The following is a 57671-nucleotide window of genomic DNA, read 5'->3' as shown; positions in this document are numbered from 1 at the left end:
GCAACGATGAAGGCCGCATTGAGCACGGCAAAGGCAGTTTTGAACGACGATCAGGCGACCGAAGAAGAGGTTGCCGATGCAGTCGAAGCATTGGAAAGCAGCATCGACGGCTTGGTCGAAAAGAGTACCTCCACGGACTCGAAGAACAGCGGCAGCACATCTGCAAACGTCGGCAACGCATACGGCGCAGCGGGCGTGGTATCCGCAAGCCAGAGCGTGGCAGCGAATGCCTATGTGGTTTCCGACACGACGGTCAACTTCACCTTGAAGAGAGGCAGCGCGTACTGCTTCAAGATGACGGTCGTCAACGGCAACGCCATGACGCCGGGCTTCACGGTCGGCAACGGCGATGTGCTCAAGACGCAGTTTGTGGCGAAGGTTGGCAACGACTATTATTACAGAGTCTATGCAACCGGCACGCCGGGCCAGAGCACGGGCGTTTACACCACCCTGCCGGGCCAGAACGCTGTTAAGCATTGTGCCGTGACGATTGGCTAAGTGTTTCTTTAGGGCTTCCAATATGGAGCAGAAAGCAAACTCTTTGCGGTTTGCTTCCGTAGGGAACGCCGTAGGCGCGGAAGGCACTGTGTGCCCGCCGTAGGCGCGAAAAGACGCTGTGCGTCCATTGCACGGTGACGATTGCGTAATCGTGGACGAGACATCGAAAGAAAAGGGAAGTTTTTTTCCTGATAAACAGCAAGTCCCTCACCCTGGGAATTCCCAGGGTGAGGGACTTGCTATGTTTTATCCTTCTATTTCTCACATGTGGTGGGACTGTAATTTTTGCCTGTATGAAAATTTTCGCTTGCCTCTGTAGGGCCTTCCCATATGGAGCGGAAAGCAAACTCCTTACAGCTTGCTTTCGTAGGGAACGCCGTAGGCGCGAAAAGACGCCATGCGTCCGCCGTAGGCGCGAAAAGACGCCATGCGTCCGCCGTAGGCGCGAGAGACGCTGTGCGTCCGCGAAAGACGCTGCGCGTCTGCAGTTCATGGAGATCGTTGACATTTCCCATACCGTGTTTTATACTGAAAACGACAAAAGAATCAAATGGGTCCATGGTTCAAACCACACGAGGGTTTGATGAAAAGGGAAACAAGTGCGAATCTTGTACAATCCCGTTGCTGTGATTGCGGAGCCACTTCCAAGATGCCATTGATAGAATTCCTGTTGAGAAGGCGGAAGATGGTGTGGATGCATCAGTCAGAAGACCTGCCATGGACTCGGTGGCCATTCTGCGGACGACGGAGCCGGTTGCCAGAAAACGCCCAAGGGGGACGTATACCCTTTTGACGGTCTGGAAGCCCCGCCCGCAACACTCGTTGCGGGCGTTTTTGTTGTCTTTTGTCACGGAAGAACGAAGTGATTTCAGATCGAAAAAGGAGTGGAAAAATCATGAAAAAGAGAATCCTTGCATCCCTGTTGGCGCTTTCTATGCTGCTTAGCGTTACAGCCTGTAGCAGCGGCCCGCAGACGTCCTCCCAATTGGAGAGCGTGTCCTCCAGTGAACCGGCCGGTTTGGACGCCTCCTCACAGGAGGCATCCCAAGACGAGTCCGATTATTATCCCGTGACCGTAGAGGTGTATAACAACGCGCAGGAACTGGTGCCCTATACCTTTGAGAAATGCCCGGAAAAGACGTTGGTCTATGGGAGGAACAATGTGGAAATTCTTCTGGCGCTCGGCCTTGGTGATAAAATTGAAATGGTGGCGGATTGTAGCAGCGTACTGCCGGAGTATGCAGAGGAATTTGCCAAGCTGGATCTTCTAAAAAATCACCAGGACGTCGGCTATTTTGTCAAGGAATACGCTTTGAGTTTGGAGCCCGACATGGTCATCGGGTGGTATTCCTTGTTCAATATGGAGGATCGCATGGGGGACGTCGATTTTTGGCATGACCGTGGAATCGGAACCTATACGACCATTAATAGCGTGCTGCGTGGGGACGAATCCTTGGAGAATGAGTATCAGGATATCCGGAATCTTGCAAAAATTTATAACCGCCAGGAGAAGGCGGAAGAAATCATCGCCGATATCCAGCAATATGTCGACCAGGGAAAGCAGGCCGCGGAGGGAAAAGAGCCCCAACGCATCTTGATCGCAGAAAAATGGGAGGGCGAATACGACATCTATCATGCTAAGACAGCTGCGGGCGATATTGCGGCGCAGATGGGCGCCGAACCGCTTGGCCAGGCGGGATGGACCGATGAGGAGATCGTGGATGCCAACCCGGAAGCGATTTTCGCCGTACATGTGAGCTCTGTTTCGGACGAAGAGGCAATTGCCCTGTATACGGAAAATCCTGCATTGGCCAGCGTGGACGCGGTCAAAAACGGCCGTATCTATCCGGTGGAATACAGTCTGGCGTATGCGCCCGGGGTCCGCACCAAAGATACGGTAAAACTATTCCTCAAGAGCCTCTATGGGATTGAGGCATAAGATGCAGCGGGGGGATAAACCCGTTCTTGGGAAACGCCCAAGCACGGATAAAACCCTGTCCCAGCGCCTTACAACCGGCGTGTTTCACGGAATACCGGCATATCTCTGCGCAGTCGTCCTTTTGCTGGTAGTTCTGGTGGGGTCCGTGCTTTTTGCTGTGACCGTCGGGTCCGCGGACCTGACGGTGCGCCAGGTGTATGAAGTCATCCTGTTTGAATGGTTCCACATCGGGGACCCCGCAACGCTGGCGCAAGGGGCCGCCCACGACATCGTCTGGTATATCCGGTTGCCCCGGATCGTGCTGGGGGTGGCGGTCGGCATGGGATTGGCGACCGTGGGTGTTGTGATGCAGGCCGTCGTGCAAAACCCGCTGGCGGACCCGTATATCCTGGGGATTTCTTCCGGCGCATCCTTGGGCGCAACGGCGGCAATCCTGCTGGGGATCGGCGCCTTTGGCTCGAATAGCGTCGGCGTCTGCGCCTTTTTGGGCGCGTTGGGCGTATCCTTTGCCGTCATCGGGCTTTCCCACCTTGGAGGCCGTGCAACGCCGGTCAAATTGGTCCTGGCGGGCGTGGCGCTCAGTTCGGTTTGTTCTGCCATTTCCAATTTTATCGTCTATGTGGCGGACGATCCCGGCCGCTTTATGACGGTCACCTTCTGGCTGATGGGCAGCTTGGCGGGGGCGGAATGGGAGAGCAACGGCGTGATTTTTTTGGTTGTGCTTCTGGCGATCGCCTTTTTCTTGACGCAGAGCCGCACGCTCAATCTCATGCTGCTGGGGGACGATACGGCTATCACGCTGGGGACCAATTTGCGCCGTTACCGGCAAGTGTATCTGGTGATGGCCTCGCTGGTGGTCGGCTTCGTTGTCTATGCATCGGGCGTCATCGGATTTGTAGGGTTGATGATCCCTCATGTAATCCGCGTGCTGTTCGGCGTGGATCATCGGAAGCTGTTGCCCCTGTCCGCTCTGGCGGGCGGCATCTTCCTGGTTTGGGCCGATGTGGTGGCCCGGACGATCCTTCCAAATGCGGAGTTGCCGATTGGAATCCTGATTTCGATTGTGGGGGCGCCGGCGTTTGTCCTGCTGCTTGTCAAAAAGACTTATCAGTTTGGAGGGAGGCCGTCATGAGGATTGATGCAGAGGGCCTTTCGTTCTCCTGGGGAAGCACGCAAATTTTAAAGGACATCTCCCTGCGCGCGGAGGACGGTTGTTTTGTCGGGCTGATTGGGCCGAACGGCAGTGGGAAGAGCACCTTTTTGAAATGTATCTATCGCGTATTGCAGCCCAAGATGGGCTGCATCCGGCTGGACGGGGAACCGCTTTCCCATATGAGCCATAAAGAGGCTGCAAAACGCTTGGGCGTGGTTGCACAGCACAATGCCTATGATTTTGATTTTCTGGTAAAGGATATGGTGCTGATGGGGCGCGCGCCGCATAAGCGCGCGATGGACCGCGATACAGCGGAGGACTATGCGATCATGCGCGAAGCCCTGAAGCAGGTGGGCATGGAGGTGCTGGAAAACCGCCCGTTTTCCAGCCTGTCCGGTGGGGAACAACAGCGTGTGATTTTGGCGCGCGCACTGGCGCAGCGCACAGAGGCTTTGATTCTCGACGAGCCCACCAACCATTTGGACATCAAATACCAGCTGCAATTGCTCAACATCGTCAAGTCCATGCATAAGACGGTCCTATCCGCTTTTCACGACTTAAACCTGGCGGCCATGTACAGCGACGTCATCTATGTGGTCAAGGATGGTCAAATTTATAGCAGAGGAACGCCGCGCGAGGTGCTTACAGAGCGGATGATCGAAGAGGTATACGGCGTACGCGCCAAGGTCCGCACCGATGAAGATGGGCAGCTTTTGATTATCTATCAGGCAAAATAAAAAGGGAAGGGCCTGCCTTGGAGGAAAATCTCCAAGGCAGGCCCTTTGGCGTGCATTTTTTCGGGGCAATTGAGGGCCGGATAAAATTTGTTTGGTTCGCGGGCTGGAAAGGAATGCATGAAAATTCCGCAAAAGGATTTGCAGAGATTGGGATACGGCTTTATAATAGAAATAGCAATGATGAAACCAGCCAAGAAAGAGGGGAAACCGATGAATCGAGAACAGTACACAAAATATAACGCGGAACAGTGGGATCAGTGGGTTGAGGACGGGATCGAATGGGGAATCCCGATCTCCCACGAGGACTATTTGGCGGCAAAAAACGGGACATGGGACGTATATCTCACGCCGATGCGCCCGGTGCCGCACAGCTGGTTTCCAGCGCTCAAGGGGGCGCAGCTTTTGGGGTTGGCCAGCGGCGGCGCACAGCAGATGCCGGTTTTTGCCGCTTTGGGCGCAAATTGTACGGTGTTTGACTATTCCAAAAAGCAACTGGAAAGCGAGCGGATGGTGGCGGAACGCGAGGGCTATTCCATCCAGATTGTGCGCGGCGATATGACCAAGCCCTTGCCCTTCCCGGACGGCCAGTTTGACGTGATTTTCCATCCGGTCTCCAATTGCTACATCGAGGATGTATACCAGGTATGGCGGGAATGTTACCGCATTCTCAAGCCGGGCGGCGTCCTTCTGGCGGGGATGGACAATGGGATTCCCTACTTGTTCAACGACGATCAAACGCTTGTGGTGGAAAATGCGCTTCCGTTTAACCCGTTAAAAAACCCGGAGCAATGTGAAAAGCTGATGCGGGACGGGGACGGCATGCAATTCAGCCATTCGCTGGAAGAGCAGATCGGCGGTCAGTTAAAAGCGGGGCTTCGGCTGACCGACCTCTTTGACGACCGCGACCGGCCCGGCCAGGGACGCCTGCGGGACTTCACGCCCACCTATATCGCAACCCGCGCGATAAAACCGGAAAAGGAAGGATTTTAAAACGTGGACGGTCTGTTTCTATACGACACTGAAATCGGTCGCATCGCGATTGGAGAAAATGGGGGCGCGATTGCCCTTCTGTGGCTTCCCGGCGAAGAGGTGCCGGGAACGGTTGTGCAACACGAAACGGAACTGCTTCGCAAAGCGGCGGAGCAGCTCCGGGAATACCTGCGCGGGGAACGGAAGATGTTCGATTTGCCATTGGCGCCGGAAGGTACGGCGTTTCAGAAAGCGGTCTGGAGCGCTTTGCAGGAAATCCCCTATGGGCAGACGCGGTCCTATGGGGAAATCGCCGCCCGGATCGGCCGCCCCAAGGCGTGCCGCGCAGTCGGTATGGCGAACCACTGCAATCCCATCCCGATTTTTATCCCCTGCCACCGCGTGGTGGGGGCGGACGGCAGCTTGACAGGCTATGCGGGCGGATTGGAGTGTAAAAGAACCCTTTTGGATTTGGAGAGACGGTATGGGGCGCGCTGATGCATCTTTGAATATGGAATGGGACTGGGAGGCTGTCCGGAAGGAATTGCAGGCGATGGCAGAACCGGACTATCGGGCGTTTGCTTCCGGCCTGATCCCAGGGGGAACGCCCATGCTGGGCGTGCGGCTGCCTGCGCTGCGTGGGTTGGCAAAGCGGATTGCGCGCGGGGACTGGCGCGCCTTTTTCCGCGCGGAAAAAGGGAAGTGCTTTGAAGAGACGCTCCTGCGCGGAATGGTGATCGGCTATGCAAAGGCTGGCGTGGATGAGCTGCTCGCTTATACGGCGTCATTCGTCCCGGAGATTGGCGACTGGTCCACCTGCGACAGCTTCTGCAATACCCTGAAGTTTGTTCGCAAAGATCCGGAACGGGTGTGGGCGTTTTTGCGGCCCTATTTTTCCTCCGAACGGGAATTTGACGTGCGCTTCGGCGTCGTGATGCTCCTGGATCACTTCATCCAAGAGGCGTTCATCGACCGTGTCCTGGAGACCCTGGACAATGTCCGGCATACGGGGTATTATGCGCAGATGGCAGTCGCCTGGGCGCTTGCGGAATGCTATGCGCGCTTTCCGGAGCGGACCATGGCCTATCTGCCCAATAGCCGGCTGGATACGTTCCCTTTCAACAAGGCGTTGCAAAAGATGACCGAATCCCGGCGAATCTGCAGGGAGGAAAAGGAACGGCTGCGCGCCATGAAGCGCCGGTAGCGGTGTCCTTTTTCCATTTGTGAAGAAATGGGATATTTTCTTAAAAAGAGAGGGAAGCTACTGTATCAACAGCGGCTTCCCTTTGTTTTGGAATGATGATTAGGAATCCAATAGGGCGGTCCCATAGGAGTTGTCAATGGCGCAGAGCCATTTTCCACCGATGCGGCGATAGACATAGGTCGCACGGCGCTCCATGCTGTACGCAGATTCCGCCTTATTGTCCGCGTCCAGAAGCGTTTGCGACAGGACCAGGACCGTGTCTCCCGCTTCGATCATCCGCATTTTTCCCTGTGTGGGGACGAGGCTGTTCTGGAAATAGGCGGCAATCTGGATGAAAGCTTCCTTGATGGCTTTCTTGCCATGGGCCTCCTTTTCCCCATTGATCACCAAGACGGCGTCCTCTGTGTAAAATTCCATCAGGTCGTCAAAGCGTTCCTCACGGATTGCCTGATCCGCCTGCTGGATGAGAGATTGAATCTCTGGATTCATCGATCAACACTCCTTTCAAAACGCTAGCCTTTAAAATACGGTGGAAAAGGATGCGGAGCAGGATGTTTACCTGCCCCTGTGCTTTTCCTTTTTGCGCTGTTGGCGCAGGGCAAACCGCCGCGCTTTTTCCTCTTCGGATTGCTGTTTGCGGACTTTTTTGCGCTCTTGTTTGCCCAGTTCCCGCTGCATTTGCAGGGCCTGTTGCGATTTGGTTCCCGTTCCGGTGTGGCAAAGCGCCTGCTTTGCTGCGCGCCGCGCCCGTTTGGGGTTCCGAATCTGCGAGGGGATTCCCTCTGCTGCAACGGGTGGACTGAACCGCATGCTATCCCAGTGCTTGAGTAGGAAGTCGTATACCTCGTAATCTTTGGGTTCTGCGCCAAAGACCACCCGGCATGCTTCCACCTGGCCGCTTTCGGTGCGCTCATAGACGCCCACCCAAAACGGTTCCTCAAAAAATACCGTGAGTTTCGCTGCTGTTGTGTCCATTTTGATTCCTCCCATTGTATAATCCTGCAAAGAACGGACGACCCATGGGAGGGAGGGTTACTGGCCGGGAGATCCCCGGCGCGCGGACTACCAACCGCGCCGTGTTTTTATCCTTGCCACTCTATCATACCGTCTTTTTGCTTAGCCCGCAAGAGCGCTTCCGGAAAGGGATGCTGGCTTTTTCTCTCCGGTTTGGAAAACATGTTTTTAACTTGCTTTTTATAGCCTTTGTCTTGACAGGATAGGGGAAAATGGATTAAAGTTGGAAAACGTATGGGAGAACTTTCCGATGGCCGGAACAGGTGTGCGTAGAACCACAACGTCTACAGGAGACGGAGGCAGAATGGAAAAAGCCCCACCGGGAGGAAGCTTCCCGACAAATTAGGATATACTAGTATGGCTGCGGACAGGTTTTGCAAAGCGGACAGGCTGTTGCACAAGTCAGGCGGCAGCAGGTGGCCTATGGATCAAAGTCTCAACCGGGAAATGGAAGGACGGAGGAACTACCGATGAAATGTAATTATAAGATTGTTCTGTTTGACTTGGACGGAACCCTCTGCGAATCGGGCGAGGGAATTTTAAACAGCGCCAAGTATGCAATCCGTGAGATGGGATTTCCCGTCCCTCCGCCGGAGGTCATGCGCAAATTTATCGGGCCGCCCATGGGACAGAGCATGCGCAATTTTTGCGGGATGAGCCAGGAGCAGGCGGAAAAGGCCGTTGCGCTGTATCGCCAGCGGTATAACCGGATCGGTTGGAGAGAAAACCGCCTGTATCCGGGAATCGAGGCGCTATTAAAGGATTTGAAAGCTTCCGGCGCAAAGCTGTCGACGGCCTCCTCGAAGCCAAAGCCGATCTTGGAACACATCGTCCAAGCGTATGACATCCGAACATATTTTGACGCGCTGGTGGCAGCCGGGCCCGACGGATTCCATTCCAGCAAGCCGGAGATGATTGCGCAGGCGATCCGGGAGTGCGGCGGCGCAGAAAAGCGCGAGGTTGTCATGATCGGGGATACCCATTTTGACGCAGACGGCGCGGCCGAGGCAGGGGTGGACTTTCTGGCGGCGTCCTATGGCTATGGAACCAAGGAGGAACTCGCAGAGGCAGGAGCGGTTCATTTTGCGGATTCGGTGGATGCTCTGCGCCCTTATCTCTTTGCCAGCGAAGATTAAACCAAATTTTTCAAAAATCTTTGCATTTCGGGCTTGACAAATGGATAAAAAGTATGGTATATTAGTCAAGCACTCTTGAGTGATGCAAATGCTGGTGTAGCTCAGTTGGTAGAGCAGCTGATTTGTAATCAGCAGGTCAGGGGTTCAAGTCCGTTCACCAGCTCCAGCAGGTTATCTGCTTTTGGCGGACACGGAGCTTGGTGTTTGGGAAAGGTTCCCTGTCAGCGCCAGAGACAAGCTTGCTTCTGAAAAGGGGCGGCACATATGGAGGAGTTCCCGAGTGGCCAAAGGGGGCAGACTGTAAATCTGTTGCTTTTCAGCTTCGATGGTCCGAATCCATCCTCCTCCACCATCTGGGGTAGACACTTTAGATGTCTACCCCATTTTTGTCAGTATTCATGCGGGTTTGCGGGCTTTTTAGAGCGCAAAATCCAAAGTGATTTTCCATAGATGCCTTTTCCAAAAAATAGCAAAACAAAGACTTTTTATGAGCATAAGCGGAGTTTTCACCTGATTTTTCAGGCTGGGAACTCCGCTTTTTTGCGTTTACCACTCTTTTTTCCCGTTGTCGGAACTGTAAAAGTTTTCGGCAGATATATAGATAGATTGACGGAAGCCCCAAATGGGTCAATTTCAAGCCCTCAAAATACAAGGGGGTAGTGCGCCCTTTTTTAGAACCGCTCCGGCTGAATGGCCGGGGCGGTTTTCCGCTTTCCCCCCTCTCACACTCTCCCCCCTAATACTTTACCAGCTGGGAAAGAACAAGATAACTCTAAGCTCTAACTCAGCAAAGATCTCAAGTTTTCAACAACCAACAAGAAAGGATGAGTAAAACTATGAACATTGGCATCGACCATGGCTATTACGCAATCAAAACCCGGCATTTTTCTTTCCCAGCCGGTATTGCAGAGTATTCCCATGAACCCTACACCTTGCAAAACACACTGGAATTCGGCGGGAAGTTTTATGTCTGCGGAACCGGCAGACAGCCGATTCTGCGCAACAAAATGGAAAACGACAATTACTACCTGCTTACCCTTGCGGCCATCGCCAAGGAAATCAAACAGCGAGGTGGAAAAACAGAGTGTTCGGTGCGCATTGCCGCCGGGCTGCCTCTGGCTGGATTTGGCCGTGAGAAAAAGCCTTTCCGGGAATACCTTCTGCGTTCTTCCCAGCCGGTGTGCTTCAAGTTTGAAGGAATCTCCTACAAAATCACCATCGAGGATGTGAAACTGTTCCCACAAGGCTACTCCGCCATTGCTCTGCATCCGGAACTCGTCCAGAATGAGCCTTCTGTTCTTCTCATGGACATTGGTGGATGGACCGTTGATCTGATGCGGCTGGATAATGGTGTTCCCAATGCGGCTACCTGCCGAAGTCTGGAACTCGGTATGATCCGCTGCATTAATGAAACAAAAGAACAGGTCCGCCGGGATACCGGACTGTCTGTGACCGACGCTCAAGTGGAACGTGTTCTGGCAGGAAAGTCCTGCAGTATGGATGAGGATGCCCGAAACATTATCCAGAAACAAGGGCGGCTTTACACAGAGCGCCTTCTTTCAGCAGCCATGGAATCGGGGTTTGATCTGAAAGCCATCCCGGTGGTGATGCTGGGCGGCGGCGCATCGGTAGTCAAGGGCAACGTGAGCGAACAGGACAGCCTGTGTCGGGTTTTTGCCCTGATAGACGACAAGGTAAACGCTGAAGGTTTTGAACGCATTTTGGGGCAGTTTTCGGGCGGTGTGGGCAAGGCATGAGCAGACCCCTATTTATGTTCCGCCCCAACCTCCAGAATGAAGAACATCGCAGAGCATGGGAAATCCTGCAGGCTGTGCCGGAAGGCCAAAAAAACGCCTTTCTGGTACAGGTGATTCTGGAAAATGCCCAGCGAGAAGAACTGGAAACAATTCTGCGCCGGGTGCTGCAGGAAGAACTCAAAGCTGTGCCTTCCCAGCCCATACCGCAGCAGGAAGAAGCCATTCCGCAGGAGATGATGGGCTTCCTTGGTTCCCTGCTGGAAGAAGAATAACCCCCACATAGCCTTTATTGGTTGTGACGTTTGTCGAGCCTGCTTTGACTGAAAGGTTGTTGGCCTTGGTAATAGCTTTATCCGGTAGGTTGCAGTATGCTTGTGTTGCCCGAAAGGGAAAGAACGAAAAAAGGAGCGATAGGCGTGGAAACAAAGGGCGTAACCTGCAAAATCCCGCTGGATCTGCATAACCAAATCAGCGAGGAAATCAGGGAAACAGAAAGCACGATGAGCAAATTCATCGAAATGATCATCCGGGAACATTATGAGAAAGGGGCTAACAGAATTATGGAAAAAGGAAGAACATTAGCGTTTCAGGTAAGCGAGGAATTGTTCCAGAGGGTAAAGGAATACCTTGAAAACTACGAGAAAGCCTATCATCGCCGCCTCACCCAAAAAGAATTCGTGATTGGGCTGATCGAACAGGCGCTGGAAGAAGCGGAAGAAGAATTCGAAGCCGCAGAAACCGCTGAAAGCGATGAGGACGAGGAAGTATCCGATGACGAGGAAGCAGAGGACTGGGACGAAGAAAATGGCGAAACCGAGGGACTCAGTGCTGATGAAGAAACAGCCGGAAGCAGCTGGGAACCTGCAGAAAACACCGAAACCGATGAGGGTGAGGAAGGACCCAGCGAGGATGATGAGGATACTACACCGGAAAGCTGGAATCGGGATGAGGAAGAAGAAACCGAGCTGGATGACGATACCATAGAATCCGGCGAAACCAATGAAAATGAAGATGAAACCTACGCATAACACAGCCAGCAGCAGCCCGCAGTTTCCTGCGGGCTGTTTTCATATATATTTCATTTCACCATGGGAAAGGGGTGATGTCCGTTGATTGTGTGTTAGCTTTTAGTATCATACAAGATAAGGGGCGTGATATAGAAAACCATACGATATATTGACCTGTTCTCCGGTATTGGCGGGTTCCGGGAAGGGCTCACCCGTGCCGGAGGATTTACCTGTGTAGGACACTGCGAAATTGACAAAAAAGCCAATCAAAGCTATGAAGCCTTGTTCGATACCAAAGGAGAGTGGTTCTGTGAAGATATCCGAAAAGCCGATCCAAGCGACATCCCCGACTTTGAACTCCTGTGCGGAGGTTTTCCCTGTCAGTCTTTTTCGATTGCTGGAAACCGTGGGGGATTTTCCGATCCAAGAGGTACCTTGTTCTTTGAAATTGCCCGGCTGACTGCGGCAAAAAGACCTGCGTATCTGCTGCTTGAAAATGTTCCCGGACTGCTTAATCATGACGGGGGCAGGACGTTTGCGGCCATCCTCCATACGCTGGACAGACTGGGGTATGGTTTGGAATGGCAGGTGCTCAACAGCAAAGATTTTGGAGTCCCCCAATCCAGAAAAAGGGTGTATCTTATCGGATATCTTGATGAGCGATGCAGAGGAAAAGTATTTCCTTTCACCGAAACAGCAGGAACGTCTCTTTTACAAATCCTGCCCGGAGCTCAGGGAAGCAGAATCTACTCACCAAACGGTGTAAGCTGCACCCTGACATCCCAAGCCGGAGGAATGGGCGGGAAAACCGGACTGTATGAAGTTGGGCTTCCGATTAAGGAAAACACGAAAAAAGGCTATAAAATGGCGTATCCCGGCGACAGCATCAGTTTGGCGTTTGCAGGACTGAATACCCGCCGCGGCAGAGTTGGCAGAAAAATCGCCCATACCCTCACTACTAACAGCGACCAAGGAACCTTGGAAGCCCGTGCGGTCCTTACCCCGGAAAGGAAAACTGTCCGTCAGAACGGGCGGCGAATCAAATCTGCAGAAGAACCCATGTTTACTCTCACCGCCCAAGACCGCCACGGTGTTTTTTTCGGCGGTCGAATCCGCAGGCTGACTCCAAAAGAATGCCTGCGGCTGCAAGGCTGGCGGGACGAGCAGATCGACAGAGTGCTTCCTCTTCAATCGGACGCACAGCTCTACAAACAGGCCGGAAACGGCGTTACCGTTACAGTGGTGGAAGCCATCGGCAAACGGTTGGCTCTCGCCCATCGGGAGGTGAATGCCATCGATTGATCTGAAAGACCAATACTTCGGCTGTGAAATTGAGATGACGGGACTCACCCGCCAGCAGGCAGCAGAAGCTGTGGCTTCCCTGTTTGGAACCAACGCTGTCCATTCCCGTTCTTCCCGCACCTACGATCCGTGGGAAGTGACCGATAACGAGGGAAAAACATGGCGGTTTGTTTACGACTCCAGTATCCATGGTTCTCATCGAACCGGGCGACAGCAGGTTCCAATCGGTGATGGTGACTACAAGGTGGAGATGAATTCCCCAAAACTGGAGTACAGCGAAATGGGAAAACTGCAGGAAGTTGTTCGTACCCTGCGTCATGCGGGGGCTGTTGTCAATGGAAGCTGCGGTATGCACGTCCATGTGGACGCTTCCAAGCATACACCGCAGAGCCTGAAAAATGCCCTTTCCATTATGTATTCCAAAGAGGATATCCTATTCAAAGCCTTAAATGTGAATGAGAGCCGGGTGGAACGCTGGTGCCAGAAGGTGCGGGAACCCATGCTGGAGAAAATCCGCAAACTTCCAAGCAATACTACCATGGATCGGTTAAGGCGGGAATGGTATGAAGGCTCTGACGGAAGCTACGAGCATTACAACTGGACAAGATACTATGCCTTAAACCTTCATTCTGTGTTTTACCGTGGAACCTTGGAATGGCGCTGTTTTGAAAGCACTCTCCATGCAGGCAAAGTCAGGGCAAATATTACATTGGCACTGGCAATCTCCGCACAGGCTATTAACCAGAGCCGGACAGTCATGCGGAAAACCGAGATCAGCGAAAACCCTGCCTTTACCTTCCGCACCTTTCTGCTGCGCCTTGGTCTTATTGGACCGGAATACAAAAATGTGCGGGAACATCTGCTTTCAAACCTTCCCGGCGACAGGGCATGGCGCTACGATAAAGCTCAATACCCCAGCCTGCAGAACCGCCAAAACCATGAACGATAGGAGATGATCAAAACCAAAGAAAAACTTTATTTTGCGTATGGTTCTAATATGAACCTGAATCAGATGGCGTTTCGCTGTCCGGATGCAGAAGTTGTGGAATCCGTCCGGTTAGAGGGATACCGCCTTGCGTTCCGCACCAATGGCGGCGGGAATGGCGTTGCCACCATTCTGCCGGAAGAAGGAAGCTATGTGGACGGCGTCCTCTGGCGTATTTCCGAACGGGACGAACAGCATCTGGATCATTACGAAGGATTTCCCTTTTTATATGGGAAAGAGCCTGTTACAGTGACAAATCAGGACGGAGTCAGACGGGAAATCATGGCCTATACCATGAACAGCCCGTATAAAGACAAACCCGCCATGCCCTCTGTTTCCTATTTGGAAGGTATTCTGAATGGGTGCAGACAAAATGGGATCGATACCCAAACTGTGATCGAAGCGGTTCGCTGTACACAGCAGGAACTGCCTCAGAAGGTAGTCCCTCACAAAAAACAGCGCCATCCCAAACACAAAGAAGAACGATAAATTGACTTGCCCCCGTAGGTTGAGAGTTTCTTTCAGCCTGCGGGGGCATTTTTTATTTTATCCGAAAGGAGAACTTCATGAAAAAACATCTAAAAAGATTTCTGTCCATGATGATGGCGGTGCTTCTTTGCTTTGGTATTGTACCAAGCAACGCTTTTGCCGCTGAATACGACTATGATGGATATATCTCCATGATCGACTATAACGGCAGAGGATATTCTCTTAGCTCCAGCCTTCCGGCGCCATTTGGTGGATACAGCACAGATAAATTTACTGAACTGCGAATTAACGATTTAACAGCTTTCCGCACTGCCTATTGTATCCAGCTTGGCGTGGCAACCCATACCGGGATTGGCTATGACCAGTCGGATGATTATGCCGCCCTTACCACGGAACAGAAAGCAATGATCAACACTGCTCTGACCTTGGGATATAACGTGGAAACCGGCACTAAGTACGGCGGGAGCGCCATGGATGAATACATTGCCACCCAAATCCTCATTTGGCTGATTGCCCACGGGCAGCTTGGCACCGGATATGAAAACCAGATCGTGAATGAAATTACTGCCAACAGCCCTGCGGCAAAGACGATCTTTCAGAAGCTGAGGGAAAACGTGGTAACTTATCACACCATTCCATCCTTTGCCACCGACAATCCCAGTGCGGTCGGCGCATATACCCATGACCTCAAATACAATGAGGACACTGGAAAAAATGAAACCACACTGGTGGATGAAAACAATGTTCTCAAAGATTTCTCCGTCAGTTATCCGGGAGTGGATTTTTCCATCAGTGGGAACAAACTTCATGTTTCTACGGATAAAAAGGAATTCGGTACAATCACCGCAGAAAAGGAACTGCCTTCCTCTATCCCCGGTGTTGTAACAGGCGGCACCAAATACTGGCTGCGTGATGAATACCAGAATGTAGTCACTTTTGACGTCAAAGGCTCCGCTGAACCCGTAAAGTGCTACTTCTCCCTTGAGATCAAGGCGGGTAACCTGCAGCTTGTGAAAACCTCCGAAGATGGCGAGGTTTCCGGTATTCCTTTTCATATTTCCGGGAATGGAATCGAAAAAGACGTGGTGACCGGACCGGACGGAACCATCCGGGTAGACAATCTCCAAGCTGGAACATACACCGTAACGGAACGTGCCCCGGACAAATATGTCCAGCCTGAATCCAAGCAGGTAACCATCTATCCCGGCCAGACTTCCAGCGTGAGTTTTTCCAATATTCTGAAGAAATTTACGGTTGAATTGGAAAAAGTGGATTCCAGAACCGGGGAAGCACAAGGCGATTCCAGTTTGGATGGCGCTTTATATGGTATGTTCAAAGGGGAAAACCTGCTGGATACCTATACCACAGCAAACGGGGGCAAATTCACCACCAAGGAATACCCCTGCGGATTGGATTATACAATTCGTGAGATTACACCCAGCGAAGGATACCTGCTGGACGAAACTATCTATCCGGTAGGAGCAGAACCGGGAAATTTCACCTTGGAAAACAACAGCATCCCCATGACCGCTACAGAGGATGTTATCCTCGGCAGCATTGCTATCACCAAGCATACGGATAAACCAGCCAATCCGGATCAGGAAGAAGCTGTCCCGCAGGTAGAAACACCCAATGAGGAAAGCAACGCCGCAGAAAATACACCGGTTCCCGAAACACCAGACACTGAACTCACAGAGAACAGTTCAATGGAAGAAACAATGGATTCCTCATCCACTCCGGAAAGCGAAGAATCCACAGCACCTTCAGAAGAACAGCCTGCGGAGAGCAGTTCTGTTCCGGAAAGCCAATCTGAACCTGTAGAAAATGTTGATTCTACGCCGGAAGTTATCCCGCTGGCTGCCGGGCTTAAAGCCGATCCTTCCGCTTCCCTTTTGAAAACAGTATCCAATAATGAGGTGCAGATCGAGCAGCCGGAAGAAGGAGCGCAGTTCCAGATTTATCTGGCCAGCGCAGGCAGCTATGAGAACGCAAAAGAAACCGAGCGTGACCTGCTGACCACCGATTCCTATGGATTTGCCCGTTCAAAGGATCTTCCGTATGGCTTGTATGTGGTGCATCAGACCAAAGGTGCGGAAGGACAGAAATTTGTCCCGGACTTCTCCGTGTTCATTTCCGAGCACGGTAAAACCTATTATTTTATTCTCAATAACCCCACCTTTACCTCGCTCATCCGCTTTGAGAAGAAAGACGCCGAATCCGGCAAAATCATTCCTCTGGCGGGAACAGCAGTCAAAATCCGCAACACCGATACCGGCGAGTGGGTGGTACAGCATATCAACTACCCCAGCCCCATCGATATCGACACTTTCGTGACGGACGCCACAGGAACCCTCATGCTGCCGGAACCGCTTCCGTTTGGAAATTACGAGTTGTATGAACAGCAGAGTCCATGGGGATATGTCCTTGACAAAGAGCCGGTTCCCTTTGTGGTAGACGGTTCACAGGACGTGGTTACAGTGGAGAAATACAATATCCCGCAAAAGGGAACGATTACAGTCTCCAAAGAGGGCGAAGTATTCAGCCATGTTGTAGAATCCGGCGGGATGTACCAGCCTCAGTATGAGGTGCAGGGCCAGCCGGGCGCTGTTTATGAGATCACAGCACTGGAAGATGTTATTACCCCGGATGGAACCGTCCACCTGAAAGCAGGTGAACTGGCGGCTACTTTGACCACCGGAAGTGACGGGACCGCCACCTCGGAACCTTTGTATCTCAGCCGCTATCAGGTGAAGGAAATCACTGCACCGGATGGCATGGTAATCGATCCTGAACCCAAGGAAGTCGTTTTGTCCTATGCCGGTCAGGAAGTAGAAATCACCTCCGCCAGCATTGGCTTCGTCAATGAACGCCAGAAAGTGGAGATTTCCCTCAAGAAGCTGCTGGAACAGGACGAAACCTTCTCCCTCGGCATGAATGAGGAATGGAAAAACATTACTTTCGGACTGTTCGCTGCGGAACAACTGACCGCCTCCGATGGTACCTCCATCCCGGCAGACGGGCTGATGGAAACCGTCGGCATTGACGAGAATGGAAATGCCGTATTTACAACCGACATCCCCTGCGGGGCTTCCCTGTATGTGCAGGAAATCGGAACCGACGATCACTACATTTTGAGCGACAAAAAATACCCTGTGGTGTTTGAGTATGCCGGACAGGATGTGGCGAAAGTGGAAATTGAAGCGAACGATGGAGAAGCCATTGAAAATACCTTAAAGCGCGGCAAGGTATCCGGCTGGAAGGTCGATCAGGATGGTTTTGAATTAGGCGGCGCTGTTATCGGCCTGTTCCGTTTTGACGAAACGGAGTTTACCGAAGAAACCGCCCTCATGGTCACCGAGAGCAATGAAATCGGGTACTTTGAGTTTGACAAGGTGCCTGCTGGAAACTTCCTCGTGCGTGAAATCGCAGCTCCCAAAGCCTTCGTATTGACGGAAGAAATCTTCCCGGTAGAAATTACTGAGGACGGACAGACCATCGAAATCACCATTGAAAACCAGATCATCAAAGGTACCGCCGAAACCATAAAGGTGGACGCCGATTATCCGGACCACAAGCTGTCCGGGGCTGTTTTTGAAGTTTATGCCGATGTGGACAATAACGGGGAATTCAATGCGGATATCGACAAGCTGGCAGGTGAAATGACGGAAACCGAGCCGGGTCTTTACCAGATGAAGGATCTTGTGTATGGAAATTACTTCCTGCATGAGAAGGAAGCACCGGAATTTTTCGAAAAGGATGACGGATATTATCCTTTCTCCATTACGGAGAATGAAGCGATTGTCCGCATCGAAACCGAAGCTGGCGTAGGCTTCCTGAACAAAGCGCAGACTGGTTCCCTGAAGGTAGTAAAGACCGCCGATGATAATAAGATCGAAGGGCGCACCTTCAAAATCAGCGGTACTGACTTCATGGGCAATGATTATGAGCAGGAATTCAAAACGGATGAAAACGGTGAAATCCATGTCACTCTCCGTGTGGGAGAATACACCGTATCTGAAGTAGCTGGCGAAGATTCCGATAAGTATATTCTGCCTGACGATCAGACCGTAGAAATCAAGGCAGGCGAAACAACGACCGTAAAGATGCATAACAAGCTGGTGCCGGAGGTTCCCTCTGTTCCGCAGACCGGCGATAACCCGTGGATGCCTGCCATCCTTGGCACTCTTGCAGGCTTGGCAGTTTTGTCCGGCGGCGCTCTGCTTTTCCTGCGCTATACAGGTAAAAAGCGCAAATCTGCTGATCAGGCCGATGAGGATCAAGGCACAGAAGAATGAAAACCTTTCTAAAAGGATTTTGCATCGGCCTTTTTTGCCTGAGCTTATTGGGACTTCTCTGGTTTTTGGTTCTACAGCCGGGGCTGACCAATGGAGAAGCACAAGCCCTGAAAACAGAATACGCACAGCCTCTCCCCGGAGCCGAAAGCTCCGGGGTTTTACCGGCTGGGAAAGAACAGCTCGAACCTGAATCTCTTGTGGACCTTCCCGCTTTGCAGGCTGAATACCCGGACATCAAAGGCTGGATTTCCATTCCCGGCACCTGTGTGGATTACCCGGTTTTGCAAAGCAGCGCTGACGATCCCGAATACTATCTGCGGCGTACCTACAAGGGAGAATGGCGCACTGCCGGAAGCATCTTTTTTCAATGGGATTGTTCCGCAGAGAGCCAAAATACCGTGGTCTACGGGCACAACATGAATGACGGGACCATGTTCGCTGTTCTTCAAAAGATGGCTGATGAAGCCTTCCGCAACGAACATTCCAAAATCCTGCTGCAGACCAGCGATGGACTGCGTGAATACCAAATTGCGGCTGTGCTGAAAACCGATATCACAAAGCTCCGGTTTAACCGCACTGAATTTGCGGATCATGCGGATTTTCTGTCTTTTCAGAAAGAACTCTTCGCACAGTCATTATACGAATCCCAAACCATCCCCGGCGAGGACTGCCGCCTGCTGACGCTCGTCACCTGTTCCTATGAATGGGAAAACGCCCGCACGGTGGTCATCGCCGCAGAAGTGAGGTGAGAATCAATCAATGGAACCAAAAGCAATTATTTTGATCTGTTTATGCGCTGTCATTTTGGGTGGCCTTGTGTTCCTGCATATTCGTAACCGCAGGAAAAAATAGCGTAAGAACCAATCGGACGGGGCGCTGCAGAGCGCTCCGTCCCTATTTTTATCATATTGGAGGGATTGATTGAAAAAACTTGGACTTTTGGATGTGGTAGCCGAACAGCACCGCACCTTTATCTCCAACCTGCGTCTGCTGCCGGAACTCAAATGGGCGGCGCTTGGCGATCTGTACCGCCTGCCGGACAAGGAAAGATACCCTTTAAAGGAATGGGAAGAAGCGGTGTCTTATCTGTTGGGCTGCGAGGTGCATTTTGAAAACTATGAAGCAATCGGGAAAAGCCTGAAGCCCTTTTCCCTGCAAGTGAGGTGATCTGCCAGAATGCGAGTATTGCTTGTAGAACCGGGCAAAGCAGCCCGGCCTGTTGAGATGAAAAATGACCTTCATGAAATGCAGCAAATGGTAGGCGGCCCCATTCAGGCACTTTATCCGTGGGAGGAACCGGTTGCTGTTGTCTGCAATGACGAAGGAAAGATCATGGGGCTGCCGCTAAACCGTGTGCTGGAGAACTATGACATAATTGCGGGAGCTTTTTTTGTCTGTGGTATTCAGGGGGAAAACTTCTCCAGCCTGACTGAAAAACAAATGCAGAAGTATCAACAGATGTTTTTAAGCCCTGAAAAATTCATCCAAACACAGGAAGGGCTTTTGTGTATCCGAATAAACCCGGTGGTAAGCCCAAAACCCAAAACCAAAAAGCCCCCGAATCATGAACGATAAAGGAGAATGCCATGAATCAATTTTATACTGCTGAATCTGTTACGGAAGGGCATCCGGATAAGCTGTGCGACCTCATTGCCGACAGTGTGCTGGACGAATGCCTTTCCCATGACGCCCTCTCCCGTGTGGCCTGCGAAGTGATGGCTACCAGAGGGCAGATTATTGTCGCCGGGGAGATCACCAGCCTGTATGAACCTTCTATCCCTTCGATTGTCCGTTCAGTTCTCAGAAAAGTAGGCTACAATCCGGCCCGTTTTGCCATCCAGTGCCTCATCCATAAGCAAAGCCCGGATATCGCCGCAGGTGTGGACTGTTCGTTAGAGCAGCGAAGAAATGTGGATGGGAGCAGTCCCTCTCTGCAGCTCGGCGCTGGCGATCAGGGCGTCATGGTGGGATATGCCTGTTCGGAAACCCCGCAAATGCTTCCTCTGCCGGTTGTGCTGGCTCACCGTCTGACCAGCGCTCTCACCATCGCCCGGAAATCCGGGGCAATTCAAGGACTAAGGCCGGACGGGAAAGCACAGGTCACCGTGGAATATGACGAGGATGGAAAACCATTCCGGCTGGATACCGTTGTGCTGTCTGCCCAGCACAGCGCTGAAATCCCTGCCGATGAACTCTGCTTCGAACTGACGGATAAAGTGATCGCTCCTGCTTTGCAGGTCCTGCCTCCGGATGAGGATACAAAAATTTTAATCAATCCAGCCGGAAGGTTTGTGCTGGGCGGCCCGGAAGCAGATACCGGTCTCACTGGACGAAAACTCATGGTGGACAGCTTCGGAGTGTTCGCGCCTCACGGCGGCGGTGCTTTTTCCGGTAAGGACGCCACCAAAGTGGATCGCTCCGGCGCATACATGGCCCGATATATAGCTAAGAACCTTGTGGCGGCGGGTTTGTGCGAACGGTGTCAGGTTACACTGGCTTATGCTATTGGGGCAGCCCAACCGGTGATGGTGGAAGTAGATACCTTTAAAACCGGAACGATCTGCGCCGATGACTGTCTGGCAGATGCGGTAAAACTGGTGTTTGTGTTAACGCCTGCCGAGATTATCGCAAAGCTGGATCTGTTATCACCGAGATATACTGGGACCGCCGCCTATGGACATTTCGGCAGGCCGGAGTTCCCGTGGGAACGCACCGATCAGGCGAAAATCCTGCGGGCGGCTGTCATTTAAGTAAGAAAGGAGAATTCCCATGCCCGGAGTCACCGAAGAACAAATCACCGCTGCCAAACAGATGAGCGCCATTGAGTTTTTGCGGCGTTACCGTCCCGGACAACTGGTGAAAGCCGAAAGCCGGGGTGAGTTCCAGCTGAAAGAACATGACAGCTTTAAAATCAATGAAACGACCAGCCTTTGGCATTGGAAAAGCCGGGATGTCGGCGGCAAAAGCGCCCTTGACTATCTTATTAAGGTTGAGGGGCTGAAATTTGTAGAAGCGGTGCAGACCTTATGCGAGGAAAACCCCAGCTATATTCCGCCTGTTTCCCAGCCGGAACAGCCGAAGGAATTCCTTTTACCGCCGGCAGCGGAAAATAACCGAAGGGTGTTTGCCTATCTTTTGAAGCGTGGTATCGACCGCAAGGTCATCGAAGCCTGCATCCGGGCAGGAATCCTCTACGAAAGCGCCGACTACCACAACGCTGTGTTTGTCGGGAAGGACGAAACCGGTACTGCCCGGTATGCTTTTCTGCGTGGTACCTATACACGGGGAAACCCATTCAAGGCAGAGGTGTCCGGCAGCGATAAGCGGTTTTGTTTTTGTCTCCCGCCAAAAAGGGAATCCAAAAAACTTGCCATATATGAAGCCGCAATAGAGCCACTCGCACACTTAACGTTGGAAGGGACAACGGACAAATGGCGGCTGTCCCTTGGCGGGATTTATGCGCCTGAAGAAGGAACACAGACAAGCCGGGATATGAAAAACCCCATTGCGCTGGACGCTTTTCTTGCCCGTCACCCGGAGATTGAAGAAATCGAAATCTGTACCAATAACGATTTTGCAGGAAGGTGGGCAGCCGACCATATTGAGAAAGCCTATCAGAGCAAGTACCCTATCACCAACCGATTTATCCGGCGGGGAAACCCAATGGGGAGTGTAGCATATCGGCAACGTCGTAAGTTGGGAAACTATCTAACCACTACTGAACGGCAAGGTGAAACGTTGTGAATGAGGAATAAAGCTGGATTGCTTGAAGGGTAGTCCAAGGCGGCATACTTGAGCCGGCGGCGCAGGATAGTTGTATTCGCCGCATGCCGTGGCAATCGGTGACAGGTAGATGCCGATTGCGAAATACCCACGACAGCCAACCGCAGTAAGCGGATAACGGACGAAAACCCATTCCGACATCACAACACGCTGTCCCAAACTGCCTAACCGGGGATTGCCTAACCTGGAACGCCCTTATAGGCTATGGCTTTCAGAGCCTGAAAATCCGGTATGGCAACGGAGCCGCCGTAGTAGTCCGAGCAAGGGAAAGCCTTGCACATGGCGAAGGGCGGCAGGATATCAACCAAACTATCAATGGAAAGGTGCGTGAGGCACTATGAGAAGTCCAAAGAACGTTTTGGAAAGTCTGACATCAAAAGCAGCAAGCAAAGATTACCACTATCAAAGGCTCTATCGGAACCTGTACAATCCGGCATTTTATCTGCTGGCGTATGAGCGTATCCAAGCAAAACCCGGCAACATGACAGCCGGAAGCGATGGGAAAACAATCGATGGCATGAGTATGAAGCGAATTGAAGTCCTCATTCAAAAACTGAAGGATTTCAGTTATCAGCCAAAACCTGCCAGAAGAACGTATATCCCAAAAGCAAACGGAAAAACACGTCCTCTTGGTATTCCGTCCTTCGATGACAAGCTGGTGCAAGAGGTGGTGCGCATGATACTGGAAAGCATTTATGAACCTACCTTTCACGTTACTTCCCATGGATTCCGCCCAAAGCGGAGCTGTCATACGGCCCTGCAATATATCAAGCGGAACTACACGGGGGTCAAATGGTTTGTTGAGGGTGATATCAAAGGATGTTTTGACAACGTTGACCATCATGTGCTGGTGCAGATACTGCGCAGGCGCATTGCGGATGAGCATTTCATCGGCCTAATTTGGAAATTCCTGAAAGCGGGATATATGGAAAATTGGGAGTATCACAACACCTATTCCGGCACCCCGCAAGGGTCGCTGATTAGCCCAATTCTGGCGAATATCTACCTCAATGAACTGGACGTATTTATGGCAGAGTATGCCAAATCCTTTAACTGCGGTACAAAACGGAAAATTAACCCGGCCTACAAAAAGCCGTTGGATGTCCGGCGCGGAAAACAGGAATGGCTGAAACGCAATGAAGCAAAAATCAGTAAGGAAAAACGCCGGGAGGTCATGGCGCAGATACAGGAACTTAATAGCCGACTGCGCTCTATCCCTTACAGCGACCCTATGGATACGGAATACAGACGGGTTGTTTATGTCCGTTATGCTGATGATTTCCTGATTGGTGTGATTGGGAGCAAAGAGGATGCGAGGCAGGTCAAATCCGATGTGGGGACGTTCATCAAGGGACATCTTCATTTGGAGATGTCCCCGGAAAAAACGCTCATCACCCACGGAAGTGACTTCGCCCACTTCCTCGGATATCTGATTACAGTCAGCCGGGAACAAAACAGTACCCGGACAAAGACGGGTTTTACACGCCGAACCTATGTAGGGAAAGTCAAGCTGTACGTGCCGAAAGAGAAATGGCTGAACCGCCTGCTCTCCTATGGCGCGCTGAAAATCAGCTATGACAAAACCCATGGGAACAAAGAGGTATGGGAACCGGTACGGCGTCCGGGGCTGATACGCCTGGATGATATTGAGATTTTGAACCAGTACAATGCAGAAGTGCGGGGCATGTACAATTATTATCGGCTGGCAAACAATGCAACGGTGTTGAACTCTTTCCTCTACGTGATGAAGTTCAGCATGTACAAGACCTTCGCCGGAAAGTATCGGACGAGCATGCGGAAAATTATTCGCAAATACTGCCGCAACGGGGATTTTACTGTATCGTATTCAACGAAAAACGGGACAAAATCTGTGGTGTTTTACAATCAGGGCATGCGTCATAACGACAAAGTCGTTGTAACGGAAAACCCGGACATCATTGGCAGGGCCAATGAGAACCGCCGCTATACCCGGCTGATAGACCGGTTGCAAGGCCATATCTGCGAGTTCTGCGGAGCCGAAACAGAGGATATTGAAATCCATCATGTCCGAAAACTGAAAGATTTAAGTGGTAAGGCAGAATGGGAACGCCAAATGATTGCGCGTAAACGCAAGACAATGGCGCTGTGCCACTCCTGCCATGTAAAGCTGCACAATGGAAAGTTAGACTGATATCTGGAAAGCCGGATACATCGAGAGGTGTACGTCCGGTTTGGAGGGGAGCGTTTGGAAACCTACCGCAGTAATGCGGCAAGGCGCTGGGCGCTTATGGGGACGAGCGAAACCCGCTGATTGAGAAATCCGAATTCATCCTCTCCCTGTTCGAGCAGCTGGTGGGCGCGGGCAACGTGAGCGCAAAAGAAAAATCCATCCTTGACCGCTGTACCTACGATGTGTACCGGGAATACGTCGCCAACAACTACGAGGGCGAGGCTCCCACCCTGAAAGACCTGTACCACTCCCTGTTAAAACAGCCGGAGCCGGAAGCCAGAGGGCTGGCGCTTTCGTCGGAATTGTTCATCACCGGCAGCCTCAACACCTTTGCCCAGCGCACCAACGTGGACACCAAAGCCCGGATTATCGCCTATGACATCCGGGAGTTGGGCGAGCAGCTTATGCCCATCGGCATGCTGGTGACCTTGGACGCCATCTTCAACCGTGTCATTCAGAACTGGAAGAAAGGCAAAACCACATGGGTATTTGCCGACGAGTTTTACCTGCTGTTCCGCTATGAGTACAGCGCCGACTTTTTCTACAAGCTGTGGAAACGAATCCGCAAATACAATGGGCTGGTGACAGGGTTAACGCAGAACGTGGAGGAGCTCCTCCGTTCCGACACCGCCCGCCTCATGCTGGCAAACTCGGAATTTTTAATCCTCTTGAACCAGTCCGCTACAGACCGGGATGAACTGGCGAACCTTCTACACATCTCCGAAAACCAGCTTGGCTACATCACCAATGTGGCGGCTGGCTGCGGCCTGATCCGCTGCGCCGGGAATATTGTGCCCTTTGAAAACAGCTTCCCCCGCAGCACTCGCCTGTACCAGCTGATGACCACCAAGCCGGACGAGGCCCTGAGAGGGGTGTAGCCATAGGGATGGTAATGGACCGCTTTTGGGCGATGCCGAGCAGATACACTTTTGAGATCAAGCCCATACGGGAACTGCTGATGCAGTACATGCCCCGTGGGTTGGTGATTGATCCCTTTGCCAACAGATCGAAGCTCGCTTCCGTCACCAACGATCTGGATACCGGCTGCGACACCGATTACCACTTGGACGCGACGGATTTTCTCGCCATGTTTCAGGACGCCAGCGTGGACATGGTTTTATATGATCCGCCGTACTCCGCAAGGCAGGTAAGCGAATGCTACCGGAAAATGGGCCGTACCGTTAATATGCAGACAACGCAGAACAGCTACTGGAGAAAGCATAAAGAACAGATCCGCCGGATTGTAAAGCCGAACGGCCTTGTTCTTTCCTGCGGCTGGAACAGCGGTGGAATCGGGAAAAAGTATGGCTTTGAACCCCTGCATATCCGGTTGGTTGCCCACGGAGGCAATCACAATGACACGATTGTCGTGGTGGAACGGAGGATGGAAAACTGAATACAGAGCAGAAACGATACAGCAGGGGACCGCCTTCGGCTCCCAATCTAAAAAAGTTCCCCTTTGCAGGTTCGTGCAAAGGGGAACGCCTTATTTTTGAATGCGTTTTTGCAGGTCTTCCACGGAAGGAAGCTGCTGTTCCAGTTCTTCCGGCAAGGTGCTGGTGATCTTATATTCGCTGACGCCAATCGGCTTGCTCATATCTTTCAGCGAATACTCTGCCACCAAATCGTTTTTGCTTTTGCAGAGCAGCAGGCCGATAGAAGGATTGTCCGCTTCTTTTTTCAGAATACCATCCACCGCCGAAAGATAAAAATTCAGTTGTCCCGCATACTCCGGCTTGAATTCGCCGGTTTTCAATTCTATCACCACATAGCAGCGTAGATTCAAATTGTAGAAAAGCAGGTCAATGTAGAAATCGTCGCCGCCCACGTTCAAGTGGTACTGATTTCCCAAAAAGGCAAAGCCGGTGCCGAGCTCCAACAGGAGCCTGGTCACATCCTGTACCAGCGCCCGTTCAATATCCCGTTCCACCATATCTTCTTTAAATGGAATGAAATCGAAAATATAGGGATCTTTCATGGTCTGCACTGCCAGTTCACTCTGTGGTGAGGGAAGCCTGTTCTCAAAATTGGAAATCTTTTCTGCCAGTGCCTGCCGTTGATACAGGCCACTCTCAATTTGGTGAACCAGCACATTGCGGGACCAGCCGTTTTTCCGGCAAGCCTCAATATACCAGTTACGCTCATCGGCATCAGAAACCTTGTCCAGCAGGACTACATTGTGGCCCCATGGAATTTGTGCAACAACCTGTTGCACAAATTCTGAATCCGGGTATGTCGCTGCAAACTTCGCCATATATTTCAGGTTTCGGACGGAATAACCTGTAGTCTGCGGAAATTCCAGCTTAATGTCCTGCGCCAGATTTTCAATAAATTTATTGCCCCAGCTTTTATGCGCATTAATCACGCACCCAATGCTGTGGTACAGCATGATGAGTTCCGTATTGACATGAACAGCCGCCTTATATTGGGCCGCTTTGATTTCCTGCTTGACCTGTTCAATGGTTGCAAGATATTCGTTCGAATTCATTAACATAGTGGCTGCTCCTTTACAACGCCATGAGAGATATAACTATAGTATATCACAGGAGGTGCATTTTTGAAAGAAATTAAAACGAAGCCGGAGGGCGGCAGGCCCAAACTGCTGGACAAAGCCGCCAAGGCTCCGAAAACAGCCATGAAGGATTTATGGCTGAAATCCAAGGACAAATCCATCTCAGAACTCAAGGAAACGCCCTTTGCCAGCCAGCGTGGGGAATCCTCCAACGCCCCTGCCAACAACGCCGGGGATCAGATGCTGTCCGGCATAGAGAGCACTGCCAAAAAGGGGGCGGACCTGACCTACCGGGGCGGGAAAAAGCTGGCGCAGGCCACGGCCCGGAAGGTGAAGGAAAAAAGAGAGATTTCCCGCACCCTGTCGGAAGCGAAAAACGCTGGCGGCAAAACAGTGGAAGCCGCGAAGGATACCGCTTCTAAAATGCGGACAAAGAATACCGTGGCCAAGGCTGTCAAAGGAAAGCCGCAGAAAGCGGTGAAAACCGCCAGCCAGTCTGTGAAAGGCGTAAAGCAGAGCGCCAAGGGAATCAAGACCGCGCAGCATTCGGCAAAAACAGCGCAGCATTCGGCAAAAACAGCACAGCAGGCGGCGAAAGCGGCACAGAAAACAGCGCAGGCCACCGCAAAGGCGGCTAAGGCAGCGGCTCAGGCCGCCAAAGCCGCAGCGAAAGCAGCGGTGACGGGCGTAAAGGCGGCGGTCAAGGCAACCGCCACTGCCATCAAAGCAGCCACGGCAGCGATAAAGGGATTGATCGCCCTGATTGCCGCCGGGGGCTGGGTTGCCGTAGTCATTATCCTGTTGATTTGCTTAATCGCCCTGATTGTCGGTTCCTGCTTCGGCCTGTTTTTTGGCTCCGACTCCACAGGAACCGGCACCAGCGTAACGCAGGCGGTGTCTGCCCTCAACGGGGAATATCTGGCCCACATTCAGGAGATAGAGGACGCCAATCCCCATGACCGGATGGAAACCACCTCCAACGACGGGGTACTCTCCATCAATTGGGAGGACGTCCTCGCCGTATTTTCCGCCAAGGTGACCGGTGCGGAAAACGGTTCGCAGGTCGCTTCGCTGGATGACGCTCAGGTGGATGAACTGCGGAATATTATGTGGGAGATGAATGCGGTTGCCTCCAGCACCCGCACCGAAAGCCATGAAGTCGAGGTAACCGTCACCGATGAAGATGGGAACGAAACCACCCATACCGAAACGGTGACGGAAACCATTCTGGAAATTACCATCACGCACAAAACCCCGGAGGAAATGGCCCGGCAGTACAGCTTTAACGCAAGGCAGAACGAATACCTCGCCTTGATGTCGGAGCCGGAAAACCAGAGCCTGTGGGCGGAACTGCTGGGCGGTTACACAAGCGGCGGCGGGCAGATCGTGAACCCCGATGCTGATTGGGTAGGGACGGGCATTTTCCAGTGGCCCCTGCCGCAGAGCTACACCATCACCTCATGGTTTGGATACCGGGAAGATCCCTTCACCGGGGAGATTGCCTACCACAGCGGGACCGACATCGCCGCGCCGGAAGGTACGCCCATCCTTGCCGCGGCAGACGGGACCGTCACCATAGCCAACGCCATCGACTCGTGGGGCGGCGGGTATGGGTACCATATCAAGGTAAACCACAACGATACCTTCGACACCTTATATGCCCATTGTTCCTCCATCTGCGTGACGGTTGGGCAGGAAGTGAAGCAGGGCGAGGTGATCGGCTACGTCGGCACCACCGGTAATTCCACCGGCAACCACCTGCACTTCGAAGTGTGGCAGAATGGGGAGCGAACCGACGCCCTCGGATTCTTTAAGGTTAAGGAATAGCGCCCACAGGTTAGAAGAATGTCACAACCGGAAGCGGCAGAGGGTTGTTATAATATATGGAAAGCCAGCAGCCTGCAAAAAAACAGGCTGCTGGCTTTTACTTTGTTTCAAGGCTGTATCCCACGTCATGGATGCAGCGCAGATGGATACTGGAATCTTCTTTCAAATCCATCTTGCGGCGAACGGACTGCACATGATGGCTGACAAGCTTCCGGGCCTCGCCATAGTTTGGCTCCTTCCAGATTTTTTCATAAATCTGGTCATGTGTCAGCACCTGGTTTATGTTCTGAAATAGGTACAGGAGAATCTCATACTCGGTTTTTGTGAGAGGGATCTCCCGCCCCTTGCAGAATACCCGGCGCTGGTTTTCCCTGATTTCCAAAGCAGAGGTACTCCGCTGTGACCTGAACTCCAACGGCTCTATACGAGAAGCGGATTGGGCCAGCCCCTGAACTTTGAGAAACGCTTCCTCATCTCCATCCTCAAAGATCAAAAGCATGATTTTCACTTGACTTTTTCGCCCTGCCTTTCGACGGAATACTTGAGTTTTTCAAAGGCTTCTGCGCTGATTCCATGTTCCATCCGGCAGGCGTCCGCCTCCGCAGTTTTGGGATCTACGCCCGCCTCAATCAGTCGTTCCATGAAGAAGCGGTGACGCTCATATATCGTTGCGGCAACCTGTTCTCCTGAAGATGTCAGGGAGAGTATGCTGTTTGAATCTTTCCGCAGATATTTTGCCTTGGTTAATTCTTTTACAGCGCGGCTTACAGAGGGTTTTGTTACTTCCAAATACTCCGCAACATCTACACAACGGACATATCCCTGTTTTTGAAAGAGGATATATATGGCCTCCAGATAATCCTCCATGGATGATGTTAAATTCAGTTGGCGTACCTCCTTTCAATTTTTCGAAAGTGACCAACTCGCAGATTGTTCTTGGAGAATAGCCATTCTTTTATACATTCCATCGAACTGAACTAATTCATCAGGTGAGCCCATCTGTTCAACTTTTCCATCTGAAAGCACTACGATTTTATCAGCACCAGCAACCGTCCTCATTCGATGAGCAATAATCAAAACTGTTTTACCTGCAATTAGTTGAGAGATTGCTTCTTGTACCATCGTCTCACTCTCTACATCCAAGGAGGCAGTAGCTTCATCCAGCAGGATCACGGGAGCATTTTTCAAAATTGCTCTGGCAATAGATAATCTTTGGCGTTCACCACCGGAAAGGATAGCACCATTCTCTCCAATGACAGTATGATAACCTTCTGGTAGACGGTTTATGAACTCTTCACATTGTGCAGCCTTCGCTGCGGCAACCACTTCTTTATCCGAAGCATCTTTTCTGCCAATCCTGATGTTTTCCATAACAGTGTTGTCAAATAAGACAACATCCTGAAAGACAATAGCATAATTTTTCAGAAGAGATTCCGGATCTACCGTTTTAATATCCGTTCCGCCCAAAGTAATTCTGCCTCCTGAAACATCCCAAAAACGGGCAGTCAATTTTGCAGCGGTAGATTTTCCACTCCCGGAAGGGCCTACTAAAGCGGTAATTTCTCCTTGTTTTGCAGTAAAAGAAACATCCGATAGTACCGGTTCATCATTGTTATAAGCAAAAAAAACATGATCAAATACAATATCGAAACCATCCACGGAATACTCTGTGGCTCCTTCCTGAATCGGCTGACTCTCGATTTCTTGCATCCGGGAAATTTTCAATCGGGCGTTGAAAATTTCTGCTATATTGGCTAAAACTCCAGAAAGCGGATCGTAAATACGAGTAGCTGCCATTAAAAACATAAAATAAGTCAATAAAGTAGTTTCTCCGGAAACCAACAATGTTCCACCTGTTAAGATGACGGTGACAAGTCCCAATCGTAAAAAAGCTTGTCCAGTTGCCAAAAAAGTATCAGTGGTAAGTTCGGACTTAATCTGCGCTTTTTCTGCCCGATCCATTTTTTTGAAAAGGCCATGTAAATATTCTTCTTTACGGTTATATGCTTTCAGTTCCCGCACAGTTTCCAGACACTCTTGAATTCCTTCCGCACAGTTTACTTTTGCATCCAGATGTGCTTGTCCTGCCTGATCTTGTAACTTTTTTGAACCAAATACCATAATGAGTGAAATAGGAAACACCCAAAACAAAGCTAATCCCATTTGCCAATTGACAATAAACAACATAATAATAACAAGTATTGTGAAAATTAATGAGCCACCGAGTTGCGGGACTGCATGAGAGAATGCGTGCTCCATACCAGTACAGTCACTCATGATTGTAGTGGTTAAATCGCTGACATCTCTCTGACCAAAAAAAGACAGCGGTAGTTTACGCAATTTTTCAGCCAGAGTAACTCTTTTGTTAGCACTTTCGTTATAGGTTGCAATGAATACACTTCCATACTGGAGCCAATGAAAAGGAATCATCAAAAGAATAGCAACAACTCCTAATCCAATATACAGAAGTAAATTTGGAGCAACTTGTTCGCCAGAAAGCACAGGTGACAGAACTTCATTTAAGAACATGATAATAATACTCATGGGTATCATCAATGTCATATAAGATAGCGCTGACCACAACATCCCTTTTATCAGTTCTTTTGCACCTTTTTCACTTAAAGCCAAATGCTTTTGCATCCATTGAATCATACCTGTGCCTCCTTTCCAAGCTTCCAAGCTATGGATGATTGATAATCTTTCCACATTTTTGAATAAATACCTTTTTCAAACAACAGTTTTTCATGAGTTCCGCTTTCTTTAATTTCTCCATCTTGTAAGACAATAATCTGGTCTGCTGTTTTGACAGTAGAAAGGCGATGAGCAATCATCAATACCGTTTTATTTTGAATCAGTTTTTCAAACGCCTTCTGAATGGCCGCTTCATTCTCTGAATCCGCAAAAGCGGTTGCCTCATCCAAAATAATAATGGGGGCATCTTTTAGGATGGCACGTGCCAGTGAAATTCTCTGCTGTTCGCCGCCGGAAAGATATACGCCTTTTTCTCCAATTACAGTATCAAGGCCTCTTGGTAGCTTTTCTAAAATATCATCACATTGAGCAGCATGGAGCGCGGCTCTAATTTCTTCTTCTGAAGCGTCTGGTTTTGCAACACGTATATTTTCCCGCACACTATCTTTAAATAAATGAGTGTCCTGAAATACAAAGGCAATTTGTTTCATAAGTTCTTCACTATGAATCTGCCGAACATCAATACCGCCGACCATTACCGCGCCACTATCTACATCAAAAAAACGTGGAACAAGACTGGCCGCCGTTGTCTTTCCTCCACCAGAAGCACCAACCAAAGCAACCGTCTGACCAGGATAAACGGAAAAGCTGATGTTTTTCAAAGCCGCCTGTTTGGAACCAGAATATGTAAATGTCACATTTCTAAATTCTATAGAGGAATCTTTTGGCGTTTGAGGATTATCGGGTTCATCCAGCGGTTTTTCCTGAAGGATTTGCTCCATTCTTTGTACCGCTTGTCCTGCCTGCATACTCGTTTCTGCAGCGTATAATACCCTTGTCATCATAGATGCACAAACTGGTGAAAAAAGAATATAAAAAAGGAAATCTAACAAGAACTGCACAGGAGTTGCTGTATGTCCAAGAATAAGTATGGCAGCCGGTATCAATAAAAAGAAAGCACCATTTGTCGCAATAGTAAAGCCAACCATAGGAACACGACAGTTGACCGAATATCCAGATGCAAATTCCTTATATTTCATAATTGCTCGATGAAAATTTTTAAAAGAAAAAACACTCTGCTGGAACACTTTCACGACAGGAATGCCTCGAATATACTCTACCGCCTGTGCGTTCATATCTTCTAATGCATCCATGTAGGTTGTCATAAAGCCTGCATTTTTTCCTCCAAACATTCGGCTTTGAAAAAGAATACCAATAACCATGGGAGCCAGACAAAGAAGGCCCAATCGCCAATCAAAAGAAAACAGCATGACAAGGATAGCTATAGGTAACACCAAAGCACCAACCGTATCTGGCAATTGATGCGCTAAAAAATTTTCTGTCATATCTGTATTATCATCAATAATCTTCCGTAAACGTCCACTGGCCTGATGGCTAAAATAACCCATGGGGAGTTCCACAGCATGGCTAATAGCAGTCTTTTTCATGTTTTTAGAGATACGGAAAGCAGCAAAATGGGTACACAACAAGCCAACAAAGTAAAGAATCAAACTTCCCACAGCAAAGGCTACTGCAATCCAGCCATATTCACTAATTTTATTTGTATTGTTCGAAAACTGCGGCCAGCTTTCAAATAAATCCTGAATAATGAAGTAAAGGCACAAATAGGGTGCTAAACTTAAAATAGAACTGACACCAGAAAAAGTACAGCCCAAAATAGTCAGCCTTTTATGTTTTCCTGCATACTGGAGTAAGCTGCAAAGCCAACTCTTTGTTTTTTTCTGTTCCATCATAAACTCCCTTCCTTTATAGGGTTTTGGAAAAAGGAGAGCATTTGTTTGATGCCATTTCTATCTAACGAATAGTTCTCCGTAATTTCACCATTTTTCATGTGAATAACATGTGTACAGCAAGATAAAATCAATTCAGGATCATGTGTAATAACGAACAATGTTTTTCCCTCTTGCCGGAGTTCCCGCAAACTATGAGCAACTTCTTCCATGTGATGAAGTCCAAGGCCACTGGTTGGCTCATCAAATACGATAATTTCCCTTCCAGAAACAAGAGCTGACGCAATTGCCACCCGCTGTTTCTGTCCTCCAGAAAGAGAAAGAGGATGCCTGCTTTTCAAGTCTAATAGATCCAGTTTTTTCAAAATTTTACACGCCTCCTCTTCATCTTCCGTTTCCATGCTGAGAAGAATCTCATCCAGAACGCTCTCTGTGAATAATTGGTGTCCTGTATCCTGCATTACCATGTAACAATATTTCAATCGTTTTTTCCAATTCAGAACCCGCCCTTTTATTTCCAGAATCCCACATCGTTTTTCCAATCCACACATACAACGTGCAAATGTAGATTTTCCGGCACCATTCAAGCCGGTAACTGCAATAATCTCTCCCTTTGGAATTGTGGCGTTTGAAATATGCAACGCATCTAAGCCAGTACGATAGGAAAAGCAGAAGTCTTTCAAAAGCATCGTCTCTTCCAAGTCTGTTACATAAGCTGAAGAAAAATCTAAATTTTCCAAAGAGAGTGATCGCAGTCCCATCTTATGGCGTTCTTCTTCTGATAATTTCTTGAATTCATGCTGAGTAAATTCTTTGATAATCTTTCCATTCTTCAAATATAGAATCCGATCCGCAATGTCGGTTAAATAGAATAGGCGATGTTCTGCAATTAAAATTGTTTTCCCTTGCTTCTTCCAAACCGTTAATGTCCTACGAAGATCCTGTATGGCAGCAGCATCTAAGTTAGAGGACGGCTCGTCAAGTACCATTACTTCTGGATAGAGCGCACTAACGGAACCACAGGCAATCTTCTGCTTTTCACCACCGGACAGATGGAAAATGCTTCTTCCCATTAACGATTCCAACTGAAGTTCTCGCACAGTTCGTTTTACGCGATGGCGTATTTCTTGTTCCGGTAATCCTAAATTTTCACAACCAAAGGCTATTTCACTGTCTGTGTCTACATTAAAAAACTGACTTTTAGGGCTTTGAAAAACAGAACCAACTATTGCGGCCGTGTCATAAAGTGGCATTTTAGAAATATTCTTGTCATCCATCCAGACTTCTCCCGATAAATCACCTTCATAAAAATGGGGAATTAAACCATTTACCAATCGGGTTAGCGTGGTTTTTCCGCAACCTGATTCACCGCAGAGTAAAACGCATTGTCCATCTTCTATCGTTAGATTAATGTTTTTTATGCCACAGGTCTGTTCATTTTGTCCGTAAGAGAAGGATACCTCTCTAAACTCAATCATTTGGTTCAACCTCCTCAAATAGAAAAGGCCGAAAAAATGGCCCATGCTACTGTGACACCACATAAAATAAAAATAATGACATCCGGAAAATGAAATCCAATCTCACAGATATTTGTACGTTTTAAGGGTGCACCTAATCCTCTGGTTAATGCCGCCGCAGAAAGTTCTTCCCCTATTTTTACAGAACAAGTTATCATAGGGATGAGCCGGTATTCTAATATTTTAGAGGACTTCTTTCCTCCAAAGCGTATACCGCGCATCTTCATTGCATCATTGATAGAAGCAGCCTCTTCTAACACCGTAGGCGCAAATCGAAATACCACAGATAATGGAATTGTGATCTTAGAAGGCATGTGCATTCGTTCCATTCCAGCCATAAACTCACTTACTGTAGTTGTAGTTACCACGAAATAGGCTATAATAAATCCGGGAAGAAATCGACAAAACGTTCCGGCTAAAATAAGCACCAAAAAATTTGTGAATCCTGTTAGGATAGGCAGTAGAATAAGTTGAGCCACATAGCACACAGTATATGCTATTATATAAAGAGCGGCATGAAAGCCTCGACCAACTGATATCAGCATGGCGAAAGGAACTAACGACAACACAGGGCGGAGAAAATACATAGCGTTTCCCCCTGCGCCACCCAACACAAAAACACTGATAATTAAGATTAAAAGAAGTTTTGTGCGTGGATCAAAATGTATCCCCTTTTTCTGCTGCTCACTGCTCAGAAATTCTCTCCTCATTAAGCAATCCCCGCCCGTTTAAAATGTTTTTTACAAATCGCCTTTCCAATAAGTCCTCCCAGCAAACCAAAAATAAAGGTTGCAATCAGCAGAATCGGTAAAATCCACATAGGCATATAGGAAGAAACTGTAGATACATATTCTACGCCATAGCCTTCCTGAAGCTGTGCCAAATATGCTTCTCGCCCAACAAAGAAGGGCATTAGATTTCCAAATTCCCACATACTGAAGAAACCACAGGCAAGAATAGTCCGCTTAGCACTTTGGTATTTTCCGCTTTTCAATACGAGATCAGCAATCAAACCAAAAACAAGGCCCGTGATAGCAACCCAATATCCCATTCCCATCACGAACATGAGGACACCGATGAGCGTACCCATAATTGTTGTCATTCCAAATTTTTTTGCTTTTGTTACATAGAGCATAAAAGGAATACCGCCGATTAGGGGACAAAAAACAGCAGTCAATGGAATAAAAATTGGAATAAAAGATAATGCTCCAAAAATTCCAATAATTACAATGTAAATAACGGTATAAATACCAACAGTAATAAGGTCTTTACCGCCGATATGATTTGAAACTTTTTGTGTTACATCCTTAGCCATGAGAATGTACCTCCTTGAATTTTATTTTATTTCTGCTCCGATAAAATCGGTAAGCAAGCAACGTAAAGGTTAGTTTTTGCTAACTAATACTCCAAAAAGATGGGGCTTATAGCCCCAATATTTCTCGCCAGCCCGCGAATCGAAATCGTTTCACTTGCTCCATAAAGTCCACAGCCTCTTCTTTAGTAAGGTTGTGAGAAACAATTTCGTAAAGCTCACGGAAGCCAGAAGCACACATTACAAAAACACTGATAATTAAGATTAAAAGAAGTTTTGTGCGTGGATCAAAATGTATCCCCTTTTTCTGCTGCTCGCTGCTCAGAAATTCTCTCCTCATTAAGCAATCCCCGCCCGTTTAAAATGTTTTTTACAAATCGCCTTCCCAATAAGTCCACCCAGCAAACCAAAAATAAAGGTTGCAATCAGCAGAATCGGTAGAATCCACATAGGCATATAGGAAGAAACTGTAGATACATATTCTGCGCCATAGCCTTCCTGAAGCTGTGCCAGATATGCTTCTCGCCCAACAAAGAAGGGCATTAGATTTCCAAATTCCCACATACTGAAGAAACCACAGGCAAGAATAGTCCGCTTAGCACTTTGGTATTTTCCGCTTTTCAATACGAGATCAGCAATCAAACCAAAAACAAGGCCCGTGATAGCAACCCAATATCCCATTCCCATCACGAACATGAGGACACCGATGAGCGTACCCATAATTGTTGTCATTCCAAATTTTTTTGCTTTTGTTACATAGAGCATAAAAGGAATACCGCCGATTAGGGGACAAAAAACAGCAGTCAATGGAATAAAAATTGGAATAAAAGATAATGCTCCAAAAATTCCAATAATTACAATGTAAATAACGGTATAAATACCAACAGTAATAAGGTCTTTACCGCCGATATGATTTGAAACTTTTTGTGTTACATCCTTAGCCATGAGAATGTACCTCCTTGAATTTTATTTTATTTCTGCTCCGATAAAATCGGTAAGCAAGCAACGTAAAGGTTAGTTTTTGCTAACTAATACTCCAAAAAGATGGGGCTTATAGCCCCAATATTTCTCGCCAGCCCGCGAATCGAAATCGTTTCACTTGCTCCATAAAGTCCACAGCCTCTTCTTTAGTAAGGTTGTGAGAAACAATTTCGTAAAGCTCACGGAAGCCAGAAGCACACATTACATGAATAAAAAAATCTCCCACTGGTTTTCCAGATCGATTAAGAGAATCTATCATCTTCTGATAAGAAGCTTCTTCTATTTCAGACAGTTGGTTTAGAAAATGACTATACGCATGTCCTTCTGAACAGCAAAAAATCAAACGAAAAATATCGAAATATTCATAAATATACTCCAACATCCAGTCGGTTCCTTTGCTGGAATCTTGCGTTAATTGTTCTGATTTTACTGTAGGAATAGATTCTTCCATCCGATTGTGCATTTGCTGAAATTGTTGTAATAAAGTATCTGCCGGTTCTTTTACTAATGCCTCGAACAATACTTCCTTGTTTTTAAAATGATTATATAGTGCGCCAGTTGTGGCTTTCGCATCTTCCGCAATTTTTCTCAGGTTTGCTTTTTGATATCCTTGCTCCAGAAATTCTTTTTTAGCACACTCCAAAATTCGTTGACGAGTTTGCTCAGAGCTATAACTCATAAGTTCACCTCATTTCAATAACAAAAATATTTTTCATAACAATGTTATCATATTTAAAAGGCGTTGTCAATAAAAACTTAAATCAAGAAAAAGCACGTTAAAAACTGATCTCCTTATTTCCATCAAATCAGTCTCTAACCTTTTATGATGCAATCACCTTGCCGAATGTTGTAAAATATACCTGTTGTAAAGCTAACGATTTCAAAAGAGAAATCGCAGGCAAAAAAGGTTAGAACAGGCATAGTGCCTACCGTTACGGCGGAGTATGACCAAAGCCTTCATACAGGAAAAATCCATATCCAGAATTCATGCGCTGAAAGGAGCATCTGAATGCCAAAAGTAATGATTATTGAATGCAGTGATGAAGAAGCTGACCGTCTGGTTGAGCAGATCAAGGACATTGTTACCGAACACAAATGCCAACCATTTAGAGAGCCGGGAAAGGTTTATGAATTCGGCCCGCTGCGGATCGACCAGCCCAAGCGGGAAGTAACCCTCCATGGGAATGCCGTAAAACTGAGCCAGCGAGAGTTTGAAATTCTCGGCCTGTTTGCTTCACCAACCGAATCAGGCCCTTTCTGCTTCTTTTCTCCACAATGCCGTCTGGCTTCATCCAGACTCGGAGCATGGAGAGGAAGAAGCTGCCGCCTATGCACGAAGCATACAGAAAAAACTCAGCCTGTATCAATCGAATCCCATCTGCCGGATCGTCGAAGATACCTGTGCAGAGAAAAAAGGCTGTTGTTTTACTTTTTTGGTTGATTGAATAAATATCCCTGTTCTTTTGTCATGTAATGTAGATAAAAGCACTACGAAATATGCAAACAGAAGGAGAATCGAATCAGAAAAGTAGTTTTTCTCTTTTATACTGTCCCCATCTAAATTTATATGGGGAAATCTGGAAATAAAATAATATCCGCTTTCCCCATGCAGAGGGGATGGCGACAATGCGGCGAAAACCACCGCACACAGAAAGGGCTGCAGCTTCACACGAAGCTGCAGCCCTTTTTTGTTCGACATTATCCTGTTTTGATTTACCATTAAATGCCAATTTCGAGAAAATAACCCCACTATGCGCATTCGCCTGCGGACGGGTGCGCCTTTTTCATGCTTTCAAAAAGAGGTTATGGCTCAGAACCCATAGCGGCAGGCCGCCGCCCCGACAATCTGAATTTCTCAAATTTCAGATTGATCGGAGGAAACAGCCATGGCTTACAACAAAGCCAGAGCCGAAAAACAGTGGCTCAAATGGAAAGAAGCAGAAGAAAGAAAACTCAGAGAACTCGGCGTGGATGAGGACACCATCCAGCGCCTTCATACATACGATTGGGCGCAGTTCAATAAGGAACGGCAGTACCTGCAGCGGCAGGTGGAATGGTCTCCCTATGTGGAGCTAATATCCGCGCAGGATCTGGAACTGCCTGTCGAGGATACCGAAGCCCTGCTGGACAGCATCGAGGATATGGAGCTTTTTTCTTTGTTGCACAATGTGGACAAGCTCACCCTCGAAATCCTCTTCATGAAAATGGACGGATACGGCAGCAAGGAAATCTCAGAGAAAACCGGCCTGTCAGTAAACGCCATTGATCTACGGATTTTCAAACTCAAGAAAAAATTAAAAAATTTTTTATAAGCGGAAAGATTCCGGCCTTTTTCCTGGGCTATGGGACGAACGGGGAAAAAGAAACGTTCGCCTTGCAGCTTGAAAAGTGAATACCAGCCATGCGGGTACGTTCCCGCCTGAGCGAGCGACACAGGAAAAAGCGCCATGACGAGCCGCAAGCAGGCTGCCTCCCTGAAAAGGGATGGCGGCTTGTCTTGTTGGTTCTGAGCGATGCATTTTGACCGGAAAGAGGGAGCAGTTGCCCTTTTCGCCACGACCTTGGGCGGGGTATTATGATACGCGCTATCGTTTGCCCACACGTCAGATGGGCTGGCCGACCTTGGGTTGTAATCAGCAAGACCTTCGGGGAGCCAGTGAACGGCTTGTAAACTGCAAGCCTGCCCGCATGGTTCCCAAGGTTGCCGGGGGGCGAGCAGCAAATACGGCACATCAAAATCAACCTTTTTTAATTCAGATTGCCGTTGACGGCGAATCCGTGCGGCGCAGGTTTTCTGCGCCGCATCAGTTTGCCGCCAACGCACAAGAGCAAATTGCTCTAAGGAGAATGTGCCGAAATGAACAAGCCACCTTTAAAGGAGCAGGCCCATGGGGAGATCGAACGGATCTTCCGAATCCTCCTGCCTCAAAACGGGCTGGCAGTGCGAGAAGAACAGATTACTCTCTGCCACGCCATGCTGGATACCCTGCTCAAAAACAATATCGCTTTATGCGACGCGGGCGTCGGGATCGGCAAGACCTACGCCTACCTGACCGCCTGTATTTTACTGAAAAAGTTTGCCCCGCATGGGCCTGCCGGTTCCCAGCCGGTGGTGGTTTCCACCTCCAGCGTTGCCCTGCAGGACGCCATCATCGGGGAATACATCCCATTCCTATCCCGGATTTTTCTGGAGAACCGCATCATTCAAAAGCCCATCCGGGCGATGGTACGAAAAGGCAAGGAACGCTTTGTCTGCGACGTCCGCCTTTCCCAGCGTTTGGAAACGGTGAAAGATAAGAAAAAGAATGCGGAGCAGATGAAAGCCCTGCTTTCCCTTCGCGCTTATTATGATTTAGACGCCGTAACCGGCCTCAGCGGGTATGACAGGCGGCATGTGTGCGTCCCCAAGGTTTGCGATAAAACCTGCACTCTGCGAAATGCCTGCCGGTACCATCAATACCTGAAGGAAGCCAGAAGCGCGGAGATTTTCGTCCAGATTTGCAACCACAATTACTTGTTAGCCGACGCCGCCCACCGTTTACAGGAAATGCGGCCCCTTCTCAATGATTACCGGGCTTTGGTGATCGACGAAGCTCACAAGTTGCCGGACGCAGCCCGACAGATGTACGGGCAGAGTTTGTCGGCGGAAGATTTCCGTGAACTCTGCGACCTGCTGGCAAAAGAAAAATATATCCTTGCGGCCCATCGGCTGAAAGAAAAGTTTACTGCCCTCATGGGAGCCATGTGCCGGGGCGAACTGCTGGAAGAAGCGCAGCGCACCGCCTTTATTTTAACGCCGGATCGGGAAGCGGCCCTTCGGGATTGCCTCTCCCTCCTCCGGCAGCTTCAAAAACAGCTTGCCCCGCACCTCCCCCGGTGGCTTCTTTACCGGCTGGGAACAACAGAGCAGGCCCTCGGCCTGTTTTTTACCGGGAACCGAAAATACATCCTCTATATCCAGTACGACAGGGACGGAAGCCCCAGCCTCTGCGCCGCCAGCCGGGAAATGCCGGAGCAGCTGCGCCGGGCGCTGTGGATGAAGGACATCCCTGCCATCCTGACCTCCGGTACCCTCATGGCCGGTGGCAGCTTTGACAGAACCCGGCAGCTCATGGGGCTGTCCGTGAACCAGCGGCTGGAGGATTTCATTGCGGTTTCGCCCTTTAACTACGAGGAAAACTGCCTCCTCTACATTCCAGATGATCTTCCCCAAACACAAATGGGCAGCGAACAGGAAACTAAGTGTCTGGCAGAGCAGATCTGCCGCTTAGTGAAAGCCACTCATGGCCACACTCTGGTGCTTTTTACTTCCTATTCCCTCATGGGCGCTGTTTACAATCAGGTAAAAGACCGGCTGTCTTTTCCGCTTATGGAAGTATGGCGGCACTCGCAGGACGTCATCCATAGGTTCAAGCAGGCCAGCAACGCTGTGCTGTTCGCGGCGGGCTCCTGTTGGGAAGGTGTGGACTTTCCCGGCGATATGGTGTCGTCGCTCATACTTGTGCGGCTGCCGTTCCCTGTTCCTGATCCTTTGAGCGAAGCGGAACGGGAGCAGTACCCAACCTTGCAGGATTACATCAGAACGGTAGTTATACCGGATATGCAGGTGAAACTCAGGCAGGGATTTGGGCGGGCCATCCGCACCGAAACCGACACCTGCGTGGTGAGCATTCTGGACCACCGGGCAGCCCCCGGAGAACGGTATCACAAGGCTGTGCTGGAAACCCTGCCGAACCTTCGGCTCACCAGAAAAATCGAAGATGTAGAGGATTTCATCCGGGCGAAGAAAGGCCCGGATTATTTTATGCGATGAAGGAGATTGACATAGATGAACAGAAAAACAGAAACGGCGGATTTTCCCTATATGGACCGCCCCATGTGGCTATACAGCCGCAGCAGCGATAAAAGGATGTTCGTCCTGATTCAGCAGATGCGGAATCTCTTAGAGGAAGCCAATCATCGAGAATACACCGTTGTGGGAACTTCGCAGGATATGGGTACCGGCAGAAGCATGGCACGCATGGGCCTGAAACAGATGATGCGGAGTGTGCAGGGCGGCTTTGTCCGCGCTGTGCTTGTGCGGGATTTAACCCGCCTGAGCCACGATCCCGCCATCCTGATTCCAATACTGGAATTTTTGCAGGACCACGACGCGGTACTGATCACCACCGAGAGCGACCTGCGGTATGAGCTTCACATCAAAGGATTGGAAAACCACTTTTTCCAGAGGGCGGCCCAAAAGGGCCTCCATTTGCCGTGGTAAAGGGGGATGGATTTATGCGTGTTACTTACAATCCAGAAGCGCCATCCCCTCTCATAGTCAATGAAATCAAATATTATATGGCGCTTTCGATCTTGAAAAAGATGCTGGCCGATGGCGTCATAACCTCTGATAATTACAAGAAAGCGACTGTTGCTATTGCCGAAAGATACCGGGTTTTGCGATACGATATTTAGTGGTTGTCGTGATAGCTTTGTACCAGCCGTTGTGGTAATGTTGTTGCTGCGGGGTGGTCACAATAGATGCCGCCCAAGAAAGCGCAGAAAGGGCGGTGCGGAGAATGCCACAGGTGCAGATCATAGAACCTACGATAAGGCCACAGAAACAGAAAATCCGGGTTTGTGCCTATGCCCGTGTGAGCAGCAACTCCGATGATCAGTTGAACTCCTTTTCCGCGCAGGTCGAATATTTCACCCAACTGATACAAGCCCACAGCGATTGGGAATTCATTGACATCTATGCCGACGAGGGCATAACCGGTACCAGAGCCGACAAGCGCGACGATTTCCAACGGATGATGCGGGACTGCAGAGCCGGAAGGATTGACCGCATACTGGTTAAATCCATTTCTCGATTCGGAAGAAACAGCGCCGACTGCATTGAAGCCGTTCGGGAACTGAAAATATTAGGAATAGCCGTTGCGTTTGAAAAAGAAGGCATTGATACAGGCCGCATGACCAATGAAATGTACTTTTCCATGTACAGTGCATTCTCACAAGAAGAATCCACTTCCATTGCAAAGAACATGCGTAAAGGCGCGGTCATGCGGATGAAAAATGGAACCTACCGTCTATCCCAAGCGCCTTATGGCTACCGCTTAGATGAAAAAGGCGGCCTTCTGATTCACCCGGAAGAAGCGAAAGTTGTCCGAAAGATATTTGGGGACTTTCTCTCAGGGAAAAGCATTCGAGAAATCGCCAATGAACTTGCGCAGGCCCAAGTACCAAAGCTGAAAGGAAACCCCGTGTGGAGTGCCACCGGGGTTTCTTATATTTTAACCAACGAACGCTACATGGGAGACGAATTGTTCCAGAAACGCTTCACCACTGACGCATTTCCTTTTAGGAAAGTAAAGAACCGTGGAGAGAAAAGCCAATTTTATGCGGAGGATACTCATGAAGCTATCGTCAGCCCCAATGTGTTTCGTCTGGCACAGGAACTTCTAAAAAAGAAAAATCAACTCCATGGACGGAAAAAAGAAATCCAAACCTATACTTTCACCAAAATGCTGGAGTGCAGTGAGTGCGGAAGCACATTCTGCAGGCGGGTAACCAAAGCCGGAACTGTAGTATGGGCCTGTTATCGGCATTTCCGTGACAAAAAACTGTGCGCCATAGAAAATGTGCAGGAGTCCGAAGTGGAATCCGCATTCGTTACCTTATATAACAAGCTGGGGAGAAATCGCTCGGAGATTTTAACCTCATTTATTACGCAGGTGGAAAAACTGCGCGATAAAAATTTCATGTCCCATCCGGGGGCCATGCAGTTGAACAAAGAAATAGCGGATCTGTTGGAGCAGAATCATGCGCTGGCCACTTTGAGAGCCAAAGAGTGCATTGATTCTGCTTTTTATATGAGTGAAACCAATACCAATAACACTAAGCTGGAAAATTTGCGGAAGGAGCTCCAGCGATACCGTGATTTAAATGACTACCACGAAATACTTGATGGAAGCCGCCTGCTTCTGAAAATTTTTGAAGAACAGGAAAGCATCTTAGAGTTTGAACCTGTAGCCTTTCGCAATATGGTTATTAAAGTGAGGATTTTCTCAGACACCATCTGTTTCCGGTTAATCAACGGGATGGAATTGGCTGAAAGAAGATAGGAGTTGTACTAATGAAAAAGAAAAGATACCTGCCCTTCGGATATCAAATGGAAAAGGGGAAAATCATCCCGCATCCTGACGAGGGACCTTTGGTGCAGGCTATCTTTTCAAAATATCTTGAAAGGGCCGCCCTTTCAACACTCGCCAAATATGCCTCCTTGTCGGGCATTCCTTATCGGGAAGGAGCCGGGCAATGGAATAAAACCATGATTTGCCGGATTTTGGATAATTCCAAGTACGCAGGCGATGAAGGATTCCCGCCGCTGGTTTCAAAGGAACAGTGGGAAGAAGCAGCTTTCCTCAGAGCAGCCAAGGCAAAGCAATATGGCGGCAGCCTACCTGCGGAAATGAAAAAAATCCGCCAGAAGATCTGCTGTGGAAACTGTGAGCAAATCCTCAAGCGAGTCAATATGCGGACAGGATACATCCTGTGGGAATGCCCAAAATGCGGAATCAGCACAGACTACATACCAGACGAATTATTGCTGCAAAGCGTGACTGCCCTATTAAACCGGGCAATTGAAAACCGGGAAAAGCTGAAACCGGAAGAAAGGCATTGTGAATGCTTATCCATCGAAGTCCTCCGGCTGAATAATGAAATTGACCGGCAGATGACCAATCCCCGCGCTAATGCGGATCAACTGCTCCAGCTTATCATGGATTGTGCCAAAGCGAAATACGAAGTCAGCGAAAGCGGCGCTTCGGAGCAGATGACTCAGCTTATACAGGAACGGCTGGCCGATCAACCCCTGATTTCCGACTTCGACTACGACCTGTTTAGCAGCATAGCAGAGAAAATCCTTATTCAGCCAAATACTTCCGTTCACCTTCAACTGCGAAACGGAAAAGTGATATAGCCTACCGGAAAGGAGCATTTATATGGAGACACAAGCCCCCATCAGGCAGAAAATCATCCGGGAGATTAAACCCTCCCCAGTGCTGCAGGCCCGAACCCGCAATCACAGGCTAAGGGTAGCGGCTTACTGCCGAGTCAGTACAGAGCAGGAAGAACAGCAGACCAGTATCGAAAACCAAATCACCTATTATGAGGATTTGATTCGCTCAAATCCTGAGTGGGAATATGCTGGCGTTTTTTCAGACGATGGCATCAGCGGAACCAGAGATGAGAACCGCCCCGGTTTTATGGAAATGATAAAGCAGTGCAAAAAAGGGAAAATCGACATGATACTGGCAAAGTCGCTATCCAGATTTTCCCGAAATACCCTGCAATGCATTTCGTACATACGAATGCTCAAGGATCGGGGCATTATCATCCGGTTTGAAAAAGAAGGGCTGGACACCTCCCGTGTAACCAGCGAAATATTCTTCACATGGACCAGTGCCTTCGCCCAAGGCGAAAGCGAATCTCTGAGCAACAATGTCAAATGGGGCAAACGAAAAGGGTACAGTCAAGGAAAATTCGCCTTTCCTTATAAGAATATGCTGGGCTATAAAAAGGGAGATGACGGAGAGCCGGAGATTGTGCCAGAAGAAGCAGAACATATCAAAATGATTTTTAACCTGTTCCTGCTGGGCCGCAGCCTGCGCCAGATCAAGGAAGCCTTGGAACGGCGAAACATACTGACGCCACGGGGGAATACAGAATGGGGATTATCCAGTATTGAACATATCTTGCGGAATGAGAAATACATGGGAGATGTACTGCTGCAAAAGAGTTACACCGTAGACTTCCTAACCAAGAAAAAGAAGAAAAACAACGGGGAAATCACCCAATATTACATCACTGACAACCATCCGGCCATTATCCCTCGTGAGGATTTCCTAAATGTCCAGCTTGAACTGACCAGAAGGAACAGCAAAAAGAAGGTTTCCCAAAAGAAAACCAAGAGCGCGCTGGGCAAATACTGCAGCAAGTATGCTCTCTCCGAAAGGCTGGTTTGCGGAGAATGCGGTTCCATGTATCGCCGGACCACTTGGGTGAAAAAAGGCAAGAAGAAAGTAGTATGGCGCTGCATCAGCCGATTGGAATTCGGAACAAAATACTGCCAGCATTCACCAACCATATCGGAAGAAGCCTTACATCAAGCAATCCTCCAATGTATTCAAAAAGTGGTCGGGGACAAAGATGATATCCTGAAAAATCTGCGTGATGTTCAAGAAAACATTATCCTGTTTTCCGGGAATCAAATCACACCGCAATCGCTGGAAAAGCAAATAGACAAGCTGCAGCAGGAAATGTCGGCCTTAGTTAAAATTATCGCACAGGGTGGTGACAGCGACTTCTATGCCGCCAAGTTACGGCAGCTTTCCGAACAAAAGATGGGCCTTACTAACCAACTGCAGGAAATCCAGAAAAAGAAGATGGCAAATCAGGCACAGGAATACCAGTACCAACAGGCCCTGCTTTATATCAATAACGAGGAAAACCTGAACCTTACTGAATTTAACGATGACTTCATCCGAAGAATTATTGAACAGGTGACTGTTTTATCTGCTACCCAAATCAGAATACGGTTTGTAGGTGGATATGAGCAGGACGCAAACCTGCCATTGAAAAAATAGGTTGCCTGCAAAAAAATAGCACCGATGTCCTCAATCCGGGGAGCATCGGTGCTATTTTTTTGTGGGTAACTTTAGTATATAGAGAGAAAAATCACTTTCAAAATTGCAGCGTTTCTGTTATAATGAAAATGAGTAAGTGTACGTTGTAGATTGTTCTTTGAAATAAAAGATTTGTGAAGAAAGGGGGGAAAGCATGAAAGTTCAGACCCCCCCACAAGTAGGAGATAGATTATTCTTATTCCATCGAGAGGTAATCATTACCAAGACCTATTTAACATTTCACCTTGTCAAAATTCGCTATATAAATGACATTGCTGAATTTTGTATAGACTATCATGCTTTATCTTCCCAGCCTGACTACACAAATTCAATTGGAATAAACAAGCTAAGAGGACGGATATAATGAGCAGTATTATGACATTTATTGAAGGATATATGACTGGAAACGCATGGGAAGAACTCTGTGTAAAATGTTATCGTCTAAGATATCAAAGAGAGCATTATACAGCTATCCCTGCAGTGCAAGGTGGAGATGCTGGTATTGAAGGATTTACTCATAGCGGAATAGTTCATCAGTGCTATTGTCCAGAACGTATATATTCAGATAATGAACTTTATACTCATCAAAGGGACAAGCTAACTGCAGATATCGAAAAATTAATGAATAATGGAGAGCGCCTTAAAAAATTAGGAGTTCCGCCTATTGCTGAATGGCATTTTAATATTCCTGAATATAAAGATCCGAGGATTCTTAGTCATGCGCAATCGAAGCAGCAAGAAGTGTTAACTGCCAAAAAGAAGAATCCTACTTTGTTTGCCTATATTTCTGATGATTTTAAAATACTTGTTAAAGTTGCAGAAGATTTTTCACCGGAAATTAGCAGAATTATTCGTACAAACCTTACTGATATGAAGCTTAATTTAGCTGTTCAACATCAAGAGAAGCCTGATTGGTCAAAATGTGATTCCCAAAAAGTCGCTAATATACGTCGTAAAGTAGGAGCAGTAATGCATGTTGACGAAGATGATCCTGATTTAAACTATGTGATTAATGTTTATATTGATTATTATATAGCTGGACTGGAAATCATGAATAACTTACAACTTCATTTCCCAGAAATATATGAAGATCTCTACAAATTAGAACAGAGCTATAAAAGAGAAGTTTCATTGAAAACTCGGATGAATACTGACCGGCAATTAAATCAAAGTTTATTTAATAATATCCTTAACGAGTTTCAAGAAAAACTCGAAAAAGATTTTTCCAAAATGCTGACACAAGCTTCCGTTGTAGAACTAAAACAAGATTTAGTCGCAAGTTGGTTGGCTGATTGTTCTATGGAATTCAGGAGTGTATAACTAATGGTAAATCAGTTTCCTCTACAAGGTGATATAATTTTTGATGCAAAACCAGATGCGGTACCATATAACTATCGAATAAGTTATAAGGTTTCTCAGTTGTGTCTTATTATGTACATATGTGGATGGGGAACGTCTTGCTCGCTAATTAAACTTCATATGATATCCTTTGCATTGTTATCACAAAAGAACATGGACAATCTATTAGAGTTTTCTGATAAAACAAATGAATCAGTGGTAGTTAGGTTTGATCCGGCAGTAAATAGAGCACTTACATACGCAGTGGCTTATGGCTTTGTCGTACAACAGCAAAACGGGAATTATAAACTAACAGACCAAGGGAAAAATTTCGCAGAGCGAATTAAATTGGCTGGCGATCTAATGGTGACTGAAATTAGAGAACTTACAGATTTGTCAAAAAGACTTACTGAATCAAGGATTAAGGAACTCACTGAAATTTGGAGGGATAGACATGCTGAGGATTAATAGATTACGTGTTGAAATTAATACTGCAAACGGCATGTATGGAATAGATGAATCTTTTAAAAAAGGGTTAAATTTTGTGGCAAGTAAGGAAAACACTTGCGGAAAAAGTTCTATACTTGCAGCTATATATTATTGCCTTGGTTTTGAGCAGATACTGGGTGGTGTCGCAGGCATTGGTGGGAAGGTATTAACATCTGCTTTTAAAAATACAATTGATGACAATGGAAAATCATGGAATGTTACAGAATCTGGAGCCTATCTTGAAATCAGTAATGGCTCCGAAGAAATAACAGTTTATAGAAGCATTAAAGCAGAAAATAAAGACAATAGACTTATTACTGTATATTTTAGTGAATATGATTTGATTAGTAATCCCAAAACCCAGTCGGAAGATTTTTATGTAAACATTCAGCATGCTGCTACAAGTCAACGAGGATTTCATGCATTTTTAGAGGACTTTTTACATTTAAATCTTCCTTTAGTTCGCACATCTGATGGTAGTGAACGAAAACTGTATTTACAAATCATTTTTTCAGCTATGTTTATTGAACAAAAACATGGCTGGTCTGATATCCTGTCGGGAATGCCCGTATTTGGCATTCGAGAGTCGAAAAAGCGAGTGGTTGAATATATACTTGGTCTCGATACCTTTAAAAACGAAAAAGAGCGAGATCGACTAAATGGTATAAAAACAGACCTTGAAAATAAGTGGGAACAGCTTATCAAAGAAATACAGCGACGTGCTTATTCCGAATCTTGCGATATTGTTAATATCCCCGTGCATCCCTGCGTGCTTTCAGACAAACAGTTTTCGCGTATTGCTATTCTAACAGTTGAGAAAACTACTATAGATGAAAAAAACAATCAATTAAAAACGGAATATGACTCATTGCGTCAATTGAAGCCACGAGTGACTGATAATTTTGAGGCTTTAAATACAGAGCTTTCAGAAACAGAAGCAGCCATTCTCAAATTTGAAGAGATTGTACGTCATCTAATGCAGAAATTATCTGGAATTAGTGAAACAATTCATCGGCTGACTTCTGATCTTCAACTTATTTGTACTGATATTAGAAATAATGAGGATGCAGCCAGATTACAAAAATTTGGTTCGGAAGTTAGTAATGGGCAGGTAAGTGCAAATATTTGTCCAACTTGCAAACAGCAAATTCAAGATAATCTTTTAGAAGCTAATCCGTGTAGTGGCTTTATGAGTATTGAAGAAAACATACGGCATCTTAAGGCGCAAAAAAGTATGCTGGAATTTTCTCTCAATAGCCGTAAGAATACTCGTGACGCGCTACAAAAAGAAAAAGATAGCTATGAAAGTAGACTATTAACTTTACGCCGTTTAGCGCAAACCCTTCGGTCAGACCTTTTTACCACAACAGATACCGAAGCATCTGAAGCAATAATTTTAAAAAAGATAGAAATATCGAAACAAATTGAGCAGTTATCAGATTTGCAAGATGCATTTTATTCTTTTCTTGATAATCTAAATGACTTATCGGAAAAGTGGAATGATTATTTAGAGCAGAAAAGTCGTTTGCCGAAGAAGGGGATTTCTGAAATGGATATGAGCAAAATAGCTCTATTGAAATCTCACTTTATTGACAATCTGCGAAGATACCACTATAGTAGCTTATCAAGTTTTGACGGTATAGAAATCTCAGAAGAATCTTTGCTACCAACCATTGATGGATTTGATATGAAATTTGATTCATCTGCAAGTGATGGAATCAGAACAATCTGGGCTTTTACACTGGCTCTTTTACAGGTTTCGATTGAAAAAGACGGAAATCATCCCGGAGTTATTATTTTTGATGAACCCGCTCAACAAAGTATAGTTTCAGAAGATATGAACAGCTTTATTCAGTCAGTATCTGAAGTTAGTTCCCAAAGCCAGATAATTATGGCCATAACACTTAATAGTCATGAACTTATTCATATTATTGATGAGTTGGATACCGATAAATATCATAAGCTGGAGATTGCAGATAAAGCATTTAAACGATTTGAAAAAATGGGCTCAAGGGAAGTGTCAGATTAAGTAACTGAAAGGGGCATCTAAAGTGTCCACTCCTTCCAATGTAAGAAGATCCGGCATGTGTGAATGTGCCGGGTCTTTTGTTTTTTGTAAAGGATGTAGCAGATATGGTATTCGATATGGCGTTTCATATGGCATTCCCCTTTTGGGAGGAGATTCAAGAGCAGGGATGTGGCATTGAATTTGCATATGCCAGAACCGCTACTTTGGAATCGTATTCTGAGAACCGGCATTTCGCGATTGCATTGTTGAAAAGCAGGACGGATGATACATATTGGTTAAAATACTATATCTGTAAATGGGAAAAAAGCCCCACGCGTGCGAAGGATTGCATTTTACTTTCCTGCAACAGGAAAGCTTCTTCTTTGGCGGAAAAAGCGAATCAAACATATCCAACACATGTACAGCGAGTGGATGGTTTTGACGGCTATCGTTGTTATTTCTATCAAAGGAGACAGAAGATATATTCCTGGTGGGTAGCTTGTCCGGATGAGTGGGCGGAGATGGAACGTGTTGTGCAGGAGTTGATTCATGAAATCCCCTACCCATCGCCCTTGCATGAACCATGTTTTATTACGGTCAGCCAGGCGTTATCCGAAGGAATTTGAATGCTCTGCTTCCTTCCGGATGGGCTGGAGATGGTTTGCCTCCTTTTTGTTACAATCGCAGCAGAAATACTGCCGAAGCGCATCGGAAAAACCGGCATGGAAAAGGGCATCCAACGAAATCCCTGTTGGATGCCCTTGCTGTTTGATGGAACCGTTTGGCTGTGCGCTTTTATTAGTCGTTGAACAAGGCGGAAAGATCATCTTGCGCAAGGGGGCGCGCTTGATTCTGAATCAATACCCCAACGGCCTTTTCCGGATCGTTGACACGGAATACCATATAAGCTACGTCCTTTTTGCGCGCGGTAAAAGCATAGGAGTATTCCACGTTGATGCCGCCTTCTCCAAGTGCAGTGAGCAGTTTCACAAGGCTGCCTGGCTTGTCAGAGAGTTCAACCGCCAGGACCGGCGTGACCGCACAGATATAGCCGGCATCTTTGACGACATTGACCGTTTTATAGGGGTCGTCTACAATCAGGCGCAGGATTCCAAAATCCTGCGTTTCGGCAATGGAAAGAGCGCGCATATCGATCTGGTTTTCCTCCAAAAGCCGGGTGAATTCAGCCAGCTGTCCAGGCTTGTTTTCCAGAAATACGGAGATCTGATTGATAGTCATTTCCAAAGCTCCTTTCTCAGTACAGGTTGCGTTTGTCGATTACACGTACCGCTTTGCCTTCGCTGCGGGTAATGCTCTTAGGCGCTACAAGCTTCACAACCGTATAGATTCCCAGCATGGCTTTCAGAGCGTCCACCAGTTCCTTTTCGCGGGAAGAGACTTGAGAGAGGTTGTCGGAGAACATCTCGGGCGTCATCTCTACCTGGACCTCCAGCTTATCGCTGTTGTTTTCACGGCTGACGACGATCTGATAGTTGGCAGGGTATCCCTTGTTAAGCAATACCGTTTCGATCTGAGACGGGAATACATTGACACCCTTGACGATCAACATGTCGTCACTACGGCCCATCGGCTTGGACATACGCACATGGGTACGCCCGCAGGGGCATTTTTCGTAATTGAGCACACAGATATCACGTGTGCGATAACGAAGCAAAGGGAAAGCGTCCTTGGTAATACAAGTGAAGACCAGCTCGCCGACGCTGCCTTCCGGCAACACTTCACCGGTTTTTGGGTCGATAATTTCAGGGATAAAATTGTCTTCGTTGATGTGCATACCGTGCTGGTCGCTGCACTCAAAAGCGACGCCAGGGCCGGAAATCTCGGTCAAGCCATAGATATCGTACGCTTTGATCCCTAGTTTGTTTTGGATATCCTGGCGCATCTCCTCGCTCCATGCTTCTGCGCCGAAGATACCGGCCTTCAATTTGATCTTATCCCGCAGGCCGCGTTCAATAATGCTCTCTGCCAGATAGGCGGCATAGGAAGGGGTACAGCAGAGAATGGTGGAGCCCAGGTCACACATGAACTGAATCTGCCGGTCGGTATTGCCGGAAGACATGGGCAGGGTTAGGGAACCGACTTTATGGGAGCCGCCATTCAGGCCGGGGCCGCCGGTGAACAGGCCGTAGCCATAGCAGACGTGTACCACATCTTCTTTGGTGCCGCCGGCCGCCACGATTGCACGGGCGCAGCATTCGTCCCACAGGTCAATATCGTGTTGCGTATAGAAAGCGACTACCCGGCGGCCGGTTGTGCCGCTGGTGGACTGGATACGCACGCAATCCTCTAGCGGGACAGCCAATAGGCCGTATGGATATGCTTGGCGCAAATCTTCCTTGGTTAAAAAGGGGAGTTTATGTAGGTCGTCAACGGAACGGATATCGTCTGGAGTAACGCCCTTTTCCTCCATCAGATGACGGTAATAAGGTACATTCTCGTAGACACGTTTCACGGTCGGGATCAGGCGCTCGTTTTGCCAAGCTCTGATTTGTTCCCGGCTGGCACACTCGATTTCAGATTGATAATAATGCTCCATAAAGGGGATCTTTCCTTTCTATATAATGATAATGGGATAATCGTGTAGGAATCCAACGATTTTATAGAGATTATACCATTTTACCTAGATAAAGTAAATATATTTAGTGCGTTTATGTGGACGTTTCTATTGGCGTATCTTTTGTTTTTCCACCATAGAAATGGATTTGGAGAAATAGCGGAGCTTAAAGCGCCTGGGGCTTGTTGCGGCCGGGAAGGGATTCCGTGGGACCTCGTTTTTGCGCCTGAGCGGATGGAGGAATGGCTAAAGCGCATTTCGAAGAATATTTTGTGGGGTTGTTTTGCGTAAAAATTCAAAGTGGAATCATTTTCTGAGAGGCTCTGACAACCCGGAGCTGTCTAAGAGATCGAAAAAGCAGCTGCCAGTTTTCGCTGGCAGCTGCTTTTTCGATATAAACCGTATGTTAGGCCTTTGATGGGGTTTCGCCGGATTCGCTTGCGGATTGAAGCGCCGCATAGCCGGTCTCACCGGTGCGGATCTTTAATGCATCGGTAATTTCATAGGCGAAAATCTTTCCATCGCCCACTTCACCCGTATAAGCAACCTCTTTGATCTTCTGGATGGTTTTGTCTTTCCACTCTTCCGAAGAGACGACGATTTCCAGCTTGATTTTTGGCAGCAGCATGACGTCGATTTCCTGCCCGCGCACGACGGTTTTATAACCGCGCTGGGCGCCGAACCCCATCACTTGATAAGCAGTGACGCCGTTGACGTCAATTTCATGCAGGGCTTCCTTGATGTCCTCGAGCTTTTCCTCGCGGATGATGGCTTCTACCTTGTACATCATACTTATGTATCCCCCTTCATCAGTCTAAACCGTTAAACGACGGATATGCCCGCTCGCCATGCTGGGTCATATCAAGCCCAAGCAGTTCCTCTTTGTGTTCAACCCGCAGCTTGGTAAAGATCCGGGTGATCCCGACGCACACCAGCGTCCCCACCACGGCGACTGCGATTGTGATCAGGATGCTGACGACCTGTGCGGTAAAGAGCCCGGCCTCGCCAAAGACCAACCCGTTCCATCGCGCAACTGGATTGATGTCCGTCCTTGCGAACAATCCGGTGGCAATGCCGCCCCAGATCCCGCCAATGCCATGGCAGCCAAATGCATCCAGCGCGTCGTCGATCTTGAGCTTGTTCTTTAAGAAATTCATCGTGAAGTAGCAAATGGGGCTGACCACCGCCCCGATGACAATCGCTGCCCAAACCGGGACAAAGCCCGCGCCGGGCGTGATGGCAACCAGCCCGACAACCAGTCCGGTGGAAGCGCCCACCAGCGTCGGCTTTCCATCTTTGATGACGTCGATCAACATCCAGGCCAGCAAGGCTGTTGCAGAGGAAAGGGCCGACGTCAAAAATGCGTGCGCGGCAAGGCCGTTGGCGCCCAGCGCAGAGCCGGCGTTGAATCCGAACCAGCCAAACCAAAGAATCGCCGCGCCCAAAAACACAAACGGGATGTTGTGGACACGATAGGATGTGTGTTCCACACCGCTGCGCCTGCCGAGAAGGATCGCCAGGACCAAACCGCTCACACCGGAGCTGATATGGACAACGTTGCCGCCGGCGAAGTCGACAGCCCCCATTTCGGCCAGAAGCCCACCGGCTCCCCATACCATATGTGCCATGGGATAGTAGACAACCAAGGACCATAATGCGATAAAGAGAAACAGTGCCTTATAACGCATACGTCCTGCCACAGCGCCCGTGATGAGCGCCGGCGTAATCATGGCGAACATCATCTGGAAAACAACATACGTGAGCGACGACAGCGTCGGCGCATAGGACAATGCTTCATTAAAGTCCAAACCATTGAGGCAAATATACTCCAAGCCGCCGATTATGCCGCCGTGGTCCGCACCAAAGGATAGGGAAAAGCCGCATACAATCCACATAACGACGGAGAGGCCCATAATACCAACGCAAGCCATAATGGTGTTCACGATGTTTTTTCGCCGCACCAAGCCCCCATAGAAAAAAGCCAACCCTGGCGTCATAAAGAATACGAACGCCGCACAGATCAGTACAAAACCGTTATCCCCTGTACTCATACGATCACCCTCCTAAAAATTTAAAAATAAAATAAAAAAAGGCGTTCCCATCCCTTGGGAACGCCTTTGCTCGCCACTATTATAGCGAAGTAAATTAGAAAAGTCAATGGTCAATTTATAATTTCATTCGATGCTTTTAAAATATGCCTGGTTAAAATATATCTGGTTTTCTGGCCTTATCGCATCAGGCGCGAATTTCCAGATTAAAGAGCATACGGGGCATGGGGATCGTGCGAATCTGGAACATCCTGTCGAAGCGGGAAGAAACATTTTGAGAGGGATGGGCTGTGTGTTATAATAGTTCCGGCTCTTTGACGGGGCATTTGAAGGACGCCGGTACGCATGGCGTCAATATAGCGATGACGCTGCAAAACCGTATCGGGGAATTTTAAGGCGCATATCTGCCTGCCAGCGGATATGCAGTGGAAATAGAGGATTCATTAGAGAAAGAAGGGGTTGTAATGAACGAAAAAGAAGTCGCAGAAATCCGCCGCCGGTTCCGGCCGGAGAAAAGTAATATCGCCTATATTCGGGGCTGTTATGTCAATGATAAGCGGGAGATTGTATCTGAATTCCGCCAGTCGTTCGCGCTGACGCCGCAGGAAGAATCGGAGAAGCTCTTGGCCATCTTAAAGAGGACGCTCTCTGGGACGCTGGGGAAAAATTTGATTGATATTGATTTCACCACCCGCCAAGTCGTAGATAGCGAGGAACATAGCTTATTAATGGAACTTCGGAATTCTTCTCTCAACAATGAAGAGGCGGCGCAGGCGCTTTTCCAGCGGATTGTCCAGTCTTTGTCTATCGAGGGGCATTATGTGATCCTGCTGGCGTATGATACATACGATGTCCCTTACCGCTCCAAGGACGGGGAACAACAGGAGGACGCCTCTTCCGAAGTATATTCCTATTTCTTGTGCAGCATCTGCCCGGTCAAGATGACAAAACCGGCATTGAGTTATTATGTAAACGAGAATATGTTCCACAACCGGAAGGAGGATTGGATTGTTGCGGCGCCGGAGATCGGTTTCTTATTTCCTGCATTTGAAGACCGAAGCACCAATATCTACAGTGCCCTTTACTATACGCGCGATATTGCGGAGAATCATCAGGAGTTCGTGGACGCGGTGTTCCACTGTGAAGTCCCCATGCCGGCGGCCGAGCAAAAGGAAACCTTTGAATCGATCCTTGGCGAAACGTTGGCCGAAGATTGCAGCTACGATGTGGTGCAATCGGTGCATAACCAGTTAAGCGGGATGATCGAAGAACATAAGGCCAACAAGGAAGTGGAACCCCTAGTGCTTTCCAAACGAGCGGTCAAACAGGTCTTGGAGTCCTGCGGGGTGCCGGAAGAACGGACGGCCACTTTCGATGAAAAATATGATACAGTATTTGGTGCAGATACGGAGCTCCGTCCGCGGAACATTATCAATAGCAAGCAATTTGAGGTCTGTACGCCGGACGTCACGATCCGGGTGAATCCGGAGCGCAGCGATCTTTTGGAAACACGTGTGATCGATGGCAAGAAGTATATTTTGATCCGTGCGGAAGAAGGGGTTGAAGTAAACGGCGTGCAGATCCATATCTCGTAAGAAAAAGGCGTGAAGAGGAATCCTCTTTACGCCTTTTGATTTCCATCCCTATCGTTTGGCGGGGATGCGCTCTACCAATGTGACATGGACCGTGTCCCCCGGCTGTTTGCCGATTTTCGCGCGGATATCTTTGCGCAGGCCAAGAATGTGGCGGACAGTTTTCATGCGCACCAGGCTGCCGTCGTATGGTTCGCCGTCGAATGTTGCATGGACGGGAACCCGGCTTTTTCCAAATGCTGCTTTTACATCAAAGGGGATTTCGATATACGCACCGTCGATGTTGGGGACTTTTTGAATTTCCGCGTCAAAAGCATATTCGCCCATGATCGAACCTCCTTCCGGTCCTTTTATCATGCCCCATCCTACCGGCAAATTTCACAGGGGATGGCGATCGTGTTGTAGGAATAGGCTTGTGATGCAATGGGAGATATGGTAGATTATATAGGCAAGTTATTGGCGCTTTCCCGGCCTTGGAAAGAGGCTGGAAAAAGAATTTGAAAAAAGTTTCAAATTTTTTTAAAAAAGGTGTTGACAAAAGGGGTAGGGTTTGGTATTATATTCGAGCACCTTACGAAACGGCCCAAACGAAAGGGACAAGGCGAGAGGCCATAAACCCAGACGGGAAGCCGGTTCGAGGGTTGTGAAGGACCTTGAAAATTAAACAACGTTACGAAATGAAGGACCCGTAATGACTTTGAGAGAGACGGGAACATCCGGAAGGATGTGAACGGAACTTTCGGACGAATTGAGAATCCAGACTCAACAAACTGGAATACACGTTAGTGTATCGAGATAGAGCTTTTCAAAAACTCTAAAGATTTAAACGCTCCTCTGGGGCGATTAAATACAATTTTTAGAGAGTTTGATCCTGGCTCAGGACGA

At 48.4% G+C, this 57671-nt stretch carries 55 protein-coding genes, 2 tRNA genes, 1 pseudogene and 1 riboswitch (1 of these 59 running past the window's edge); of the genes and pseudogenes, 40 read left to right on the top strand and 18 right to left on the bottom strand.

Annotation, left to right across the window (positions count from 1 at the left end):
- The 8 genes from B5F54_RS12845 to B5F54_RS12815 form a co-directional block, all read left to right on the top strand.
- Positions 1-498, top strand: the end of a protein-coding gene (locus B5F54_RS12845; protein WP_087234654.1) for a family 43 glycosylhydrolase. Its footprint begins 3780 nt before the window's first position; the window shows 498 of its 4278 coding nt (coding positions 3781-4278); its start codon lies beyond the left edge, outside the window; the stop codon is at positions 496-498.
- A gap of 542 nt (positions 499-1040) precedes the next feature.
- A riboswitch (cobalamin riboswitch) is annotated at positions 1041-1232 on the top strand.
- A gap of 161 nt (positions 1233-1393) precedes the next feature.
- On the top strand, positions 1394-2437 hold the full coding sequence (locus B5F54_RS12840; protein WP_087234653.1) for an ABC transporter substrate-binding protein: 1044 nt from the start codon (positions 1394-1396) through the stop codon (positions 2435-2437).
- Entirely contained in the window at positions 2421-3569 is a 1149-nt protein-coding gene (locus B5F54_RS12835; RefSeq protein ID WP_242969702.1) for a FecCD family ABC transporter permease, read from the top strand. The genes B5F54_RS12840 and B5F54_RS12835 overlap by 17 nt, the downstream gene beginning before the upstream one ends.
- Positions 3566-4327 (top strand): ABC transporter ATP-binding protein, encoded by a 762-nt coding sequence (locus B5F54_RS12830; protein ID WP_087234651.1) that lies wholly within the window; start codon positions 3566-3568, stop codon positions 4325-4327. Before B5F54_RS12835 ends, B5F54_RS12830 begins: the two co-directional genes overlap by 4 nt.
- Positions 4328-4344: 17 nt before the next feature.
- Positions 4345-4566 carry a hypothetical protein gene (locus B5F54_RS17710; RefSeq protein WP_172749734.1) on the top strand — a complete coding sequence of 74 codons (222 nt, stop codon included), beginning with the start codon at positions 4345-4347 and terminating at the stop codon, positions 4564-4566.
- Positions 4538-5317: a class I SAM-dependent methyltransferase gene (locus tag B5F54_RS12825; protein ID WP_087234682.1), complete on the top strand. Its 780-nt coding sequence runs from the start codon at positions 4538-4540 to the stop codon at positions 5315-5317. The genes B5F54_RS17710 and B5F54_RS12825 overlap by 29 nt, the downstream gene beginning before the upstream one ends.
- A gap of 3 nt (positions 5318-5320) precedes the next feature.
- Positions 5321-5794: a methylated-DNA--[protein]-cysteine S-methyltransferase gene (locus B5F54_RS18155; RefSeq protein ID WP_087234650.1), complete on the top strand. Its 474-nt coding sequence runs from the start codon at positions 5321-5323 to the stop codon at positions 5792-5794.
- The gene (locus B5F54_RS12815; RefSeq protein WP_242969701.1) at positions 5781-6500 is read left to right on the top strand and encodes a DNA alkylation repair protein; all 720 of its coding nucleotides are present in this window, start codon (positions 5781-5783) and stop codon (positions 6498-6500) included. The genes B5F54_RS18155 and B5F54_RS12815 overlap by 14 nt, the downstream gene beginning before the upstream one ends.
- A gap of 99 nt (positions 6501-6599) precedes the next feature.
- Here B5F54_RS12815 and B5F54_RS12810 read toward each other — a convergent pair whose 3' ends face one another.
- On the bottom strand, positions 6600-6989 hold the full coding sequence (locus B5F54_RS12810; protein ID WP_087234649.1) for a YybH family protein: 390 nt from the start codon (positions 6987-6989) through the stop codon (positions 6600-6602).
- A 66-nt stretch (positions 6990-7055) separates the two neighbouring features.
- The gene (locus B5F54_RS12805; RefSeq protein WP_087234648.1) at positions 7056-7475 is read right to left on the bottom strand and encodes a YjdF family protein; all 420 of its coding nucleotides are present in this window, start codon (positions 7473-7475) and stop codon (positions 7056-7058) included.
- A gap of 509 nt (positions 7476-7984) precedes the next feature.
- On the opposite strand from B5F54_RS12805, the gene B5F54_RS12800 reads away from it, so the two are divergent.
- The 18 genes and pseudogenes from B5F54_RS12800 to B5F54_RS12705 all read left to right on the top strand — a co-directional run bounded on the left by B5F54_RS12800 (position 7985) and on the right by B5F54_RS12705 (position 25873).
- The gene (locus B5F54_RS12800; protein ID WP_087234647.1) at positions 7985-8650 is read left to right on the top strand and encodes an HAD hydrolase-like protein; all 666 of its coding nucleotides are present in this window, start codon (positions 7985-7987) and stop codon (positions 8648-8650) included.
- 90 nt (positions 8651-8740) lie between these two features.
- A tRNA-Thr gene (locus tag B5F54_RS12795) sits at positions 8741-8816 on the top strand.
- A 100-nt stretch (positions 8817-8916) separates the two neighbouring features.
- Positions 8917-9002: transfer RNA gene (locus tag B5F54_RS12790), tRNA-Tyr, on the top strand.
- Between the two features lie 484 nt (positions 9003-9486).
- Positions 9487-10407 (top strand): ParM/StbA family protein, encoded by a 921-nt coding sequence (locus B5F54_RS12775; RefSeq protein ID WP_087234644.1) that lies wholly within the window; start codon positions 9487-9489, stop codon positions 10405-10407.
- A complete protein-coding gene (locus B5F54_RS12770) occupies positions 10404-10679 on the top strand; it encodes a plasmid segregation centromere-binding protein ParR (RefSeq protein WP_087234643.1) in 276 nt (91 codons plus the stop codon). Before B5F54_RS12775 ends, B5F54_RS12770 begins: the two co-directional genes overlap by 4 nt.
- A 144-nt stretch (positions 10680-10823) precedes the next feature.
- The gene (locus tag B5F54_RS12765) at positions 10824-11435 is read left to right on the top strand and encodes a hypothetical protein (RefSeq protein WP_087234642.1); all 612 of its coding nucleotides are present in this window, start codon (positions 10824-10826) and stop codon (positions 11433-11435) included.
- A gap of 138 nt (positions 11436-11573) precedes the next feature.
- Complete coding sequence (gene dcm, locus B5F54_RS12760) at positions 11574-12716, top strand: DNA (cytosine-5-)-methyltransferase (RefSeq protein WP_275532238.1); 1143 nt, start codon at positions 11574-11576, stop codon at positions 12714-12716.
- Positions 12703-13665, top strand: a complete 963-nt coding sequence (locus B5F54_RS12755; protein WP_087234641.1) for an amidoligase family protein — start codon at positions 12703-12705, stop codon at positions 13663-13665. Before dcm ends, B5F54_RS12755 begins: the two co-directional genes overlap by 14 nt.
- 3 nt (positions 13666-13668) lie before the next feature.
- The gene (locus B5F54_RS12750; protein WP_070100432.1) at positions 13669-14190 is read left to right on the top strand and encodes a gamma-glutamylcyclotransferase family protein; all 522 of its coding nucleotides are present in this window, start codon (positions 13669-13671) and stop codon (positions 14188-14190) included.
- Positions 14191-14267: 77 nt separating this feature from the next.
- A complete protein-coding gene (locus tag B5F54_RS12745) occupies positions 14268-18485 on the top strand; it encodes a SpaA isopeptide-forming pilin-related protein (protein ID WP_087234640.1) in 4218 nt (1405 codons plus the stop codon).
- Positions 18482-19234: a class B sortase gene (locus B5F54_RS12740; RefSeq protein WP_087234639.1), complete on the top strand. Its 753-nt coding sequence runs from the start codon at positions 18482-18484 to the stop codon at positions 19232-19234. The genes B5F54_RS12745 and B5F54_RS12740 overlap by 4 nt, the downstream gene beginning before the upstream one ends.
- A gap of 172 nt (positions 19235-19406) precedes the next feature.
- Complete coding sequence (locus tag B5F54_RS12735) at positions 19407-19652, top strand: hypothetical protein (protein WP_055141793.1); 246 nt, start codon at positions 19407-19409, stop codon at positions 19650-19652.
- A gap of 9 nt (positions 19653-19661) precedes the next feature.
- Positions 19662-20060 (top strand): DUF3846 domain-containing protein, encoded by a 399-nt coding sequence (locus B5F54_RS12730; RefSeq protein WP_087234638.1) that lies wholly within the window; start codon positions 19662-19664, stop codon positions 20058-20060.
- Positions 20061-20071: 11 nt separating this feature from the next.
- On the top strand, positions 20072-21235 hold the full coding sequence (gene metK / locus B5F54_RS12725; RefSeq protein WP_087234637.1) for a methionine adenosyltransferase: 1164 nt from the start codon (positions 20072-20074) through the stop codon (positions 21233-21235).
- A 19-nt stretch (positions 21236-21254) separates the two neighbouring features.
- Complete coding sequence (locus tag B5F54_RS12720) at positions 21255-22229, top strand: DUF3991 domain-containing protein (RefSeq protein ID WP_087234636.1); 975 nt, start codon at positions 21255-21257, stop codon at positions 22227-22229.
- A 376-nt stretch (positions 22230-22605) separates the two neighbouring features.
- Positions 22606-24438 (top strand): reverse transcriptase domain-containing protein, encoded by a 1833-nt coding sequence (locus B5F54_RS12715; protein ID WP_087234635.1) that lies wholly within the window; start codon positions 22606-22608, stop codon positions 24436-24438.
- Positions 24439-24533: 95 nt separating this feature from the next.
- Positions 24534-25355: pseudogene (locus B5F54_RS12710) on the top strand (VirB4-like conjugal transfer ATPase, CD1110 family); the annotation flags it as partial.
- Between the two features lie 8 nt (positions 25356-25363).
- Positions 25364-25873 (top strand): adenine-specific DNA methylase, encoded by a 510-nt coding sequence (locus B5F54_RS12705; RefSeq protein ID WP_087234634.1) that lies wholly within the window; start codon positions 25364-25366, stop codon positions 25871-25873.
- 90 nt (positions 25874-25963) lie between these two features.
- On the opposite strand, the gene B5F54_RS12700 is transcribed toward B5F54_RS12705, so the two are convergent.
- Positions 25964-26971 (bottom strand): PDDEXK nuclease domain-containing protein, encoded by a 1008-nt coding sequence (locus tag B5F54_RS12700; RefSeq protein WP_442856127.1) that lies wholly within the window; start codon positions 26969-26971, stop codon positions 25964-25966.
- Positions 26972-27034: 63 nt separating this feature from the next.
- Between B5F54_RS12700 and B5F54_RS18150 the strand changes: the two genes are divergently transcribed.
- The gene (locus B5F54_RS18150; protein ID WP_242969700.1) at positions 27035-28816 is read left to right on the top strand and encodes a peptidoglycan DD-metalloendopeptidase family protein; all 1782 of its coding nucleotides are present in this window, start codon (positions 27035-27037) and stop codon (positions 28814-28816) included.
- Between the two features lie 97 nt (positions 28817-28913).
- On the opposite strand, the gene B5F54_RS12690 is transcribed toward B5F54_RS18150, so the two are convergent.
- The 10 genes from B5F54_RS12690 to B5F54_RS12645 form a co-directional block, all read right to left on the bottom strand.
- Positions 28914-29315 carry a winged helix-turn-helix domain-containing protein gene (locus B5F54_RS12690; RefSeq protein WP_242969704.1) on the bottom strand — a complete coding sequence of 134 codons (402 nt, stop codon included), beginning with the start codon at positions 29313-29315 and terminating at the stop codon, positions 28914-28916.
- A gap of 5 nt (positions 29316-29320) precedes the next feature.
- The gene (locus tag B5F54_RS12685) at positions 29321-29683 is read right to left on the bottom strand and encodes a metal-dependent transcriptional regulator (RefSeq protein WP_330396782.1); all 363 of its coding nucleotides are present in this window, start codon (positions 29681-29683) and stop codon (positions 29321-29323) included.
- 33 nt (positions 29684-29716) lie between these two features.
- Positions 29717-31468 (bottom strand): ABC transporter ATP-binding protein, encoded by a 1752-nt coding sequence (locus tag B5F54_RS12680; RefSeq protein WP_087234631.1) that lies wholly within the window; start codon positions 31466-31468, stop codon positions 29717-29719.
- Positions 31465-33261 carry an ABC transporter ATP-binding protein gene (locus B5F54_RS12675; RefSeq protein WP_330396781.1) on the bottom strand — a complete coding sequence of 599 codons (1797 nt, stop codon included), beginning with the start codon at positions 33259-33261 and terminating at the stop codon, positions 31465-31467. Before B5F54_RS12675 ends, B5F54_RS12680 begins: the two co-directional genes overlap by 4 nt.
- On the bottom strand, positions 33258-34736 hold the full coding sequence (locus B5F54_RS12670) for an ABC transporter ATP-binding protein (protein ID WP_087234630.1): 1479 nt from the start codon (positions 34734-34736) through the stop codon (positions 33258-33260). The genes B5F54_RS12675 and B5F54_RS12670 overlap by 4 nt, the downstream gene beginning before the upstream one ends.
- A 14-nt stretch (positions 34737-34750) precedes the next feature.
- Complete coding sequence (locus tag B5F54_RS12665; RefSeq protein ID WP_087234629.1) at positions 34751-35485, bottom strand: energy-coupling factor transporter transmembrane component T; 735 nt, start codon at positions 35483-35485, stop codon at positions 34751-34753.
- Complete coding sequence (locus B5F54_RS12660; protein ID WP_087234628.1) at positions 35485-36090, bottom strand: MptD family putative ECF transporter S component; 606 nt, start codon at positions 36088-36090, stop codon at positions 35485-35487. Before B5F54_RS12660 ends, B5F54_RS12665 begins: the two co-directional genes overlap by 1 nt.
- A gap of 106 nt (positions 36091-36196) precedes the next feature.
- Positions 36197-36427, bottom strand: coding sequence for a hypothetical protein (locus B5F54_RS12655; RefSeq protein WP_087234627.1), 231 nt, complete (start codon positions 36425-36427; stop codon positions 36197-36199).
- Positions 36427-37032, bottom strand: coding sequence for an MptD family putative ECF transporter S component (locus B5F54_RS12650; protein WP_087234626.1), 606 nt, complete (start codon positions 37030-37032; stop codon positions 36427-36429). Before B5F54_RS12650 ends, B5F54_RS12655 begins: the two co-directional genes overlap by 1 nt.
- A gap of 106 nt (positions 37033-37138) precedes the next feature.
- Positions 37139-37747 carry a TetR/AcrR family transcriptional regulator gene (locus B5F54_RS12645; RefSeq protein WP_087234625.1) on the bottom strand — a complete coding sequence of 203 codons (609 nt, stop codon included), beginning with the start codon at positions 37745-37747 and terminating at the stop codon, positions 37139-37141.
- Between the two features lie 330 nt (positions 37748-38077).
- On the opposite strand from B5F54_RS12645, the gene B5F54_RS12640 reads away from it, so the two are divergent.
- The 12 genes from B5F54_RS12640 (at position 38078) to B5F54_RS12580 (ending at position 51197) form a co-directional block, all read left to right on the top strand.
- Positions 38078-38509, top strand: coding sequence for a response regulator transcription factor (locus B5F54_RS12640; RefSeq protein WP_087234624.1), 432 nt, complete (start codon positions 38078-38080; stop codon positions 38507-38509).
- Between the two features lie 445 nt (positions 38510-38954).
- On the top strand, positions 38955-39380 hold the full coding sequence (locus tag B5F54_RS12635) for an RNA polymerase subunit sigma-70 (protein ID WP_085533875.1): 426 nt from the start codon (positions 38955-38957) through the stop codon (positions 39378-39380).
- Between the two features lie 545 nt (positions 39381-39925).
- Positions 39926-41881 (top strand): ATP-dependent DNA helicase, encoded by a 1956-nt coding sequence (locus B5F54_RS12630; RefSeq protein WP_087234623.1) that lies wholly within the window; start codon positions 39926-39928, stop codon positions 41879-41881.
- A gap of 15 nt (positions 41882-41896) precedes the next feature.
- Complete coding sequence (locus B5F54_RS12625) at positions 41897-42331, top strand: recombinase family protein (protein ID WP_087234622.1); 435 nt, start codon at positions 41897-41899, stop codon at positions 42329-42331.
- Positions 42332-42345: 14 nt separating this feature from the next.
- Complete coding sequence (locus B5F54_RS12620; protein ID WP_087234621.1) at positions 42346-42525, top strand: SHOCT domain-containing protein; 180 nt, start codon at positions 42346-42348, stop codon at positions 42523-42525.
- A gap of 104 nt (positions 42526-42629) precedes the next feature.
- Entirely contained in the window at positions 42630-44174 is a 1545-nt protein-coding gene (locus tag B5F54_RS12615; RefSeq protein WP_087234620.1) for a recombinase family protein, read from the top strand.
- Between the two features lie 11 nt (positions 44175-44185).
- Positions 44186-45031 carry a recombinase family protein gene (locus tag B5F54_RS12610; RefSeq protein ID WP_087234619.1) on the top strand — a complete coding sequence of 282 codons (846 nt, stop codon included), beginning with the start codon at positions 44186-44188 and terminating at the stop codon, positions 45029-45031.
- A 22-nt stretch (positions 45032-45053) separates the two neighbouring features.
- The gene (locus tag B5F54_RS12605) at positions 45054-46697 is read left to right on the top strand and encodes a recombinase family protein (RefSeq protein WP_087234618.1); all 1644 of its coding nucleotides are present in this window, start codon (positions 45054-45056) and stop codon (positions 46695-46697) included.
- Between the two features lie 402 nt (positions 46698-47099).
- Positions 47100-48056: a hypothetical protein gene (locus B5F54_RS12595; protein WP_087234616.1), complete on the top strand. Its 957-nt coding sequence runs from the start codon at positions 47100-47102 to the stop codon at positions 48054-48056.
- A gap of 3 nt (positions 48057-48059) precedes the next feature.
- Positions 48060-48542, top strand: coding sequence for a hypothetical protein (locus B5F54_RS12590; RefSeq protein WP_087234615.1), 483 nt, complete (start codon positions 48060-48062; stop codon positions 48540-48542).
- A complete protein-coding gene (locus tag B5F54_RS12585) occupies positions 48529-50592 on the top strand; it encodes a hypothetical protein (protein ID WP_087234614.1) in 2064 nt (687 codons plus the stop codon). Before B5F54_RS12590 ends, B5F54_RS12585 begins: the two co-directional genes overlap by 14 nt.
- Positions 50593-50696: 104 nt before the next feature.
- Positions 50697-51197, top strand: a complete 501-nt coding sequence (locus B5F54_RS12580; protein WP_087234613.1) for a hypothetical protein — start codon at positions 50697-50699, stop codon at positions 51195-51197.
- Positions 51198-51369: 172 nt separating this feature from the next.
- Here B5F54_RS12580 and B5F54_RS12570 read toward each other — a convergent pair whose 3' ends face one another.
- From B5F54_RS12570 to B5F54_RS12555, 4 genes are all read right to left on the bottom strand, one after another.
- A complete protein-coding gene (locus tag B5F54_RS12570; protein WP_087234611.1) occupies positions 51370-51810 on the bottom strand; it encodes an ACT domain-containing protein in 441 nt (146 codons plus the stop codon).
- Between the two features lie 16 nt (positions 51811-51826).
- A complete protein-coding gene (locus B5F54_RS12565) occupies positions 51827-53128 on the bottom strand; it encodes a phenylacetate--CoA ligase family protein (RefSeq protein ID WP_087234610.1) in 1302 nt (433 codons plus the stop codon).
- Between the two features lie 424 nt (positions 53129-53552).
- Positions 53553-53936 carry a P-II family nitrogen regulator gene (locus B5F54_RS12560; RefSeq protein ID WP_087234609.1) on the bottom strand — a complete coding sequence of 128 codons (384 nt, stop codon included), beginning with the start codon at positions 53934-53936 and terminating at the stop codon, positions 53553-53555.
- A gap of 19 nt (positions 53937-53955) precedes the next feature.
- Positions 53956-55197: an ammonium transporter gene (locus B5F54_RS12555; protein ID WP_087234608.1), complete on the bottom strand. Its 1242-nt coding sequence runs from the start codon at positions 55195-55197 to the stop codon at positions 53956-53958.
- Positions 55198-55658: 461 nt separating this feature from the next.
- On the opposite strand from B5F54_RS12555, the gene B5F54_RS12550 reads away from it, so the two are divergent.
- Entirely contained in the window at positions 55659-56789 is a 1131-nt protein-coding gene (locus B5F54_RS12550) for a DUF4317 domain-containing protein (RefSeq protein ID WP_087234607.1), read from the top strand.
- A 48-nt stretch (positions 56790-56837) separates the two neighbouring features.
- On the opposite strand, the gene B5F54_RS12545 is transcribed toward B5F54_RS12550, so the two are convergent.
- Positions 56838-57113 carry a DUF1905 domain-containing protein gene (locus tag B5F54_RS12545; RefSeq protein ID WP_191363169.1) on the bottom strand — a complete coding sequence of 92 codons (276 nt, stop codon included), beginning with the start codon at positions 57111-57113 and terminating at the stop codon, positions 56838-56840.
- Positions 57114-57671: the final 558 nt, after the last annotated feature.

Source organism: Anaeromassilibacillus sp. An250 (assembly GCF_002159845.1).
Classification (GTDB): Bacteria; Bacillota; Clostridia; order Oscillospirales; family Acutalibacteraceae; genus Anaeromassilibacillus; species Anaeromassilibacillus stercoravium.
This window is presented reverse-complemented; position numbering and strand designations above follow the sequence as displayed.

What these genes read in the sequence shown, in the direction of transcription:
- B5F54_RS12755 (WP_087234641.1), top strand. Translation starts at nt 12,703, where the DNA reads ATGCCATCGATTGATCTGAAAGACCAATACTTCGGCTGTGAAATTGAG.
- B5F54_RS12560 (WP_087234609.1), bottom strand. Translation starts at nt 53,936, where the DNA reads ATGATGTACAAGGTAGAAGCCATCATCCGCGAGGAAAAGCTCGAGGAC.
- B5F54_RS12655 (WP_087234627.1), bottom strand. Translation starts at nt 36,427, where the DNA reads ATGAGGAGAGAATTTCTGAGCAGCGAGCAGCAGAAAAAGGGGATACAT.
- B5F54_RS12555 (WP_087234608.1), bottom strand. Translation starts at nt 55,197, where the DNA reads ATGAGTACAGGGGATAACGGTTTTGTACTGATCTGTGCGGCGTTCGTA.
- B5F54_RS12770 (WP_087234643.1), top strand. Translation starts at nt 10,404, where the DNA reads ATGAGCAGACCCCTATTTATGTTCCGCCCCAACCTCCAGAATGAAGAA.
- B5F54_RS12620 (WP_087234621.1), top strand. Translation starts at nt 42,346, where the DNA reads ATGCGTGTTACTTACAATCCAGAAGCGCCATCCCCTCTCATAGTCAAT.
- B5F54_RS12800 (WP_087234647.1), top strand. Translation starts at nt 7,985, where the DNA reads ATGAAATGTAATTATAAGATTGTTCTGTTTGACTTGGACGGAACCCTC.
- B5F54_RS12700 (WP_442856127.1), bottom strand. Translation starts at nt 26,971, where the DNA reads ATGTTAATGAATTCGAACGAATATCTTGCAACCATTGAACAGGTCAAG.
- B5F54_RS12830 (WP_087234651.1), top strand. Translation starts at nt 3,566, where the DNA reads ATGAGGATTGATGCAGAGGGCCTTTCGTTCTCCTGGGGAAGCACGCAA.
- B5F54_RS12550 (WP_087234607.1), top strand. Translation starts at nt 55,659, where the DNA reads ATGAACGAAAAAGAAGTCGCAGAAATCCGCCGCCGGTTCCGGCCGGAG.
- B5F54_RS12670 (WP_087234630.1), bottom strand. Translation starts at nt 34,736, where the DNA reads ATGATTGAGTTTAGAGAGGTATCCTTCTCTTACGGACAAAATGAACAG.
- B5F54_RS12630 (WP_087234623.1), top strand. Translation starts at nt 39,926, where the DNA reads ATGAACAAGCCACCTTTAAAGGAGCAGGCCCATGGGGAGATCGAACGG.
- B5F54_RS12660 (WP_087234628.1), bottom strand. Translation starts at nt 36,090, where the DNA reads ATGGCTAAGGATGTAACACAAAAAGTTTCAAATCATATCGGCGGTAAA.
- B5F54_RS12720 (WP_087234636.1), top strand. Translation starts at nt 21,255, where the DNA reads ATGCCCGGAGTCACCGAAGAACAAATCACCGCTGCCAAACAGATGAGC.
- B5F54_RS12685 (WP_330396782.1), bottom strand. Translation starts at nt 29,683, where the DNA reads ATGGAGGATTATCTGGAGGCCATATATATCCTCTTTCAAAAACAGGGA.
- B5F54_RS12645 (WP_087234625.1), bottom strand. Translation starts at nt 37,747, where the DNA reads ATGAGTTATAGCTCTGAGCAAACTCGTCAACGAATTTTGGAGTGTGCT.
- B5F54_RS12640 (WP_087234624.1), top strand. Translation starts at nt 38,078, where the DNA reads ATGCCAAAAGTAATGATTATTGAATGCAGTGATGAAGAAGCTGACCGT.
- B5F54_RS12740 (WP_087234639.1), top strand. Translation starts at nt 18,482, where the DNA reads ATGAAAACCTTTCTAAAAGGATTTTGCATCGGCCTTTTTTGCCTGAGC.
- B5F54_RS12715 (WP_087234635.1), top strand. Translation starts at nt 22,606, where the DNA reads ATGAGAAGTCCAAAGAACGTTTTGGAAAGTCTGACATCAAAAGCAGCA.
- B5F54_RS12810 (WP_087234649.1), bottom strand. Translation starts at nt 6,989, where the DNA reads ATGAATCCAGAGATTCAATCTCTCATCCAGCAGGCGGATCAGGCAATC.
- B5F54_RS12775 (WP_087234644.1), top strand. Translation starts at nt 9,487, where the DNA reads ATGAACATTGGCATCGACCATGGCTATTACGCAATCAAAACCCGGCAT.
- B5F54_RS12745 (WP_087234640.1), top strand. Translation starts at nt 14,268, where the DNA reads ATGAAAAAACATCTAAAAAGATTTCTGTCCATGATGATGGCGGTGCTT.
- B5F54_RS12585 (WP_087234614.1), top strand. Translation starts at nt 48,529, where the DNA reads ATGCTGAGGATTAATAGATTACGTGTTGAAATTAATACTGCAAACGGC.
- metK (WP_087234637.1), top strand. Translation starts at nt 20,072, where the DNA reads ATGAATCAATTTTATACTGCTGAATCTGTTACGGAAGGGCATCCGGAT.
- B5F54_RS12635 (WP_085533875.1), top strand. Translation starts at nt 38,955, where the DNA reads ATGGCTTACAACAAAGCCAGAGCCGAAAAACAGTGGCTCAAATGGAAA.
- B5F54_RS12665 (WP_087234629.1), bottom strand. Translation starts at nt 35,485, where the DNA reads ATGAGGAGAGAATTTCTGAGCAGTGAGCAGCAGAAAAAGGGGATACAT.
- B5F54_RS12840 (WP_087234653.1), top strand. Translation starts at nt 1,394, where the DNA reads ATGAAAAAGAGAATCCTTGCATCCCTGTTGGCGCTTTCTATGCTGCTT.
- B5F54_RS12565 (WP_087234610.1), bottom strand. Translation starts at nt 53,128, where the DNA reads ATGGAGCATTATTATCAATCTGAAATCGAGTGTGCCAGCCGGGAACAA.
- B5F54_RS12705 (WP_087234634.1), top strand. Translation starts at nt 25,364, where the DNA reads ATGGTAATGGACCGCTTTTGGGCGATGCCGAGCAGATACACTTTTGAG.
- B5F54_RS12805 (WP_087234648.1), bottom strand. Translation starts at nt 7,475, where the DNA reads ATGGACACAACAGCAGCGAAACTCACGGTATTTTTTGAGGAACCGTTT.
- B5F54_RS12545 (WP_191363169.1), bottom strand. Translation starts at nt 57,113, where the DNA reads ATGGGCGAATATGCTTTTGACGCGGAAATTCAAAAAGTCCCCAACATC.
- B5F54_RS12675 (WP_330396781.1), bottom strand. Translation starts at nt 33,261, where the DNA reads ATGATGGAACAGAAAAAAACAAAGAGTTGGCTTTGCAGCTTACTCCAG.
- B5F54_RS12815 (WP_242969701.1), top strand. Translation starts at nt 5,781, where the DNA reads ATGGGGCGCGCTGATGCATCTTTGAATATGGAATGGGACTGGGAGGCT.
- B5F54_RS12615 (WP_087234620.1), top strand. Translation starts at nt 42,630, where the DNA reads ATGCCACAGGTGCAGATCATAGAACCTACGATAAGGCCACAGAAACAG.
- B5F54_RS12750 (WP_070100432.1), top strand. Translation starts at nt 13,669, where the DNA reads ATGATCAAAACCAAAGAAAAACTTTATTTTGCGTATGGTTCTAATATG.
- B5F54_RS12690 (WP_242969704.1), bottom strand. Translation starts at nt 29,315, where the DNA reads ATGCTTTTGATCTTTGAGGATGGAGATGAGGAAGCGTTTCTCAAAGTT.
- B5F54_RS12580 (WP_087234613.1), top strand. Translation starts at nt 50,697, where the DNA reads ATGGTATTCGATATGGCGTTTCATATGGCATTCCCCTTTTGGGAGGAG.
- B5F54_RS12570 (WP_087234611.1), bottom strand. Translation starts at nt 51,810, where the DNA reads ATGACTATCAATCAGATCTCCGTATTTCTGGAAAACAAGCCTGGACAG.
- B5F54_RS12680 (WP_087234631.1), bottom strand. Translation starts at nt 31,468, where the DNA reads ATGATTCAATGGATGCAAAAGCATTTGGCTTTAAGTGAAAAAGGTGCA.
- B5F54_RS12730 (WP_087234638.1), top strand. Translation starts at nt 19,662, where the DNA reads ATGCGAGTATTGCTTGTAGAACCGGGCAAAGCAGCCCGGCCTGTTGAG.
- B5F54_RS12625 (WP_087234622.1), top strand. Translation starts at nt 41,897, where the DNA reads ATGAACAGAAAAACAGAAACGGCGGATTTTCCCTATATGGACCGCCCC.
- B5F54_RS12610 (WP_087234619.1), top strand. Translation starts at nt 44,186, where the DNA reads ATGAAAAAGAAAAGATACCTGCCCTTCGGATATCAAATGGAAAAGGGG.
- B5F54_RS12595 (WP_087234616.1), top strand. Translation starts at nt 47,100, where the DNA reads ATGAGCAGTATTATGACATTTATTGAAGGATATATGACTGGAAACGCA.
- B5F54_RS12825 (WP_087234682.1), top strand. Translation starts at nt 4,538, where the DNA reads ATGAATCGAGAACAGTACACAAAATATAACGCGGAACAGTGGGATCAG.
- B5F54_RS12650 (WP_087234626.1), bottom strand. Translation starts at nt 37,032, where the DNA reads ATGGCTAAGGATGTAACACAAAAAGTTTCAAATCATATCGGCGGTAAA.
- B5F54_RS12605 (WP_087234618.1), top strand. Translation starts at nt 45,054, where the DNA reads ATGGAGACACAAGCCCCCATCAGGCAGAAAATCATCCGGGAGATTAAA.
- B5F54_RS12590 (WP_087234615.1), top strand. Translation starts at nt 48,060, where the DNA reads ATGGTAAATCAGTTTCCTCTACAAGGTGATATAATTTTTGATGCAAAA.
- B5F54_RS12835 (WP_242969702.1), top strand. Translation starts at nt 2,421, where the DNA reads ATGGGATTGAGGCATAAGATGCAGCGGGGGGATAAACCCGTTCTTGGG.